Genomic DNA, 42,377 nt, shown 5'->3' on the forward strand with positions numbered 1-42,377 from the left:
GCAGCGATTTTATATTTAAACCACTAATTACTGAAAGCCCCCATTATTCTGTAATTTGCAACGCATGGGTGTTTTGAAATACATCAAGGGAATATCAATACTTATTTTCGTTCTGTTAATGTGTTTGGAAATCCAGGCACAAGATCGCAAATCTGCTCAGTTTTTCAAACCCGACACCACGCTGAATAAAATGAAAGTGGGGGTAGTAACAGGTTCCATTTTAACAATTTATGGTGGTGCTTTAATTGGTTTGAACCAATATTGGTACAAGGATATTCCGCGCTCGCGATTTCATTTTCACAACGATGGTCGCGATTGGATGCAGATTGACAAAGCCGGCCACATTTACAGTGCATATTTTCAAAGCCGCTGGGCTGTGGGCATGTATCGCTGGACGGGCATGGAAGATAAAAAGGCAATCTGGGTGGGAGGAATGACCGGTACTTTTTTGCAATCTTCCATAGAAATTCTGGATGCCTTTTCAGCAGACTGGGGCTTTTCGGCCTGGGACTTTGGTGCCAATGTATTGGGCTCGGCCATTGTGATTTCGCAGGAATTGGCCTGGAAAGAGCAGCGTATCAGCCTTAAAATTTCTACTATCCCTCAGAAATATCCCGAAGGTGAATTGAAGAATCGCGCCAGTGATCTTTACGGCACATCTTTACCGGAGCTGTTTTTAAAAGATTACAATGCCGTTACAACCTGGGCATCGGTAAATATTGCTTCATTCATCAAGCGCGATACCCGTTTTCCCGATTGGATTAATATAGCAGTGGGATATGGCGCGCGAAATATGTATGGCGGCAGTGAAAATATATGGTGTACAGAGGAAGGTACTAAAGCCGGTGATTGCCCTCCGGGCATGATCGTTGACCGCACAGATGTGCAGCGCAACCGGCAATTCTATATTTCACCGGATATTGATTTCACCCGGATTCCGGTTCGCAGAAAGGGCTTTAAAATATTGCTAAATATGCTGAATATGGTTAAAGTACCCTTTCCTTCATTGGAGATCAATACACAGGGAAAAGTGCGGGTGCAGCCTTATTGATTTGTTGGATACATTCAGAAATTATAGTTTTTTCAATATCAGCCTTGTAGGTATAGGCCAATAATAGCAGCCATTTGAGCAATCCAAAAGCCGACCATCCATTTGATAAGGTCAACTTTGTCGTCTTTTGTTAAAAAAGATGTCTTTCTTTTCATTGATTTTTTCCTTGGCTTTTTGATCAAAATATTCAATCACAAGAGAAGCTTCTTCATTACCAAGCTTTGTTTTTAATATTTCGTAAACTTTTAATTCTAATCCACTCATAATAGATATAGTTTGATGAAATTGCCCCAGGGTGCATGAAAAATTAATGTTAATTAAATTAATAACAAGATCAGGTTAACTAAGTTAACGAAATTATTTCTTTATCGTTTGAATTTATTTAATCTAGGTAAGAAAATCTATCCTGCTATCTTCAAAAATCACATAGCATAATAAGAAGCATCCTTGCTAGGCAATTCACTTTTCTCCATCAAAAATTCATCAACAGCTCTTGCGGCTTCCCTGCCTTCACTCATCGCCCAAACTACAAGCGATTGACCTCTGCGCATGTCTCCGGCAGCAAAGACTTTGTCAATATTGGTCTGATAGTTTTTATCGGCAACATTGCCCCTGTCTGTTAATTCTACGCCAAGTTGATTCAGTAGTCCTTCGTGCTGAGGATGTAAATATCCGATTGCAAGTAATGCCAACTGACAAGGAATGATTCTTTCACTGCCTTCAATTTCTTCAAAACCATTGTTTTTCCATTCCAAATCGACAACTTTTACACCTTTAAGTTTCCCCTGTTTATCACCAATAAATTCCTTGGTTAACAAAGACCAGGCTCTTTCACAGCCTTCTGCATGCGAACTTGTTACCTGAAAAACATGGGCATATTCCGGCCACGGATTGTCTTCACTTCTTTTAAGCGGGGGCTTATTTAATAGTTCTATTTGGAATATGCTGTTGGCGCCCTGACGATTTGAAGTCCCAATACAATCAGAACCAGTATCACCACCACCAATTACAATTACATCTTTGCCTTTTGCAGTAATTTCCGGTAAATTATTTTCGCTATCCCCTGCTACTATTTTATTCTGCCGGGTTAGAAAATCCATAGCAAAATGAATACCCTCAAAACTGCGACCGGGGATTTTAAGGTCACGTGGGATGGTTGAGCCAATGGAAAGTATAACTGCATCGTATTGATCAAGTAACTCGTTGCCTTCTATATCTTCACCAATATTTGTATTTGGATGCATTACAACACCTTCCTGTTCCATTAAACTGATGCGTCTTTCAACGACCCATTTTTCCAGCTTAAAGTCAGGGATCCCGTAACGTAAAAGTCCGCCCATTCTGTCGGCTCTTTCATATAAGTGCACTGTATGTCCGGCTTTATTGAGCTGATCAGCTGCGGCAAGACCTGCAGGGCCAGAACCTACAACAGCTACAGTTTTATCACTGCGTTTTTTAGGTGGTCGTGGTTTAACCCAGCTATTTTTAAAAGCCATTTCTATAATGCTTTTTTCTATCATCTCTATGGTAATGGCCGGCTTATTGATAGCAAGTACACAGGCAGACTCACAGGGAGCAGGGCATATCCTTCCGGTAAACTCCGGGAAATTATTTGTTGTGTCAAGAATGTCGTAAGCCTTTTTCCATTCTTTGCGGTAAACAGCATCATTGAATTCGGGTATATTATTGCCCAAGGGGCAGCCCATATGGCAGAAAGGCACACCACAATCCATGCAGCGAGAGGCTTGCTCTTCTGTGAATTCGGCAGTATGTGCTTTATATACTTCTTTAAAATCTTTTATTCTTTCTTTCGGATTGCGCTTTTCAGGCAATTTACGTCCTACTTCCAGAAAACCTGTTGCTTTTCCCATATTATCCTATTTTTCTAATGACTGCAGATTCTGTATTTCTTTCTTCCAAAATAGCTTTGTAAGCTGCAGGTATCACTTTTACAAATTGATTGAGGTAGTCTTTCCAGTAAATCAATATTTGCTGTGCAATTGTACTACCGGTACGCTCGTAATGTTCTTTAATTAAGCTGTTCAGAACTCTTTTGTCTTTGGCATCCATATTGTCAAAAATTAAATCGGGGTTGCCACTTTTAGTTTCCAATTGCTTTTTATTGTCCAAAACAAAAGCCGTTCCTCCACTCATGCCCGCTCCAAAATTTCTACCGACTTCACCCAATATAACCACAGCTCCTCCTGTCATGTATTCACAGCCATGATCGCCTACGCCCTCAACAACAGCTTGAACTCCTGAATTTCTGACAGCAAATCTTTCGCCTGCCTGGCCACGAACGAATAATTTTCCTGAAGTGGCTCCATACAGGGCGACATTACCAATGATAATTTGTTCTTCGGGAACAAATGGTGCTTGTTTATTAGGATAGGCTACCAATGTAGCTCCGGATAATCCCTTCCCAAAATAGTCATTTCCTTCGCCTTCTAACTCCAGCAATAAGCCTTTAGCAGCAAAAGCACCAAAGCTCTGTCCGGCTGAACCTTTAAAAGAATAATGCAATACTTCTGCTTTAATTCCTTCAGAACCGTATTTTTTAGAAATTTCATTGGAAAGCAATGTGCCAACAGCACGGTCTGTATTGAGAATGGGCAGTTCTAAATGCACTGTTTTTTGGGATTTGAAATAGTCCATTGCAGCATCCAACATTTTCCAGTCGATTACTTCACTAATAAGATGTGCCTGTTCTTCGGTTTTAAAGCTGGTGATTCCCTTTGGAATTGACACTTGTTTTAAAACAGGGCTTAAATCCAGTTTCTTCAATTTCCAGTGCTCCACATCTTTTCTTACCTGTAGCAAGTCGGATCGGCCTACCAATTCATTTACGGTTTTGATGCCCAAACCGGCCATAATCTCTCTGAGGTCTTCTGCCAGAAAGCGGAAGAAATTGACAACATGATCGGGGTCTCCGGTGAATAATTCACGGAGTTCGTCTTTTTGGGTAGCAACGCCTACAGGGCAAGTGTTGAGATGACATTTACGCATCATAATACAGCCCATTACAACAAGAGCTGCTGAGGAAATTCCCCATTCTTCAGCGCCCAGCATTGTAGCTATGGCAATATCTCTTCCTGTACGCAATTGTCCGTCAGTTTGCAGAGTGACTCTGTTGCGCAATTTATTGGTGATGAGTGTTTGGTGGGCTTCGGCCAGTCCCAGTTCCCAGGGTAAACCTGCATGTTGAATAGAACTGAGCGGTGAAGCTCCTGTTCCTCCATCATGACCGGAGATCAATATTACATCAGCTTTGGCTTTTACTACTCCGGCAGCTATAGTGCCCACTCCAGCTTCTGAAACCAGTTTCACATTGATTCTTGCAGCACGGTTGCTATTTTTCAGGTCAAAAATCAATTGCGCCAAATCCTCTATGGAGTATATATCATGGTGTGGTGGAGGCGAAATTAAATCCACACCTGGAGTAGAGTGTCTTACTCTGCCTATCCAATCGTTGACTTTATGGCCGGGCAACTGACCACCTTCTCCGGGTTTGGCTCCCTGGGCCATTTTAATTTGCAGCTCATTTGCATTTGCAAGGTAATTGCTGGTTACACCAAATCGCCCTGAGGCAACTTGCTTGATGGCCGATCTTTCCCAGTCTCCATTTTCCTTGCGTTTGAATCGGATTTCATCTTCGCCACCTTCACCACTGTTGCTTTTTCCGCCAATTCTGTTCATGGCAATGGCCAGGGTGGAATGCGCTTCATGAGAAATTGAACCAAAAGACATGGCACCTGTGGCAAAGCGCTTGAAAATTTCCTCAGCCGGTTCCACTTCATTTATAGGAATGGATTTTTTACTCTTTTTAATTTCCAGTAAGCCTCTTAGTGTAAGTGTATCCTTACTTTGATCGTTGATGCTTTCAGCATATTTACGATAAAGCTCATTTTTATTTGTTTTACAAGCTTGTTGAAGATGAAATACAGTATCGGGGTTGAACAGATGTTTTTCCCCTTGTCTTTTCCACTGATAAATTCCCCCAACCGGCAGTATTTCTGTTAGGTTTTGTTCAGGGTAGGCTACTTTGTAGCGCAGCAATTGCTCTTTAGCCAAATCATCAAAATCCAAGCCTTCAATACGGCTTACAGTTCCAGTAAAACTGTAATCAATCATCTTTTTGCTCAATCCTATGGCTTCAAATATTTGGGCACCCATATAAGATTGGAGTGTTGAAATACCCATTTTGGACATAATCTTAAAAAGCCCCTTATTTAAGGCTGAGCGGTATTTTTGTAGATAAGTTTCAATTTCGGTTTGGCCAGCATTTTTTTTGAGCAATATTTCTGTAATACTGTTATCTGCTAAATAGGGATATACGGCAGATGCCCCATACCCAATTAGAGTAGCAAAATGATGGGTTTCCCATGCATCACCAGCTTCAACAATGAGGGCGGCTTTTCCGCGCAATTTTCTGTTTAAGAGATGGTGGTGCACAGTTGAAAGCGCCAACAAAGAAGGGATGGGCATGCGTTTATCATCCTTTAGCTTATTGCTGATTATTAAGATGTTAGTGCCTTTTTCAATTGCTTTCTCAGCTCTGACACAGAGTTGGTGAAGCGCTTGTTTGAGTTCTCCTTTTTGATAGGGCAGATTATAAGCTGCTTTAATAGTTGCCGTTCTGAAAAATTTGTGATCAATTTCTTTTATTACCCTGAATTCTGTTTTGCTTAAAATAGGCTGATCAATATGTATTTGCCGGCAATGTGAAGGTTTTTCATGCAAAAAGTTGCGCAATTGCCCCAGTCGCATATACAGCGACATTACCAGTCTTTCCCGAATTGGGTCAATGGGTGGATTGCTGACCTGTGCAAAAAGCTGTTTGAAATAATGGGAAATGTGTCGGCTTTGTTTAGAAAGCGCAGCAAGCGGTATATCACTGCCCATAGAACCAATAGGCTCTTTTCCGAATTGCATCATGGGTTCTACGATCACACGTAAATCTTCAGAAGTCATCCCCTGTATGATTTGCTCCCTGCGTAATTTTTTAGAATCTGGTTTTTGGATTTCCAGACTGACATTTTTTTGAACCAGGTCTTCCATTCTTAGCAGGCCATTGTCAAGCCATTCCTGATAGGGCTGCTGTGCACAAATTTCCTTCTTTAATTCCTCATCGCTTATAATTCTTCCTTGTTCAATGTCAGCAACGAACATTTTGCCCGGCTGTACGCGCCCTTTTTTTACTATCTTTTTTTCATCTAAAATAAGTGCTCCTGCCTCAGAGGACATCACAAGATAATCATCATCGGTGAGTGCGTAGCGCGAAGGGCGCAACCCGTTTCTATCCAAAGTAGCGCCTACAATACGCCCATCTGTAAAGCAAATAGAAGCAGGGCCATCCCAGGGTTCCATAAATGAAGCATGGTATTCGTAAAAGGCGCGTTTGAGCGGATCCATATCTTTATCTTCTTGCCAGGCTTCAGGAATCAGCATCATCATAGCATGTGGCAATGAACGGCCTCCAAACAGAAGCATCTCAATAATACTGTCCAAATTAGAAGAGTCTGACCTGTTGTGATTGCAAATAGGAAGCATCATTTCAAATTCTTCATTTGTAAACAGTGCCGAGTTCATCAACACTTCTTTGGCACGCATCCAGTTTACATTTCCTTTAATTGTATTGATTTCTCCATTATGGGCAATAAAATCAAATGGCTGAGCCAGTTTCCATTTCGGAAAAGTATTGGTGGAAAAGCGCGAATGAATTAATGCAATAGCAGATTTTAAATGTGCATCTTCCAGATCGGGGTAGTAGGTGCGCAGTTGCCTGGTGGTTAGTTGCCCTTTATATACAATGGTTTTATATGACATCGAAGACAAATAAAAATCATCTTCAGTATCGGGGATGCGCTCTCTTATTATATTGGTAGTAAATTTCCTTAAAACAAATACTCTTCTTTCTAAAACACCGGGTGCATAAAGATTGAATTTTAGGCGAACAAATAATTGCTCGATTACAGGTGCTGAATCTAATGCCATTTGACCGATTCCTTCTGAATTGACAGGTACTTTTCTGTAGCCCAGCAATTCAAGCCCGGATTTTTCAATGGCTTCATTTAATATTTTTCGGCAATTCTCCCTGCGTTTTTTATCCTTTGGAAAGAATATCATTCCTACAGCATATCCTCCGAATTGGGGTAGTTTGAATCCGAGGTTTTTACACTGTATTACAAAAAACTCATGGGGAATCTGAATCAGAATTCCCGCGCCATCACCGGTATTGATATCGTATCCGGTACCGCCTCTGTGCTCCATATTTTCGAGCATAGTCAGGGCATCATTCACGGTTTTGTGTGTTTTGTATCCTTTTAGGTTGGCTATAAATCCAATTCCACAATTGTCGTGTTCCATTTCAGGGACGTAAAGTCCTTGCTGCGATGCGTTTTTCTGCATAGTATTCTATAATTCTATTAAGTGATAGGGAGAATTGCAAAGATAATAAAAAAAAAGGGCTGGAAATTCAAAGCCTTTTTCAATCAGGTTTTTAGTTTGCTTAAGCGATTAAGAATCGGGTTGATAATGAAATTTGAACAAACACAGAGTAATGTGGTACTTTGCAATTCAAACCATTAACCAATTAGGTGCAAAAACAATTCACACTAATAGCCAAAACAATGGCAGGGCTGGAAAATATTCTGGCAGAAGAGCTCAGGGCTATAGGGGCGGAAAACATTGAAATTCTAAGTCGTGCAGTCAAGTTTCAGGGCGATAAGGTTTTGTTGTATTTGAGTAATCTCAAATGCGCTACTGCACTTAGGGTTTTACTTCCTGTTTTGGAATTCCCCATCAATTCGCAGGATGATTTTTATAATTTTTTACTGCGTCAGGATTGGCAGCAATGGCTGGATGTAGATGATACTTTTGCCATAGACAGTGCTGTGAAATCCCGGCATTTTCCACATTCGCATTTTCCTGCGCTAAGGATGAAAGATGCCATTGCGGATCATTTCATGAATAAATTTGCCAAGCGCCCAAGTGTAGATTTAGAAAAACCCAATTTGCGTTTTAACCTTTTTATTTCGGGCGATAAGGTAAGTGTGAGTTTGGATAGTTCGGGTTATTCATTGCACAAGCGGGGTTTTCGTTTGCAGAAGAGCCGGGCACCTATTAATGAAGTACTGGCAGCGGGGATTCTTAGAATTGCAGGATGGGACGGTAGTGTGCCTTTGCTTGATCCGATGTGTGGTACGGCTACTTTTTTACAGGAAGCTGCATTACTCTACACAGGAATGCCTCCGGGCTGGAAAAAAACTTATTTCGGCTTTTTCTCCTGGAAAGATTTTGATGAAAAATTATGGGAAAACGTAAGGAAAATTGCTGCTGAAAACATGCGTCCACTGCCTGATAATTTGCTCTATGGTACCGATGCCGACAAAGAACAGATTGAGATAGCCGCTGAGAATATAAAAGCCATGGGATTTGAAAAGCAAATCCAATTGAAGCAAATTAGTTTTGCAGATGTAAAAAAACCTACTGAGCAAGGCGTGATAATTATGAATCCACCATACGGAGAGCGCCTTAGACCCAAAGCTATATTGGATATGTACAAAGAAATGGGCGATAAGCTCAAACAGGATTTTGGCAATTGGGAAGCGTGGATACTCAGTTCTAATATTGAGGCATTGAAAAATATTGGTTTGAAAACCGACAAGCGTGTTCCGCTATACAATGGCCCTTTGCTCTGTAGCTTGCGCAAATACAACCTTTACAAGGGTAGTAAAAGGGTGAAATGATTTTTATGGATATTTGGCAAATGAATCCTTAATTGTGAATTCATCTTCCCGCAAAATACCCCTACCTTTGCAGGCTTATGATCAGTATTAGTAACATATCTGTCTCCTTTAGCGGTATTGACCTGTTTAAGCAACTTTCATTTGTGGTAAACCCACGAGATAGAATTGGCCTAATCGGCAAAAATGGAGTGGGAAAATCTACATTGCTTAAAATCATTGCCGGCACTCAAGCTGCCGACAGTGGCAGTGTGGATGTTCCTGAATCAAATTCAATAGGATATTTGCCTCAGGAGCTGAAAATGACTTCCACTAAAAGCATTTTAGAAGAAACAAAGACCGCTTTTCAGGATGTGCTGGATATGGAGGCTGAAATTGCCAAGATTACAAGTGCCATAGAGGAACGCACCGATTATGAATCGGATGAATATGGCGATCTAATCAACCGCCTTTCAGAATTACACCACCAACTGGAACTTAAGGGCGGTTCTAAAATGGACAGTGAAATTGAGAAAATATTAAAAGGCCTGGGTTTTAAAGAGTCGGAATTTTTAAAACCAATACAGGAGTTTAGCGGTGGCTGGCAAATGCGAGTAGAACTGGCGAAATTGCTTTTAAGAACTCCTGATCTGTTGCTGCTGGATGAGCCCACCAACCATTTGGATATTGAATCTATTTTATGGTTGGAGGAGTTTTTTATCAATTATCAGGGCGCCATTATTATGGTTTCGCACGACAGGATGTTTCTCGATAATGTTACAAACAGAACAATAGAACTGGTTTTTGGAAGTATGTACGATTTTAAAGTGCCCTATTCCAAATACATGGAATTGCGCGAGGAACGCTACGAACAGCAAATAGCCACTTATCGCAATCAGCAAAAATACATTGAACAGCAGCAAAAATTCATAGACCGTTTCCGGGCACAGGCTACCAAAGCCAAGCAAGTACAATCCAAAGTAAAGCTTTTGGAAAAAATGGATCAGGTGAATATTGATGAACTCGATGAGCAGCAAATAGATTTCCGTTTTCCACCGGCTCCCCGTTCTGGTGATATCAGTCTGGAAGTGAAAAAGCTGGTAAAAAGCTATGGCGAAAAAAAGGTTTTCAGCGATGCAAACTTCATATTAGAGCGTGGCGATAAAGTAGCTTTTGTAGGTAAAAACGGTATGGGCAAATCCACTATGGTTCGGCTTATCAATCAACTGGAAAAGCCTGATAGCGGAAGCATAAAAATCGGACACAATATCAAGATTGGCTATTACGCACAAGTTCAGGAAAATGTGCTGAATGAAGAAAAATCCGTATTGGCCACAATTGAGGATGAAGCTACCGGAGATTGGTCAAATATTTCGCGAATTCGTGCACTGCTCGGTGCATTTCTATTTGATGAAAATGATGTAGAGAAAAAGGTGAAAGTCTTGAGTGGGGGTGAAAAATCCCGATTGGCACTCGCGCGTTTGCTGCTCACACCTGTTAATATGCTTATTCTGGATGAGCCGACCAATCACCTGGATATTTCTGCCAAGGACATGCTCAAACAAGCCGTTAATAAATTTGAAGGCACCTTGATTGTCGTTTCCCACGATAGGGATTTTTTAGATGGCCTGACAGATAAAACCTATGAATTTGTTGATGGCAGAGTAAAGGAGCATCTTGGCCCGGTTCAGGATTTCTTGAATGCACATCAGGCGGAACATTTTCGCGCATTTGAACAAACTGACAATAAAAAGGCAGCAGGTCATAAACCCAATGCCAATAAAAATCCAAAAGCAAACAATAACAGAAAAGAAATAGAAAGAACTATTAAGCAAATCAGCCATAAAGTTGAAAAGACTGAACTCAAGATAGAGAGTCAAGAATCCGAACTTAAAGTACTTGAGAAAAAAATGGCAGATCCTGAAGTTTATTCAGATGTAGCACGGTTAGAAGAGCTAAATACTGAATATCAGAAGAAAAAGAGCAGTTTGGAAGCATTGATGCAGGAATGGGAATCTCTGCAAAAACAACAAGAAAAAGCCGAAGCGGAAATGCAGTAATCATCCAATTCAGATTTTTAGTTTGATTTAATGCTTATAAAGCTGTAGTTTTCAGCACCTTTTGTAATTAATTTTTTTAATTAAATTAGGAATTTAGAAAAAAAAGCAGCAACTTAACGTTCGGTTTTTTGAATAATCAAAAAATTTAGCTGCTTAACAAGAGCACTCAAAAACTGTTTATGATGCAATTTATACTCCAAAAATTGGCTGAGAAAGTGCCATATCTACTCGGGTCGGTAATTGTACTCTGTTGCTTTAGCTTAGCAGTATGGATATTTATTTACTTCCTGAGATTTGATGTGAGTTTACAAGCCTTAATCCGTTAAATCCGATATTTTACATTATTGCCCTTTGCAACATTATTTTGGTTTGCCCGTATGTTTTAACACTAATTAAACTTTAGCAAACCAAACCTAACAAACATGCTTATTCAATTTATTACACACGAAAAGAAACTGCGTTTTTTGATTGTTATTCTATTTTTAATCCTAATGCTTCAGCTACAGCTTTTTTTCATTTAGTGTAGCACCTACACATACCGCTGATCTACACTGAATTTTTCGGGATGTTTTGGTGGGATATCCTTATAAAACCTGGCAATCTTACGCATGTCAGCTTCCATATCATCAGATGGGTAAACCATTTGGTCAATTCCGCCTTCGCATTTGCCATAATCCAGATAACCTAAACCAATAGGTACTCCTGCAATTTTAGCCACATGATAAAACCCGCTTTTCCATTCGGTGCGAAGTGATCGGGTACCTTCGGGAGTTACAACAGTGATCAGTCTTTCTTTTCCCTCAAAAAGTTCTGCCATAGCTTCCGTAGTGCTGATGCGCTCATCTCCCGGTTTTTTGGGGCTCCGGTCTATCCATATTGCACCAAAGCTTTCGAGGATTTGTTTTGATGGAAATTTGGCCAGTTCTTTTTTTACGGTAAAGCGAAATTTAATGCCCAAAATATGAAAGGCTGCAGCCATATAGACAAAATCCCAATTGCTGGTGTGTGGTGCCGCAATCATTACACATTTGTGTACACCATCGGGCAAATTTTTATTTACAGTCCACCCGTGTTTCCAGAAGAAGAAGCGAAAGATGTAGGTAAATATTGTCAGCAGCATATCAGGATTTTTTGCGCTTGCGTTGGTTTTCGTCCAGAATGATTTTGCGCAAACGTATGGATTTTGGTGTCAATTCAACGTATTCATCAGCTTGAATATACTCCAAAGATTCTTCTAATGAAAATCGAATGGGCGGTGCAAGCTTGGCTTTGTCATCAGAACCAGAGGCACGCACATTGCTCAGTTTTTTGGCTTTGGTCACATTCACTACCAGGTCGTCAGCTCTGCTGTGTTCTCCAACTACCTGGCCGGCATATATTTCTTCCTGTGGGCCGATAAAAAACGAACCGCGGTCTTGTAATTTATCCATTCCATAAGCAATAGAGGTGCCTGTTTCCATTGCAATAAGTGAGCCTTTGGTTCTTCCTTCAATCGGCCCTTTGTAGGGCTGAAATTCTTTAAAACGATGCGACATAATGGCCTCACCGGCAGTGGCGGTTAAAAGTCTATTTCTCAATCCAATAATTCCGCGCGATGGAATTTCAAACTCTAAAATAGTGCGGTCACCTTTTGGCACCATACTCAGCATTTCGCCTTTTCTTTTGGTTACCAGCTCAATGGCTTTTCCCGATATTTCATCCGGTATATCTATTGTTAATTCTTCTACAGGCTCGCATTTTACACCATCAATTTCTTTTACGATAACCTGTGGTTGTCCTACTTGTAATTCATAGCCTTCTCTGCGCATGGTCTCAATCAATATTGACAAATGCAGGACTCCTCTTCCATAAACGGTAAATGAATCAGCAGAATCAGTTTCTTCTACCTGTAGTGCTAAATTTCTTTCGAGCTCTTTGTCCAGGCGCTCTTTGATATGGCGGGAAGTTACATATTTGCCTTCCTTGCCAAAAAATGGTGAATCATTGATGGTGAAAACCATACTCATTGTAGGCTCATCTATTGAAATACTTGGCAGTGCTTCAGGTTCTTCAAAATCTGCAATTGTATCGCCAATTTCAAATTGATCAATTCCTGTAATGGCACAGATATCACCGGGATGTACTTCAGAAACTTTAGCTTTTCCGAGGCCTTCAAAAATAAATAGTTCTTTGATCCTGACTTTTTGGATAGTTCCGTCTCTTTTAATCAAAGAAACAGGCATATTGTCTTTTAAAATTCCTCGTGTCAATCGGCCTACTGCAATTCGACCGGTATATGCTGAAAAATCCAGAGAGGTGATTTGAATTTGCAGATTTCCTTCTTTTACTTTTGGCGCTGGAATTTGCTCTACTATTACATCCATCAGATAATGAATGTTTTCTTCAGGTTTTTGCCAATCAGATGACATCCAACCATTTTTGGCTGAGCCGTAAACCACTTCAAAGTTTAGCTGATCTTCACTGGCACCGAGGGTGTACATCAGGTCGAATACCAATTCGTAAACATCTTCAGGTTTGCAGTTTTCTTTATCTACTTTATTGATAACTACAACCGGTTTTAAGCCCAGTTGAATGGCCTTGCTCAATACAAAACGCGTTTGAGGCATAGGTCCTTCAAAAGCATCAACAAGCAACACTACACCATCGGCCATATTGAGTACTCTTTCAACCTCTCCGCCAAAATCTGCGTGACCCGGGGTGTCGATAATATTTATTTTGTGATCTTTGTATGTAATTGAGACATTTTTGGATAAAATGGTAATGCCGCGTTCTTTTTCCAAATCATTGTTATCCATGATCAATTCACCCGGATTTTCATGCGTTTGGAATTGAGCTGTTTGGATAAGCATTTTGTCCACAAGCGTTGTTTTGCCGTGATCAACGTGTGCAATAATTGCGATGTTTCTAATGGAAGTCATGTATAAATTTAATTTGAGGCTGCAAAGGTACTTCTTATTTATGTGAATAGAATTAAAAATTGCATTTTGCAAAGCAAAATTTCATAGCAATGGGGTTGTCAACTACTGAAAGAGCAAAAATCAAGGCCGAAATTGAGCGCCTGATCAAAACCTGTGAAGCTGATATTGTTGATTTAAAAGAACAGTGTAAGCCAATTGCTCCTGAAAATTCAATTGGCCGGGTCAGCAGAATGGAGGCCATTAATAGCAAGAGTGTGGCCGAAGCTGCATTGCGCAGGACACAAAACAAACTGAACACGTTAAAAGTTGCTGTAGAAAAAATAAAAGACCCCAATTTTGGAACATGCAAGCGATGTGGGGAAACCATTCAGGCAGGAAGGCTCATGCTTATGCCGGATAGTCCTTATTGTATTAAGTGTGCTTGAAAGGGGTTGTAGAAAGGTTAGAGATAAGAAATTAGAAGGATGTACTTCACCAATTTCCCGCTTTTTACCCTTGTGCCTTGTATTGCCTGTCCATAAATTTATTGCTTTTACAATGATATGAGATTATATTTTGCGGCCTGTAATATTTTATATCTAAAAGCATATAATTCAACTGAAATTAAGAAAATTATATTCAATTGCATATAATTTACTAACTTAGATCATTATTATATCTAAAAGCATATAATGGAGCAGTTAGCATCATTTGTAAAAGCACGTAGGAAAGAAGTCAATTTAACCCAAGAAGAATTTGCAGAAAGAGCTGGAGTGGCACTTACAGTACTTAGAAAGATAGAACAGGGAAAAACGAATCTAAACATGGACAAGGTAAACCTGATACTACGTATGTTCGGACACGAATTGGCTCCTGTTAAAAGTAAAGAGCTTAAACAATGAGACAGGGCAAAGTATTTTACAAAAATTATCTGGCAGGAATCATCACTGAAACCAACGGAGGAGAGTATATATTTCAATACGATGATCAGTATGTGAAAAAACATCCAAAAGAATTCATCACTTTCACCATGCCAGTTACAAATGAAGCGTATCACGACAAAAGACTTTTTCCATTTTTCGAGGGCTTGATACCTGAAGGCTGGCTGCTCGATATTGCTTCAGAAAACTGGAAAATTAATAAAAACGACCGTATGGGTTTGCTGTTGGCCTGTTGCCAAAATTGTATTGGAGCAGTTAGTGTTGAACCAATAATTCAAGCAGATGAAGCATAAGTGTTTATACTGTTATAGACAAATTGAATCAGGTCAAGACTTTCATGAAAAGTGTGCCCAAGCGTTTTTTGGTGATTCAAAAGCCCCTTCTATTGAATATTCACTGGATGAAATGGATGAGCTGGCGAAGCGTGTAGTTGAGCGCAGTATTGCTGTTCCAGGTGTTCAGCCTAAATTATCTATGTCATTAGTAAGAAAAACCAAAGAAAGTGAAGATACACGATTAACTGTAATTGGTGCATTGGGAGGTCAATATATTTTCAAACCACCATCTGCTCATTTTCCCGAAATGCCACAGAACGAACACCTAACAATGTGCATAGCAAAAGACTTTGGTATTAGGACCGTTCCATCATCATTGATTCGCTTGGCCTCAGGGGAACTTTCTTATATCACCAAAAGAGTTGATAGAACCCCATCGAATGAGAAAATACACATGATCGACATGTTTCAAATCACCGAAGCATTTGATAAGTACAAGAGTTCTTTGGAAAAAATCGGAAAAGCACTCGATTCTCATTCCGACAATACTTTATTGGATAAGGTATTTTATTTTGAGCTTGTACTTTTCTGTTTTCTTACAGGAAATAATGATATGCATTTAAAAAACTTCTCGATGATAGAAAGTCCTTCTGGTTGGGTGCTCGCTCCTGCATATGATTTGCTGAATGTAGCAATTATAATACCTGATGACAAAGAGGAACTTGCATTGACATTGGCAGGAAAGAAACGAAAATTGAAGCGAGCGCACTTTGAAGAACTTGGAAATAATTTAGGTCTTACTCAAAAGCAAACACAAGCAACATTCAAAAGAATGATTAAGAGCAAAGCAAAAGCATTTAGTTGGATTAATCGATCATTTTTATCCAGTGAAATGCAAACTGCCTATAAAGAAGTGCTTGAATCAAGATATAAGCAATTGGATTTAAAATAATTTAGCTTTAAAGACATTGGGACATCACGACCATTCAGGCAAAAACCGGATTGAACCCTTGAATTTGAGAGAAGATTCCACCCCTCTGGTGTGTATTTGCAGCCCAGCTCCACCGCCTGCCCGACTGTGAATGAAATTCATTTCGGGCAGGCGGGACAAGCGGGCATTCGGACGGTCGTGCCTGGACAGTTTTCATAAGGAATGATAAATACATCATAACAAAAAAAACACAATATCACTATGTTTAGTCGGTATAGTTTAATCTTCACATTTACTTTAAAATGCTTAACAATACTTAACTTGAAGCCCTCATATGAATTGATAAATTTGCCATTGCTTTATTATTGTGCAAATATGAAACATGTAAAATATGGAAGAACAACAAAATGCCACGGTTGATATTCAGGCTTTAAATGAAAAAATAGAAAAGGAGAGTGCTTTTATAGAATTGATCCGAACAGAAGTAGGTAAGACTATTATTGGTCAGAAATATATGCTCGATCGTTTGTTGCTTGCACTTTTGGCAAAAGGGCACATTCTGCTTGAAGGTGTTCCGGGACTTGCAAAAACGCTGGCCATTAAATCTCTCGCGGCAGCTATTGACGGTAAATTCAGTCGTGTGCAGTTCACCCCCGATCTGCTTCCTGCCGATTTAGTCGGCACAATGATTTACAACCCCAAGAAAAATGAGTTCTCTGTAAAAAAAGGGCCTGTATTCGGTAATTTTATATTGGCAGATGAAATCAACCGTGCACCGGCAAAAGTGCAAAGTGCCTTGCTTGAGGCTATGGCAGAAAGGCAAATTACCATAGGCGAAGAAACTTTCCCACTGGAAGAGCCTTTCCTGGTGCTGGCTACCCAAAACCCCATTGAGCAAGAAGGAACTTACCCACTGCCCGAAGCTCAGGTTGACCGTTTTATGCTCAAAGTGGTGATCACCTACCCTGAAAAGGAAGAAGAGCGCCTGATTATTCGCAGTAATGTTAATTTGATAGCTCAAGAAATAAACAAAGTTGCCAGTATTGAGCAAATACTAAAAGCAAGGCAAGTGGTGCGCGAAGTATATATGGACGAAAAAATTGAGCAGTACATTCTCGATATCGTCTTTGCTTCAAGAAATCCCGAAAAATATGGCCTTGAAAAACTAAAACCACTGATTGCTTTTGGTGGATCGCCACGTGCAAGTATCAACCTGGCATTGGCAGCAAAAGGCTATGCATTTATCAAAAGAAGAGGCTATGTAATACCTGAAGATGTGCGTGCCATTTGTAAAGATGTAATGCGCCACAGAATTGGACTTACATATGAAGCAGAAGCTGAAAATGTAAGCAGTGAAGACATTATCAATGAAATATTGAACAGCGTAGAAGTACCATAAATTAGGGAAAGTAGAGCATGGATACACAGGAGCTGATCAAAAAAGTCAGGCGGATTGAGATTAAAACCAAGGGGCTCTCCAATCACATTTTCTCAGGAGAGTACCACACTGCGTTTAAGGGCAGGGGTATGTCTTTTAGCGAAGTGCGCGCCTATCAGTATGGCGATGATGTGAGAAGCATAGACTGGAATGTGACAGCAAGACTTGACGAGCCGCATGTCAAGGTTTTTGAAGAAGAAAGGGAGCTCACCATGATGCTGATGGTGGACATCAGTCGATCAGCATTTTTTGGAAGTACCGAAGCTTTTAAAAATCAAATTATTACCGAAGTATCTGCTGTACTCTCTTTTTCTGCTGTGCAGAACAATGATAAAGTGGGCATTATTTTTTTTAGCGACAAGGTTGAAAAATTCATTCCGCCCAAAAAAGGAAAGTCACATATTCTCAGAATAATTCGCGAATTGATAGAAACCAAACCTGAAAGCAAAGGCACTAATATTTCCGAAGCACTTCAGTTTTTTAACAATATTCAAAAAAAGCGCAGCATTGTATTTCTATTGTCAGATTTTTTCGACAAAGATTTTCAGGATCCACTAAAACTCGTTAAGAAAAAACACGATTTAGTAGCCATGCAAATTTACGATCCAATGGAAGAGCAGCTTCCGAATATTGGCCTGGTCAATGCTTATGATGCAGAAACAGGCCAATACAAATGGCTGGATACTTCCAGTAAAAAGGTGAGAGCACAGCACAGGCAGTGGTTTGAAGAAAAAAGAGCACACACCAAAGCAGTGATGATGCGTGCAGGTGTTGATTTTATTTCCCTGCGCAGCGATGAATCCTATGTGAATGCATTGTTGAAATTTTTTAAGAAAAGAATTTAAGTGAAAGACTTATTCAGATACAATATATTATGGGCATGCGGATTGCTACTTTTCATTGGTGGAATGCTTTCACCTTTAGAAGCTATGGCTCAATTGCGTTTGAAAGCAGAGCTTGAGCGCGATTCAATTCTTATAGGTGAGCAGATTCGTTTAAAATACACCGCACTTAGAAGTGATAAAGAGGAAATAGAATGGCCGGCTTTTGTAAAGAAAATCAAAACAGCTGATGGCAGTGAAATAGAGATTATTGACCAAAGCGAACTTAAAATAATCAATGAAGATGGCGGTCAGGTTCGCGAAGAGCAGGAGTTTATAATTACTGCATTTGATTCCGGCTATTATGTGATTCCACCCGCAGTATTTTCCTGGAAAAAAGAAACCGACACAAGTTGGAGAAAAGAAGACAGTGAAGCCTTGCTATTAAGTGTTTATACTGTGGATACAGATGCTGAAAGCGGGCCAAAGGCATTGAAAGACCCTTTGGATATGCCCTTCAAAATTGCTGAAATAAAATATCAACTGATGATTGCTGCATTGGTACTTTTGCTTTTAATAGCGGCATACATCTGGTGGAAAAAACGACCTAAAAAAGAACCCGTAGTACCTGAGCCTGAACCCGAACCGGAAATTCCACCCTACCAGAAAGCCATGCAAAGAATGAAATTGCTGGAAGAAAAGAAATTGTGGCAATCGGGCGAGATCAAGGCCTTTTACTCTGAGCTTTCAGAAATATTAAGAGGCTACATGGAGGAACGCTATGATTTCCCTGCACTTGAAAGTACTACTGATGAAATAACCGAACGACTTTACCGCAAAGACATTGATCGCCAACTTAAGATCAGCGTGAAAGAATTTCTTGTACTTTCTGACTTGGTAAAATTTGCTAAATCAATGCCACAGGAGGATGAACACCGTCAGAGTTTTAAAGTGGTGCTGGAATTTTTAAGATCAACCAAACCCCAAGAGAAGGAGGATAACAATGCTTAGTTGGTGGAACAATGTCAGCTTTGCCAATCCAGAAGCTTTTTGGCTTTTGCTTATTCCTCTTTTTATTTTGCTCAGATGGGGATTTGGGCATCGCAATCAGTTTGCGCGAATGCGTTTTTCCACTTTGGAAAGCAGCGAAAGAATGCCTTTTAATTTTAAGGGATTTGCCCGTACCTGGCTCTTTGTATTGCGTGTATTGGCCTTATGTCTGCTGATTACAGCAATGGCACGACCACAGTCCACTATGAAAGAAGAAAACATCAGCACAGAAGGGATAGATATTGTCATTTCCATTGATGTTTCCGGCTCTATGCTTGCGCGTGACTTTAAGCCCGACCGGCTTGAGGCCTGCAAGGAAGTAGCTGCTGATTTTGTGGATGCCCGCGAAAATGACCGCATGGGACTGGTGGTTTTTGCCGGAGAAAGCTTTACCCAAACACCTATTACTACAGATCATAAAGTGCTGAAAACACAATTGGCAGCACTAAAAGATGGTATGATAGAGGATGGCACCGCTATTGGTATGGGTTTGGCTACTGCTGTCAATCGACTGAAAGACAGTGAGGCTGAAAGTAAGGTGATTATACTTTTGACAGATGGCGTGAATAATGCGGGATCAATTGATCCGGTAACAGCGGCTGATATTGCTAAAAAATATGGTTGTAGAGTTTATACCATTGGAGTGGGCTCACAGGGTGAAGCCCCTTTTCCATTCTCATTTGGAGGTAGAACAGTGTACAGAAATGTAGAAGTGGAAATTGATGAGGAATTGCTGAAAGAGATTGCAAAGAAAACGGGCGGAAATTATTACCGCGCAGTGGACAGAGAGAGTTTGCAAAATATTTATAAAGAAATTGACAAACTGGAAAAAACTAAAATTGAAGTAGCTACCCTGCAACGCGTTTCAGAGGAATTTTACCCTCTGCTTTTCATTGCAGGATTGTTGCTGTTTTTTGAATTGTTTTTGCGTTACTTAATCTTAAGAAGTATTCCCTGATGTTGAAATTGGCACATCCAGAATATTTGTATGCGTATCTGATATTGATACCACTGCTGTTCCTTTTCATATTGTATATGATCTGGAGAAAGAGGGCATTGAAAAATTTTAGTGCTTTCCAGGCAGCGGAACAATTGATGCCCGAAAAATCAAAATTCAGGCATTATTTTAAATTTATTTTGCTTGTACTTGCTTTCAGTAGTTTAATTCTGGCCTGGGCCAATCCGCAAATTGGCACCAAACAGGAAAAAGTAAAACGCAAAGGTGTAGATGTAATAATCGCTTTGGATGTATCTAAAAGTATGCTGGCAGAAGATATTAAGCCCAGCCGAATTGAACAGGCCAAACAGTTTGTTTCCCGCCTGATCGATGAGCTTAAAATGGATCGCATCGGGCTCATCATATTTGCCGGAAATGCTTATTTGCAAATGCCCATCACAACTGATCATGCTGCTGCAAAATTGTTTTTGAAATCTATCAATACAAATCTGGTGCCTACCCAGGGAACAGCAATAGGTGATGCCATCCGCCTGGGCATAGAATCATTTGAAGGTGATGAGAAAAAATTTAAAAGTATTGTAATCATCTCCGATGGCGAAAACCACGAAGGGGAAGCTATAGAAGCTACAGAAGAAGCATCAGAGCAGGGTATTATTATTCACACAGTTGGAGTGGGTTCTCAAAAAGGAGCTCCCATTCCAGTATATCGCAACAATGTCCAAACTGATTACTTGCGCGACAAGTCCGGTAATATTGTGCTAAGTAAACTGGATGAAAACATGCTGCGGCAAATAGCTGTTAAAGGCGATGGTGAATACCTGAACCTGAAAAGTGGTAGCGAAACACTCAATGCATTGACAAGTGCTATTGCAGCTATGGAAAAAAGGGAATTTGAAGAAAATGTATTTACTGATTATGAAGATCAGTTTCAGTATTTTTTGGCCTTTGCCCTCTTTTTATTGATAGTAGAGATATTGATTGCTGAGCGCAAAAGTAAATGGAGCAGAAAATTGAATTTATTCAAGGAAGAAGCACAATGAAACAAATAATTTTCATATCCTTATTGTCGCTATTGAGTTTGACCTTGCTCGCTCAATCTGAACGCAAACATGTGCGCCAGGGGAATGAGCTTTACTTTGATGGCAAAACGGACAAAGCAATAGAAGCTTATGAAAAAGCTTTGCAGGAAGCCCCGGAAAGTCCCGAGGCACATTTCAATATGGGCAATGCCTATTTGAAGCAAAAAGATTACGAGTCGGCATCAGCTTCTTATCAAACGGCTTTGGGATTGCTGGAAGGAGAGGGGCAAAAGGCAGCGGCTTTGCACAACCTGGGAAATACTTACCTGGAAAACCAAAAGCCAAAAGAAGCCAAAGAGGCTTATCAACAGGCTTTGCGATTGAATCCTCAAGATGAGGATACGCGTTATAATTTGGCCTTGGCCAATAAAATGCTGCAAAAGCAGGAAAAGGAACAAGAGCAGGAAAATAAGGACGAGCAGGATCAAGAAGAAGGAGAAGACAAACAAGAGCAAGATCAGGAACAACAGGATAAAGGAGAAGACCAGGAAGAGGAAAAGAAAGATGGAGAGGAAAAGGAAAGCGATCAGCAGAATAAGGAAGAGCAGGAAGATGAGTCTAAAGACGGTGAGGGAAAAGAATCGGAAGATCAGGAAGCTTCAGATCAGGAAAAAGAAGCACAGCAAATGCAGGAGGGACAGATTTCTAAAGAAGAAGCTGAGCGAATACTGGAAGCACTGAAAAATGAGGAACAAAAATTGCAGGAACAATTGATGATCAGAAAAGAAACAGGCCAACGCAAAAACCTGGATAAAGACTGGTAAATGAAACGAACATGAAGAGATCAATATGCTTACATATTCTATTCTTATTATGCAGCAGTGGGCTGCTTGCACAGTCTTTTACGGCCAGTGTTAATAAGAATAATATCGCAGTAGGCGATGTTTTTCAAGTGAGTTTCACTGTAGAAGATGGAAATATGTCAGGTTTTCAACCACCCGATTTCAGTAATTTTAATTTGAGGGGCGGCCCCAATCAATCTACCAATATGCAGTTGATCAATGGGCAAATGAGCCGTTCGGTTTCTTACTCCTATTATTTGCAGGCGACCAAAGAAGGCACCTTTACAATTGGTCCGGCTACTGCCAATATTTCAGGAAAAAAGATGGAAAGCAATTCCCTTTCTGTTACTGTAGGAAAATCTGCAGGAGGCAATCAGGGTGGGCAAAAACAGGCTCAGGAAAAAAGCATTCAGCAACAAATCAGCGAAAATGTATTTCTGCGGGTAATTGTAAGTGATAATGATGTTTATCAGGGCGAACAAATTACCGTGGCCTATAAATTATATGCCAGCACCAATATCAATATCCACAATACCTCAATTAAACAACTGCCCAGCAATAATGGATTTTGGGCGCAGGAAATTGCTTTACCCGATAACAATTCTTTCGAGCGAGAAGTCTATCAGGGTGTGCAGTACAATTCTGTCACAGTAAAAAAATACGCCCTTTTTCCGCAGCGTACAGGAGACCTGGAAATAGACCCTATGGAAATGGAAACCCATGTGCGCGTGAGGACACAGTCTCAGAGAAGAGGTTTTTTTGATGATTTTTTCGGTTCTTATAAAGATATCCCCTATGAATTTCAAAGCTCAAAAATTAAAATCAATGTAAAACCATTGCCAAAGGGTAAACCTTCGAGCTTTTCAGGTCTTTCAGGCACCTTTAATATGGATGTTTCACTGGACAAAACAGAGACAGAAACCGATGATCCCATTACTATGAAGATAAAGATCAGCGGCAAGGGTAACCTGAGAATGCTGGATGCTCCCAAGCCGCAATTGCCCCGAGATTTTGAAGTCTTTGATCCAAAAACCAAAGAGCAGATTTCTACTTCGTCCAATATTATCAGCGGATACAAGCAATACGATTACCTGCTGATACCAAGACGCCCCGGTACTTTTAAAATTCCTCCGATGCGCTTTTCCTATTTCGATACAAAAAAGGAAGACTATGTTGAGCTCAGTTCCAAAGAATACGAAGTAACTGTAAGTGGAGAAGCAAGTGCATTTACAGGAGGCAATGTTGCCAATGTAAGCAAAGAGGAAGTGGAATTGTTGGGACAGGACATTCGCTATATCAAATCCAATACTGATTTGCAGGAAAAAGGAGCATTTTATATAACATCGATTCCCTTTGGTGTTTTATTTGCTGCCCCATTTTTACTTTTTGTTGTTTTGCTGCGCATTAAAAAGCGGGAAGATGAACTGGCTGGAAATATAGGCTTGCTCAAACGCAAAAGAGCAGGAAAGGAAGCTGCTAAAAGATTGTCAAAAGCCAAAAAGCTACTGAATGAAAGTGGTGCAGAGCGCGATTTCTATAAAGCTGTTTCCGAATCGCTTTGGGGCTATTTGAGCGACAGGCTCAATATTCCTGCTGCTGAATTATCGAGAGAAAAAGCAGAGCCAAAACTCGAGCAAAACGGGGTGGCTGACGCAGATAGAAAAGAAATCTTCGAGGTGCTTGACAAATGTGAAATGGCGCTGTTTGCCCCCACATCTGCCGGAGATAAAGAGGCCGTTTACACCAGGGCGGCCAATATTATTGAGAAAATTGGAAATGTGCTGAAAACATGAAACAAACATGACAAAAAAGCTGATAATCTATTTATTGTTTTTAACGCTGCCCATCTTGCTTTTTGCGCAGGATAGTCCTGAGGTACTTTTTGAGCAAGGCAATAAAGCCTATGCCGATAAGGATTATGAAACAGCGGCAGAAAAATACGAGGAGGTTTTAGATAAAGGCTTTCAGTCGCCCGAATTGTATTTTAACCTGGGCAATGCCTATTATCAGCTCAATAAAACAGGCCCGACTATCTTGAATTACGAAAAAGCATTGAAGCGCGCTCCTGATGATGAAGACATCCGCTTTAATCTAAAACTGGCAAATCTCAGAGTGGCTGACAGGGCTACCGAAGCAACTGATTTGTTTTTCTTTTCAGGTTTTAAAAACATGTTGGTCAACTATGCTTCTGATCGCTGGGCGAAGCTCTCTTTGATATTTTTATGGCTGTCATTTATTCTTTTTGCTGCATTTCTTTGGTTGAAAAAAGCTGCACTTAAAAGGCTGTTTTTCTTCTCCGGTATTTTCAGCTTGTTGCTCACCATACTCTTTTTGGTTTTCAGCCTGCAACAGCTCAATTATGAAAAAAGTAAAAAATCAGCCATTGTAATGGTGACCAATACTTATGTAAAAAGCAGCCCGGATCCCGAAAGCACCGATTTGTTTATTTTGCGCGAGGGCGTAAAAGTAAAAGTGCTGGATAATATAGATGCCTGGGTTAAAGTGCGCTTTTCTGAAGAAAAAGTCGGCTGGATAGAAAAGGAAAAATTGGGATTTATTTAGGAATCTGGCGAGCGTGAATTTACAGGTCGAGCATGAAAGCTGACCAGACCGGACTTGATATCGGCCTCCCCGAGGATATTGGAGACATGGTTTTGGCTGATGCCGGTCTGTTTTGCTATTTCTTTCTGGTTATACCTGTTTTTTCCATTGTCCGTTTAACATTTCCACAATAAAAAAACCTGCCTTGATTCTATCAAGACAGGTTTTTTGCGGGTTAAGTTTACTCGATAATCGAGATTTAAACCTGCCCGACTAAGCAGGCGGGTGCTCCGAGGCTTGCCCGCCTGCTTTTATTCGGGCAGGCCTCGGAATCAAAAGTATTTTTTCCAAATAAATGCCTCGTGGGCTTGCCCCGAGGTTGTTTACTGCTGAGCAATCAATTTGCCCGATTTTATAAGTTGATTGTTTCCGGTCAATTCGTAAAAATATACGCCAGAAGGTAGATTACCTGTAGCAATCGTGGTTGAAGTGGATGTGATATTTTCATACAGCACTTCTTTGCCCAAAACATTGAATATGCGCAGCTCAACTTTTTGGATTTGATCGATATTATTGATGCTAATTGTTGTTGCATGTGCAAATGGATTGGGATAAATGTGAACGCTTATATTTGCAATGGTTTTCTGAATGGAAGTAGTATTGGTATCGATAGGGCCGCCCACTATGGTTTCGCAATCGACACTAATATCAGCGGCAGCATCAATGGCCGTAGTTGACAAAGCACCAACAGCAGTGAGTGCGCGACCGTTAATCTCTACACCGGAGAACAAACTGATGGCGCCCTGTGAAACAATAGTGCCGTTAAAAACTGAGTTTTCACTTATATCCACTGCGCCATTTACCAACCAATAGACATTTTTTGCCTGTGTGCCATTTCTGAGTACAACATTTGAAAAAGTACTTGTACTAAGTGCGCCATAAATTTTTATGACAAATACCGCATTGGCATTTCCCTGTGCATTGAGGAAAAGGGTGTCTTGAAATGATGTTGCTCCATTTAGGATATAAGTATGTGGGGTCAATACCAGATTTCTACCGAATTGGGCAGGATAGAGTAATTCAATATCATGCGACAGTCCGTTCAGGTAATTGTAAACCAGCAATAAATCCGCAGCAGCATCTGCCGTAGAACCATCAGGAATGGGATGGATGTTTCCGCTTACCAGTAATGAATCGAAGCCTGTTGTTAAGCCAACATTTGCGCCCACATCACCGTTGACATTGCTAATTCCCGTATTTTCAACGGGGCCGTCAGAAGAAAATATTCCGTAGCAGGCAACTTCGCCCATTGTAGGCGCATCGGGACCTGTAAGTACAGGGCTTCCGCAGCCAATTGGTGTATATGCAAGAATGCCATCTACTGTAATGGCTCCTGAAGTACTCAGCGCTCTTCCTTCCAGAACATCTCCGGTATTCATGTTGATTCCTGCATTGTTTGCAATAACAGTACCTTTCATGGCAGTACCTGAGGCCATCTCTACAAGACCTTCTACTTTCCAGAATACATTACATGCCTGTGCTCCGTTGATCAATCTAATACTTGAATTGGCATTGGTAGAAAGAGATCCGTTGATTTTAAAAATAAAGACTGCATTAGTATTGTTTTGTGCATCTAATGTCAGTTGCATATTAAGTGTTGATGCAGCAGAAATGGCATAAACACCAGGAGTCAAAGTTTGACCGCCCCCAAGTGCTGGAGCTAAAGAGGAATCCACCACTGCTACGTTGAGCTGATTATAAGCAATCAGTAAATCTGCTGCTGCCTGGGCACTTGTAGCATCGCCATCGTGCATCCCACCGTTGACGTTTCCAAATCCAGTACTGGAACCGTTGTTGGTTCCTACTTTTCCGGTTAACTGGGAAATACCTGAATTGCTTACTGCGCCATCAGTGGAAAACAGGACAAAATCACCTGCAACTCCCAAGTCAGGAGCTTGTCCAAAAGCAAGAAGCGGTAATAAAAAGAGAAGCAATACTGTTAAGGTCTTCTGTAAAATATTTTTCATGTTTATAAGATTTATTGCGTGAATTATTTTTCACTCAGCCAAGATACTTGACATTTGGTAGGGAAGTGTTACACAATTATGGACAATAGTTACATCATTCACACTTAATTATGGGGCAATTCTTTTTGGTAGTGATTTTGGATGATCTTTTCAGGTTTTCTTCGAACAATATGCTCGACTGAATATTCATGCATTCAGTTTATCAAACAATTAAAAATGCAAGTAACTCTTTGATACGATTATCAATTCCGGAAACTGTGTCAATATTAGCCCGTAGAGGTATTTATTTCAATCCTTTTTGTAGATTAGTAAATCCTTAAGATTCTAAACCTGAGCTCGGAAATTATTTATTGCTCAGAATGCCAGAAAATAGTGAGATTCGACTGGAAATATTGATGGAATAGCGGGCTATTTTGAGATATTTCCAGGAAGAAGATTGCTGTTTTCTGGCATTTGAAATCCATAAAACGCAATTTGCTGCGTTGCATTTGCTCGGTTTATCCCGATAGACCTTCTCAAATGCGCCTTGCCTATTACGTTTTAGTGAATTTCTGAGCTCTTAAATAATTATCGAACTCAGGTTATTAATTAAGAATAGGTATGGCGCAAAGTGTAAAGCGTAAATCAGTTACAGCTGCTCAGCAACTCAAGCTTTTTATGGACAATTCCGAAGAAGCTTGCCTTTTGATTGATAAGGATTTGAAAATCATCGCATCAAGTAAGCTTTTCAATAAACTTTACAAGCAATATTTCAATATGAAAGTTGAAGCGGGCACTTCAATATTAAATTATGCACTGCCCGAGCGGAAACCTATTGTTACAAAGATTTATGAAAAGGTATTTGCCGGAAAAACACAGGAAGTAAAAATTGAAATTCCGGTTTCTGAAAGTGAAAAGGTTGTTTTTCTGAATAAATACAAACCCATTTCAAATGGCAATGGAAAGATTGACTGTGCATTTGTAAGCTGTAAAGACATCAGTGCTGAGCAAAAAAGCCGCTATTTGCTCAAAATGAGTGAAAAACGCTATAGATCATTGGTTGAAAACAGTACCGATGGTATAGCCATACTTAACACAGAAAGCAGGGTCACCTATATTTCACCCGCAGTAAAAAAAATATTGGGTTATTCCCCTGAAGAAGTAATATATGAAGAACTCTTCCCTGTGTTGTATCATGAAGACGTTTCCATAAAAGACAATGTCTTGAAAACAGTGCTTGAAAAACCGGGAGTGCCTGTTTCAGCTCCCCTCGTGCGGATATACCATAAAAACGGTGAGTTGCGCTGGCTCGGCTCCACTATGACCAATATGCTCGAAAATGATGCTGTTCAGGGTATTGTGGTGAATTTTAGAGATCAGACCAATGAATTTTTAACTGAGCAGGAACATCAGCTTGTTTCCAAAATCATTAAAGCACTGCAAGATCCCTCAGATTTTGAATCAGCACTGCACAAAGTATTGCAGTTGATGGCTGAAAACATGGGTTTTTCAATGGCCGAAGCCTGGTTTGTCGCAAAAGACAAGAGCAAACTTTATTTGCAATCATTTTGGAACAAGAAAAAACAAAGCCCGGTACTAGGAGACAATATTAAGTTTAGTTTCAAAAAGGGAGAGGGGTTGCCAGGTGTGTGCTGGTCAAAAAAAGAACTGGAGCTTTGGGACAATATAGATCAACACCCCAAATTTATTAGAAAAAATGAAGCGGATGAGGCGGGCTTAAAGCAGGGGTTGGCTTTGCCAATTATACAGGATAATGAGGTAATTGCGGTTTTTACTTTTTTTACAGACAGGGAACAAGTTCAACTGGGAAGCACTGCCGCACTTAAAAGAATAGCACGGCAAATAGCTGTTGATGTTGAGCTCAAAAGAAGCCTTGACGAACTGAATGATTTATTTAAATATTCTCCAGGGCTTATTTGTGTGGCGGGCACAGATAATTATTTCAAAAAAGTAAATCCGGCCTTTAGCAAATTGCTGAGATATACGGAAGATGAATTGCTGTCTAAACCTTTTTATGATTTCCTGCATCCGGAAGACAGGGCAATAAGTATTGAAACGCTCAAAGGCAATACAAAAGGACTACGCACAGTAAATTTTGAAAACCGCTACCTGACTAAAGACGGGGAAGTTAAATGGATAGCCTGGTATTCCTCTGATTTTGTGGACAAAGAGGGCAATATATATGGGTTTGGAATGGATGTGACCGAGGCCAAAACCGCAAGCCTTGAATTGCTGAGATATAAGAATATTATTGAACATTCTCAAAGCGGCATAGGAATTTTAACTATTGACGATGAGCAATTGTACATGAATCCGCTATTTGAAAAAATGCTGGGATATTCAGCAAGTGAAATCCAGAATTTGGGAGGTCCCTTTCAATTGTATGTAGATCAAAGCCAGGCAGATGAAGTGGTACAAACGCTTATGTCAGGAAATTTTTGGAATGGAGACATTCAACTTAAAAACAAAAAGGGAGAAATATTAGACCTACACATGCTTGGTGGAGGTATTGAAAATGATAAGGGTGAACTCATTGCCATTTATGGCATTCATACTGATATTAGCGATCGACTCCAGTATGAACGAGAACTTGAAAATTACAATAAAAATATAAGTAATATACTCAACAGTATAAGCGATGGCTTCTTTTCGCTTGGCGAAAACTGGAAAGTGAACTATTGGAATAAGGAAGCTGAAAATTTGCTTGGTGTATCCGAAGAAGAAATAATGGGAAAAGTAATTTGGGACTACTTTCCCGAGGCCACCAAACTAAAATTTTACACTGAGTATGAAAAGGCACTTAAAGAAAAAAAACCTGCATTGTTTCAGGAGTATTTTCCGCCATTAAAAGCCTGGTTTGAAGTCAATGTTTATCCGGCAGAGGAAGGGATATCTGTCTTTTTCAGAAACGTTACAGAGCAGAAAAGCCAGGAAAAACTCAATTTGCTCGAAAAGCAAGTGCTGGAACTGAATACCCACAAGAAGTTGAAACTGGAAGAAATAATTGAATGCCTGCTAAATGGCATACGCGAAATTTTTCCAGATATGCTCTGCTCTGTTTTAAGAGTCATTGACGGAAAGCTCTACAACTGGTCTTCTCCTCAGCTTCCCAAAGATTATGTAGAGGCAATAAATGGAGTGCCTATTGCTGATGGTGTTGGGTCTTGCGGAACAGCTGCATTTTTAAAAGAAAAAGTAATTGTCAGTGATATTTCTTCAGACCCGCTGTGGGAAGATTTTAAAGAAGTGGCAGCTCAACACAATCTTGCTGCCTGCTGGTCTTATCCTATTCTCGATAAAGCACAAAATATTCTGGGAACCTTTGGTATATACTACAATACTAAAAGAGCACCAATCCGCCTTGAAGAAGATAGTATAGACCGTATCCGTACTATTCTAACAAATATTATAGAGCACAAATGGGCAGAAGAAGCCATTCTAATAAGCAATGAACGCTACGATATAGTGTCCAAGGCAACCAATGATGCAATCTGGGACTGGGATATCAAAAATGATCGATTGTATTTTAATGATGGCTACGAAAAATTGTTTGGATACGCTTTAAATAATTCGATTCCTATTCAACATTGGATTGATCATCTGCATCCTGATGAAGCCAAACAAACATTGAATTACTTTCAAAGTATAGTGAATTCTTCAGGGCAAAACCACTGGGATGCAGAATATCGCTATCTGAAATCAGATGGGGAATATGCATATGTATATGACAGGGGTATAATGATCAGGAATGAAGAGGGAATAGCTGTTCGTATGATTGGTGCCATGCAGGATATCAGCAAGCGAAAGCAGGATGAGCAAAATTTGTTGTACAAAAGCAAATTATTGGAAGTCACCTCGGAAGTAAGCAATGCCCTCATCCGCGAAGAAGATTGGATGATAGCTCTGGACAAGAGTTTTAATATAATCGGCCAAACCGTGAAAGTTGACAGGGTTTATTTTTTTGAAAATTCAATAGATAAAAAAACGGGAAAAGCGTGCACCAGTCAAAGAATAGAATGGACTGACAACTCTACAATTTCACAGATCAATAATTCCGAACTGCAAAACCTTCCTTTTGAAGATGTAATTCACTTTATAGAACCATTGAAAAACGGGAATGCTTTTGAGGCTATAGTAGAACAGATGCCTGAGGGAGGAGCAAAGGAAATTCTCAGGTCTCAGGATATTAAATCCATTTTGGTTCTGCCACTTTTTATAAAAGATCATTTCTATGGATTTATTGGTTTTGACGATTGCCACAAAGGGCGCAGCTGGACAGATGATGAAAGAGCTTTTTTAAAAACACTGAATTCTAATGTAACCACATTTATTGAGCGAAAGAAAAGCAAAGAAATGCTTCGGAAGCTGAATAAAAAATTAAAATTACGCGCAAAAGAGCTGGCAGAATCCAATGCCGAACTGGAACAATTTGCCTACATCGCTTCGCATGATTTGCAGGAGCCACTTAGAATGGTGCGCAGCTTTTTGAACCAAATTGAGAAAAAATACAAAGATAAATTAGACCAAAGAGGCGAAAAATACATTGAGCTTGCAGTAGATGGCGCAGTGAGAATGCGACAAATCATCCTGGATTTTCTGGAATATTCACGTGCCGGGAAAAAAGATTTTGAAAGGGAAAAAGTAGATATGAATAGCCTGATGAAAGAGGTCGTACAGCTCCATCAGCTTATAATTACTGAAAAACAAGCCCGGGTTGAATGGGGCGAAATGCCTGAAATATTCGCAGCTAAAACTGCAATACAACAAGTAATAAGCAATCTTGTGGGCAATGCATTAAAATACAGCAGTGATGATGAAAAACCCATTATAAAAGTCACTGCATGTGAAAGAGCCAAAGAATGGGAATTTGCAGTAGCAGACAATGGAATTGGGATAGAGCCGCAATTTGCAAACAAAATTTTTGTTTTATTTCAAAGATTACACGATCGGAATGATTATGATGGCACAGGTATAGGGTTGGCCATTTGTAAAAAAATCATAGAAAGCCACAATGGAAAAATATGGTTTGAATCCGAGCCGGGAAAGGGCAGTGTTTTCTATTTTACCATCGCAAAATAAGTGAGATTTTTTTATTCCCCCACCCTGTTAATAGCCAACCAGTAATATCCTATTTCTGCTATTACATTCATAAACTGTGGCAGATCCAGTGGTTTTGTAACATAGCTGTTCACACCCAGATTGTAGCTTTTTATAATGTCTGCTTGCAAATCCGAACTTGTCATTATTACAATGGGAATGTGTTCAGTAAGCGGATCGGATTTTAAGTACTCCACCAATTCATGCCCATCAACTTTTGGCATATTCAAATCGAGGAAAATAACTTTTGGCCTGTAAATGCGCTCGCTTTTTTTCATTTCCTCAAAAAAATCAATGGCTTCCTCTCCATCTCTAAGGCGCTGAAGCTTATTGTCCAGCTTGTTTGTTTTTAGAGCCCTAATAGCAATTTGTGCATCATAGTCATTGTCTTCCACAATCAAGATTTCCACAGTCTCAGATGTCATTTTATTGTAATTTAGGTAGTTTAAGGTGTATGCTCGTTCCTTTGCCAATTTTGCTATCTGCCCAAACCTTTCCATTGTGGCGCTGAACAATTCGTTCTACTATTGCCAGACCCAAGCCATTGCCCTCAAATTCTTTTTGATGGTGCAGGCGCTTAAAGAGGCCGAAAATCCTGTCTTTGTATTTAGGGTCAAAACCTACCCCATTATCTTTTACGGTGATAATACAGTGAGATTTACTTTCATCGGAAAACATCACCCTTACTTTAGGTTTGTCTTTTTTAGAAGAATATTTAATTGCATTAGACAATAAATTATCAAAAATCTGTTGCATTAAAATCTCATCTCCCATGATCTTTGGCAATGTTCCCATTTCAAATTCAGGCTTGCTGTCATTGAGCTCAAGTTGCCGTTGCCACACTTTTTTTACGAGCCTGTTCAAATCCAGTTTTTGACTGATCAATTCCGAGCTGCCTACTCTTGTTATTTTCAGAATATCATTGATCAATTCATCCATTCGCTGTGCATTGTCTCTTATCATATGCATCAGCTCAGTCATGTCTTTATTAAAGTTTTCAGGGTATTCTTTCAGTAAAATCTGCATAAAACCCTTGATTGCACGCAGTGGGGATTTTAAATCGTGCGATATGGAATAAGCAAAAGCTTTGAGTTCTTCATTGTGGGCATTCAGCTCTTTTTCTTTTTCTTCAAGGGATTTATTTTTTTCTTCCAAAGCTTTTTGAAATTCTATTTCCCTGGTTACATCTACAGTTATACTTAACCCGTAGAGTACTTCACCAAGAAAATTGCGAACAGGACTGAAATAAATTTTATGATAAACACCATCATTCGACATCAGGTGTTCAAATTCTTCACCTGCCAGTACGCGATCGTATTTATCGCTAAGTTTTTCACTGAGATAATCGGGAAATGCTTCGAAAAGAGTTTTTCCCAGCATTTTTTCAGGTTGGTATTTGCTATTTTCAAAAGCTTTGCCTCCCAAAATCAGGTAACGCTTTTCGCGATCAAACAGGGCGATGGTGCCATTCGGGAAATTTCTAACCAATGCATTGTATTTGATGTCGTTGGTGATGAGCTTATCGATAAATTCCTGCTCCTGCCCCAGATTTTTTATAATACCCAATACAAATGATTCTCCATTTTCCCCATTTTCTATTCGCGAGAGATTAAGTGCAATAAAAATTTCTTTGGAATGCGCATTTACTATTTTTCTGCGCAGCTCAAGGGTTTTGTCCCCGTTTTTTAGCAGAATTTCTAATTTGCTTTTTTCAATATCAGTCAGGCTATCATTCAGAAGAATAGTGGAGGACTGTCCATTGAGTTCTTCAGCACTACTATAGCTCAATTGATTGGCAAAGGCAGGATTTGCTTTGACGATATACTTCATGTGTTGATCGAAAAGGAGCATCCCTATGGGGTTGTTGTCAAAGATTGCAGTATAGGGAAGTAATTCGGTCATTATATATACATTTCATTTTGAACTATCCTAAATTAAGATAATTTCAGGATTAAAAAAATTTTTGTTAAACCCTGACAATAAAAAAATCACCATTTTAGTTTTCTCTTTTTATGATAAATTATTATCGAACTCAGGTTAAAAGGTAATCCACAATTTTAAGTGCACTTCTTCTCATTGCGCCCTGCAATATTTGATTAATTTTAGCAAAAATTACTGAAGTATGTTGAAAATAGGAGTATTGGGAGCCGGGCATTTGGGTAAAATACATATTCGCCTCTTAAAAGAAATCGAAGCTTTTGAACTGATCGGCTTTCACGATCAGGATGCTGCAACAGCAGCAAAAGTGAGTAGTGATTTTGATATTCCTCACTATGAAAATATTGAACAACTGATAAATGATTGTGACGCAATAGATGTTGTTACACCCACTATTTCTCATTTTGAATGTGCTGAAATGGCCATTAAAAAGAGCAAGCATGTTTTTATTGAAAAACCTCTTGCCGATACATTGGAGCATGCCAAACAATTGGTAGATCTTGCCAAAGAAGCCAATATAATAGCACAGGTGGGCCATGTAGAAAGATTTAACCCGGCTTTTATGGCCATTAGTGATGAATTGATAGACCCCATGTTTATTGAGGCACATCGCCTCGCTTCATTCAATCCCAGAGGCACAGATGTTTCTGTAGTACTGGATTTGATGATTCACGATATTGATATTATACTGAGTGTAGTTAAATCCAATGTGAAACGCATAAGCGCAAGTGGTATTCCTGTTATCAGCAATAAACCCGATATTTGCAATGCGAGGATTGAGTTTGACAATGCCTGTGTAGCGAATATAACTGCAAGTCGCATTTCTATGAAGCAAATGCGAAAAATCAGAATGTTTCAGAAAGATACTTATCTGAGTGTGGACCTGTTGGAGAAAAAAACGGAGATTTTCAGGCTGAATAAAAAAGCAGATGAAAGCAATCCTATGTCTTTTGAAATAGAAACAGGGGTGGAGGGAGAGAAAAAATTTGTGAGTTATAAATTGCCTGAAATTAAAGAGAGCAATGCCATAAAAACGGAGCTGGAATGTTTTGCCCGCTCGATATTAGGTGAAATAGAAACTCCTGTAAGTTTGCTTGAAGGCTATAATGCTTTGAAAGTGGCTTATCAGATTTTAGAGAAAATTGAAAAAAACAGACTCGCCTGAATAATTTTTTCGGAATTTAAGCATTAAATAGATTGGTGTTCAGAATTTTCATTGTTGTTTTAATGGCTTTATCCTTACATTCTTGTGGTTTGAAAGACGAGGAAATACCCGGCTATATTCATGTTAGTGATTATCAGTTGGATGTCCGGGGCTTTGAAGGAAGCAATTCCAGCAAAGTAAATGCAATATGGGTGCTGCAAAATAATTTAGAACAGGGGGTGTATGAACTGCCGGCTACTTTTCCAGTTTTGCCATCAAATGGTACTAATCTTAAAATCCTTGCAGGAATTACTGTCAATGGTATTTCTACAACACATATTGATTACCCCTTTTATACTTTTCATGAATACGATCATGCACTGGAAGCGGGGAAAACCGACACATTGGTGCCTCAGTGGGACTATGCAGATTTCAGCAGTTTTGTCTTTATTGAAGATTTTGAAAGTGGCAATGGCTTTTTGAATATCAATAGAGTTGATAACCCTTCACAGGTTTTTGAAGGAGATGTTTCAGGAAAGATGCAGCGAGATACGGTTTTTTCTTCACAGTATTTTCAGGCTGCTACTGTAGAACATTATTTCATTCCCCGGTCGGCTCCTTTTGTATACCTGGAAATGGATTATAAAAACAATGTGAGTTTTGGAGTAGGTTTGGAAGCACGTCAAATTAATAATCCTCAAACCATTACATTTATAAAATTGAATGTAAATCCACAAGAAGAGTGGAACAAAATATACATCAATCTCTTTCCCGATATTCAAACACTTGATGCTGATGAATACCGTATTATATTCAGAGTTCAGAACAGGGATATCTCAGATGAAGAGGTAAAAATATTTTTTGATAATATTAAGCTGATATACGCCAGAGACATTTGATCAATGCATTGGAATAAAAAAGCAGCCATTTTATTTTATTTTCTGTCCGATTTTCTGGCAGCTTCCTTGGCCTGGGCACTATTGTACTGCTACAGAAAAATCTATGTTCAGGGATTTTCTCCAGAAACACAGCTTGAATTAATTTTTGACCAGCGTTTTTACCTGGGGATTGCCTTTATGCCTGTGTTTTGGATATTGCTTTATTTCGTAACAGGCACCTACACAGATATCTACAGAAAATCAAGGCTCGGTGAATTGTACAAAACATTCCTGGCAGCGCTCTTCGGCTCCATTATCATCTTCTTCACACTTATTTTGAACGATGATGTTTCCAATGATTTTTTTAATTATTACCGCACCTTAGGAGTTCTGTTTTTCCTGCATTTTGGTTTTACCCTTACTGGCAGAATGTTAATTCTGGATAATGCCAAGCGCAAGATTAACAAAGGGAAGGTGGGTTACAATACCCTGATTATTGGCAGCAATGAAAAAGCCACAGCACTCTACAAAGACATTTCTGAAAATCGCAAGCGACTGGGTTATCGTTTTATCGGCTTTATTGATCTGAACGGCAATGGAAAAAACGGGCTGTCATCGTATCTTCCCAAACTTGGAACGCTTGATAATATTGAGCAAATAATTCAGGAGCATGAAATCGAAGAGGTGATCATAGCTATTGAAACTTCGGAGCACCACCAGATCAATGCCATTCTCAACAACCTGGCCAGCAGCAATGTAGTGATCAAGATCATTCCTGGCATGTACGATATTCTCTCCGGATCGGTAAAAATGGGCAATGTTGTTGGTGCTGTCCTTGTAGAAATCTATCCCGACCTGATGCCCATGTGGGAGAAAATCGTAAAGCGCATACTCGATATTGTTTTTTCTACTATTGCGCTAATTCTGCTTTCTCCCTGGATGCTTTATATTGCGCTTCGCGTAAAATGGTCTTCTCCCGGCCCTGTATTTTATAAACAGGAACGCATTGGCTTGAAAGGTAAAGCATTTAATATGATCAAATTTCGATCTATGCATCCGGATGCCGAAAAAGATGGCCCTGCGCTTTCTTCAGACAATGATCCGCGTATTACCAATTGGGGGCGGGTTATGCGCAAATGGAGATTGGATGAATTGCCGCAGTTTTGGAATGTTTTGATTGGCGATATGTCGCTTGTAGGGCCACGTCCCGAGCGCAGGTTTTTTATAGATCAATTGATAAAAGAAGCTCCGGCTTATAAGCATTTGCAAAAAGTAAAACCGGGAATCACTTCCTGGGGAATGGTTCAGTTTGGATATGCTGAAAACATCGGTGAGATGGTTGAGCGTATGAAATACGATCTGCTCTACATTGAAAATATGTCCCTGGCTATTGATTTCAAAATAATGATCTACACCGTATTGATCATTTTCCAGGGGAAGGGAAAGTGATTAAAGAATCTCAATCCTGTTCCTGTGCTGCTCAATCTTTTCTTCTTTTTCCAGTTTTTTGAGCAGGCGGGAGATTACCACGCGCGAAGTATTCAATTCATTGGCAATTTGCTGGTGGGTTTTGTGGATTTCAAATGAACCGGTGGTTTGCTTTTTGTCCAGAAGGTAATTGTAAAGTCTTTGATCCAGGTTCATGAAAACCACGCTGTCAATGGTGTGCAACATTTCGTCAAAGCGCTCCTGATAGGAGTGGAAAACAAATTGCCTGAAAGAACGGTATTTGGTAATCCAGGAATCGAGATTGGCGATAGGAATCATCCACAATTCTGAATCTTCTTCGGCTATTACATGAAAGGCACTTTTGCGCCCTTCGATGCAACAAGTAATGGACATAGCACAAGTTTCACCACCTTCCAGATAATAGAGAAAAACCTCATTCCCATTTTCATCATGGCGCATTACCCTTAAAACGCCACTTAATACAATGGGCATTTCTGAAGAATCCTGATTGGGAAGGATAACAACATCTCCGGCTTTACTTTTCTTCAAACGTCCACTTCTGATTATTTCAGATTTAAGTGAATCTTCAAAAATAGTTCTCTCTAAAAAAGCTTCAATTTTGCTTGTGCTATTTGCTGTTTCCATTAGGCTTGAATATTTATTCAACATTTGTATTTACTCCCGCTAGCTTTCTGCTTTTCTCTAAAAAGTCAAGCGCTTCTATTTGTGTGATTCTTTTATTGCCAAAGAAAGGAACAATAAAAGCATCGGCAATTCCTTTTTCAACCATCTCTTCTTTTTCCAGTTCAGCACTTTCTATATCTCCGTAATTATATGTGGTAACATAACGGATAATGCCATCATCCAGTTTATAAGGCAATATGCCTTTTATGCCAAAAAATTCATCGGGATCATCAAAAAGCTGATAATAAGCTCCAACTTGCACTCGAAAAGCAAGACCGGAATAATTCAGGCGTTTAAAAACCACATCTTTAGAAGTCAGCAGGGCATCGTTTTGGGCAAAATTTTCCTGGACACTAATAAAGAAAAAAGCAAAAAATAGGATTAAGCGGATTTTCATTCATATAGGTTTTTCACTCTAAAAGTATCATAATTTGAGCAATCTTTATCAATTGCCTTTGATTTTTTGTGGGTCGCCACTTACTCATACATTAGCTTTTGGGGGCTTTAGTATTAGCCATCATTCTACCACTACTTTTTTCACCACACTTTTTTTGCCATCTCTAACTTGGAGGTAGTAAAGGCCTGTGGACAAATCATTCAAGTTGAGGGACAAGCGGCCATTTACAGGATTTACATGTTCTTCTTCGATGATAAGGGCTCCGTTGTTGTCATAAAGCTTTAGGTTCAGATCATTATTGAAAGAACCGCTTAGATGGATATTGATTTGATCACTTACAGGGTTAGGATACACAAGGATACTTTGCTCCAAGTTTTGCTCTATTCCTGTACCACTTTCTATTGATGTTGTTTTTTCAGAACTCTGCTGGATTCCGCCCTCCATACAAACAGCAGCAATAGTTGCTTTTACAACATTGGCCATGAACGTATAGTTGAGAGAACCAATGGTATCATTAGCCGTGTGGTAATTAGGATTTCTGAAATTACTGCCGTCTGTAAGCATAAGGGCCTGATAGCCTGCATCCCAGAAACTGGCATGATCGCTACGCCTCAAGTCAGGAGCAACATGACCAGTGCCCGAAACTGCTAGTGAGATCACTCTAAGATCGGGAACGTAATTTGCTGCTGCTGCATCAAAAGCTTCCTTCAACGGTTCAGAAGCAGTATTGGCTACATTGGTAATAAAATTGCCACGTGAGTTTTCGGCTTGAACCTGACTATGTGCATCGGGAAACAAAATGTCGAAACCCGGAGGGAAATTTTGGCTGTTATTTTGTTCTGAATAATAACCGATCATCTCAAAATTGAATACGCCAGCGATATGTTCATTGCCTGAAATTCCCTGTTGTACATAAGCTTGGCTGCCAATCAGTCCGGCTTCTTCCTGATCAAAACCAATAAAGCGAATAGAGCGAGCAAACTGGTAATCCGACAGGATACGGGCTGCTTCAAGCATCCCAACTACTGCTGAGGCATTGTCATCTGCGCCCGGGCTGCCCTGGACTCCATCAAAATGGGCATCTATAATGTAGGTGGTGTCCTGCGCAACTTGTCCCTCAAGAAAACCAAAGATATTGTGTGCCTGATAACTCGAATAGGTAAATGCCTGGCGGCTGGTGTCAAGGCCATAATCGAAGAACAGTCTTTCAATGGTGTCTTTCACTGCATTCAAGTGCGCCAATCCATCATTTGGGTGACGGACTTGAGCAATAAACTGAATTGTGCTTTTCAAGCGCTGACTATCCACTCGATCGACTATTTGTTGGATGGCATCAGCAACTATTTTCACTTCATAGGTTTCAATTTCTGAAGCGAGTGAATCTGGATAGTCCCAGGTAATCTGCTTGCTACTGCCGGGAGAAATAGGATAGCCCACATCACCGGATAATGTAGCACTGGAAACTTGATAAATGTTTCCGCTTCCGGTCAACACATTGAAGATGATTTCTGCTTGTTCTCCTTCTGCATCTGAAAGATCATAGGAAACGACAACAGTCCCCTGGCTTTCTGAGTGCACTGCTGTTAGATTATCGATTTGCGGTGCTTGATTTTGTGCAAAAACTAAAACTGGTAGGATTAGAAGAAAACCAGCTATGCAGTATTTCAGAATATGGTTGGGATTCATAAGTGTGATTATAATTTTTATTTGGTGTACATTAATGATAATGAGGGTCTAAATATAAAGAAAATATTGGTAGTATTGGAGCAAAAAATAAGGCAATCTGCTGGGGATTGGGATGTTTTAGACCACAAAGTAATTTTAAACACCAAGCCTCCAAGGGCACAAATTAATCGTTCAAAGGAAAATAGCCATAATACTCCCGTCTAGAAAATTTTCCCAAGAAAATTTATCAGCCTACCTCTACATAGTCATTTCGGCAAAGGTAGGCAATCAATAAAGACACAAGCAGGCTGCACTCATTGGCCAGACCTCATGCTTGCGACAGCATTGGGGAACAATTGCGCCAGCGGGTGGAATATTAATTAATTTTCCTTTTTATCATTTTTTGCAAAAATATATTATTTGGCATTAACACCTCTTCACCTTGTTTTGTTTTTAACTTAACAAAGAACAGGCCGATATCACTTATTCTGCCTTCTACTTCATAGTCCTTATCAATGATGGAAACAGTATCATCTAATTTGAGTGGATGATTAAAAAAGATTATTACGCCTGATGTAATATTTGATAAATGAGACCATTGCGCAAATAATGCTATCCCTATAATTGTTAGAACGGAAGCCATGAAAAGAAATAATTCAGATTGATCCACGCCCCAAACCGTCAATATAAATAGCAAAGTGATTGATGTTATTATTATTTGAATAACTTTTTTTATGATTTTACCACGCGTCTTTTGTAGCAAGTTCTTGATTACAGTTCTATCAATTATTTTCACGACTACTATTCTAATTATAATAAATAGAATAATAGCAATTGCAGTTTGAAGTAGTTTGGTTTCTGTTAAAGTCATGTAAGTATTTGTGTATTGCGTATCGTTTTATGCACTGTTTTGCAGGATAAAGATAATTCAATGCTTCAATATTTTATATTGTTTGGGTCACGCATTAGCTATGTACTTTGCCTTCCTACAAATGCGCGCAAGTGGGAGAAGGTACTTGATTGTTCATTGAATGACTGCTTGATACTTCTTGTAATGGGAAAGCATTGACCCGTAACCTTAGATATGTGTTCCCTAAAGAATCATTTCTTCAACTGTTTTTGTAAAGTTTTTCCTTTTTCCGTTAGGCGGTATTTTTGATGAATACTTTTGGGTTTATCTGGAATGGTCATTTCTATCCATTCTTGTTTTAGGGCAGGATTTAGATAAGTTTCCCGAAAACTATTTCTGTGTTTTAAATTCAATTTTTCCATTATCTCCAATCTTGAATTTTCCCCTTTTATAACCTTCACTAGTTTTATAACATGGTCGGTAACATGGTCGGTAACATGGTCGGTAACATGGTCGGAATGTTCTTCTCCCTCACTCAAATTCCAGGCATTGGGGAATGTCATACGGGTAAAATTTTGGGTAAAGCGAAAACAGTCTTTTCCGTAAGACTCCAGTATTCGTGGTATGCCGGAGCCCAATTGTTCTACAAATTCCAAATCTTTGAAAATCCGCATCATCTCCTGATTGCGGGGTATGGAAAAACCTTCAAAAAACTCTTCTTCGGTGAGCAATTCGGGTAGGCTTCCTACTGAAGTAATTTCAATGCGATCGTCAAATATCTCGAATTTTGGAGGAACTTCATACGCATAATCGTTGTGCACTATAGCATTGATAATAGCCTCACGTATCGCAATGGCATTCCACAGTCGCTTATCAATGCGTTCTTTTGAGGTAATTCGACTACGGGTTTTGTTTTCCAGTTCAATTTTATCCAATACCTGCTTGGTCGCTTTGATGATAGAACAATAGCCGTACTCATTGTTTTCCTCAAGATTTGTTCGGGTCTTACCTTTGTATTTTGCCACTTTAATTGACAAGGCATTCACATCCGACATCAAATAGGCAACATAATTGTAGGATCCATCCTCACAAAGCAATTGCAGATTATCGGCAAATTTGTTGTTTAGTCGTTTGCCGGATGCTTCATAATAAATCTTTAGTTGCTCAAATTTTAGTTTTTGTTGGTTGGATTTTATTTTTCCTATGGAATTGCGGGTACGTTTGGTAAATAGGTTTTCTATCATCCGTGTATGCATAGGCTCCGTAGCCGTTCCTACACGAATAAAACAGCCCTTTTCAGACATGCCATATTTCTTCAAGTAATAGGGTTTTTCCGGTCCGCTCGCTATAATCATTTTGATGATTGGCTTGCCCTCCCTTTCTTCTTCAATAATATCAAATAAGCCAAGACAAACCGGCATAATATTGGTTTTGAGCCTATCCTTGATCTGCAGTTGCAGCTTGTCCAAATCTTGCAAACCAATCACGCTTCCATCATCATCTACACCTAAATAGATCAAGCCACCCTCACGGCTATTTAAAAAGCCGACTACCTCTTTTTCCAAAGCATCTGTCAAGGTACGTTTCAGTTCTATGCGGTTGGTTTCTTTCACGCAAATAAATCTTTCAAATTATTTCCTATGTCTTAATGCGAATCAAGGGTTAAAAAATGAGAGAAACAAAAGCTGCTGCTAATTTTC

33 protein-coding genes are annotated in these 42,377 nt (G+C 39.6%); 20 read left to right on the plus strand and 13 right to left on the minus strand.

From position 1 onward, the window contains the following. Window positions 1–64: 64 nt before the first annotated feature. The gene (locus WD048_10170) at window positions 65–1,051 is read left to right on the plus strand and encodes a DUF2279 domain-containing protein (GenBank protein MEX0812569.1); all 987 of its coding nucleotides are present in this window, start codon (window positions 65–67) and stop codon (window positions 1,049–1,051) included. 111 nt (window positions 1,052–1,162) lie between these two features. Here the strand turns inward: WD048_10170 and WD048_10175 are convergent, their stop codons facing one another. The 3 genes from WD048_10175 to gltB form a co-directional block, all read right to left on the minus strand. Further along, the gene (locus WD048_10175) at window positions 1,163–1,315 is read right to left on the minus strand and encodes a hypothetical protein (GenBank protein ID MEX0812570.1); all 153 of its coding nucleotides are present in this window, start codon (window positions 1,313–1,315) and stop codon (window positions 1,163–1,165) included. A 158-nt stretch (window positions 1,316–1,473) separates the two neighbouring features. Beyond that, window positions 1,474–2,922 carry a glutamate synthase subunit beta gene (locus WD048_10180; GenBank protein MEX0812571.1) on the minus strand — a complete coding sequence of 483 codons (1,449 nt, stop codon included), beginning with the start codon at window positions 2,920–2,922 and terminating at the stop codon, window positions 1,474–1,476. Between the two features lies 1 nt (window position 2,923). Beyond that, the gene (gene gltB, locus WD048_10185) at window positions 2,924–7,459 is read right to left on the minus strand and encodes a glutamate synthase large subunit (GenBank protein ID MEX0812572.1); all 4,536 of its coding nucleotides are present in this window, start codon (window positions 7,457–7,459) and stop codon (window positions 2,924–2,926) included. A 188-nt stretch (window positions 7,460–7,647) separates the two neighbouring features. Between gltB and WD048_10190 the strand changes: the two genes are divergently transcribed. Further along, window positions 7,648–8,799, plus strand: a complete 1,152-nt coding sequence (locus WD048_10190; protein ID MEX0812573.1) for a THUMP domain-containing protein — start codon at window positions 7,648–7,650, stop codon at window positions 8,797–8,799. A 77-nt stretch (window positions 8,800–8,876) separates the two neighbouring features. Beyond that, complete coding sequence (locus tag WD048_10195) at window positions 8,877–10,835, plus strand: ABC-F family ATP-binding cassette domain-containing protein (GenBank protein MEX0812574.1); 1,959 nt, start codon at window positions 8,877–8,879, stop codon at window positions 10,833–10,835. Between the two features lie 529 nt (window positions 10,836–11,364). Here the strand turns inward: WD048_10195 and WD048_10200 are convergent. Next, on the minus strand, window positions 11,365–11,955 hold the full coding sequence (locus WD048_10200; GenBank protein MEX0812575.1) for a 1-acyl-sn-glycerol-3-phosphate acyltransferase: 591 nt from the start codon (window positions 11,953–11,955) through the stop codon (window positions 11,365–11,367). Between the two features lies 1 nt (window position 11,956). Beyond that, window positions 11,957–13,753 carry a translational GTPase TypA gene (gene typA, locus WD048_10205; GenBank protein MEX0812576.1) on the minus strand — a complete coding sequence of 599 codons (1,797 nt, stop codon included), beginning with the start codon at window positions 13,751–13,753 and terminating at the stop codon, window positions 11,957–11,959. Between the two features lie 89 nt (window positions 13,754–13,842). On the opposite strand from typA, the gene WD048_10210 reads away from it, so the two are divergent. From WD048_10210 to WD048_10270, 13 genes are all read left to right on the plus strand, one after another. Then, entirely contained in the window at window positions 13,843–14,178 is a 336-nt protein-coding gene (locus WD048_10210) for a TraR/DksA C4-type zinc finger protein (GenBank protein MEX0812577.1), read from the plus strand. Between the two features lie 246 nt (window positions 14,179–14,424). After that, window positions 14,425–14,634: a helix-turn-helix domain-containing protein gene (locus tag WD048_10215; GenBank protein MEX0812578.1), complete on the plus strand. Its 210-nt coding sequence runs from the start codon at window positions 14,425–14,427 to the stop codon at window positions 14,632–14,634. Then, window positions 14,631–14,966 carry a HipA N-terminal domain-containing protein gene (locus WD048_10220; protein ID MEX0812579.1) on the plus strand — a complete coding sequence of 112 codons (336 nt, stop codon included), beginning with the start codon at window positions 14,631–14,633 and terminating at the stop codon, window positions 14,964–14,966. The genes WD048_10215 and WD048_10220 overlap by 4 nt, the downstream gene beginning before the upstream one ends. Further along, the gene (locus WD048_10225) at window positions 14,956–15,900 is read left to right on the plus strand and encodes a HipA domain-containing protein (protein ID MEX0812580.1); all 945 of its coding nucleotides are present in this window, start codon (window positions 14,956–14,958) and stop codon (window positions 15,898–15,900) included. The genes WD048_10220 and WD048_10225 overlap by 11 nt, the downstream gene beginning before the upstream one ends. A 370-nt stretch (window positions 15,901–16,270) precedes the next feature. Next, window positions 16,271–17,278, plus strand: coding sequence for an AAA family ATPase (locus WD048_10230; protein ID MEX0812581.1), 1,008 nt, complete (start codon window positions 16,271–16,273; stop codon window positions 17,276–17,278). Between the two features lie 17 nt (window positions 17,279–17,295). Beyond that, entirely contained in the window at window positions 17,296–18,162 is an 867-nt protein-coding gene (locus WD048_10235; protein MEX0812582.1) for a DUF58 domain-containing protein, read from the plus strand. After that, window positions 18,163–19,149: a BatD family protein gene (locus WD048_10240; protein ID MEX0812583.1), complete on the plus strand. Its 987-nt coding sequence runs from the start codon at window positions 18,163–18,165 to the stop codon at window positions 19,147–19,149. Further along, complete coding sequence (locus tag WD048_10245; GenBank protein MEX0812584.1) at window positions 19,142–20,146, plus strand: VWA domain-containing protein; 1,005 nt, start codon at window positions 19,142–19,144, stop codon at window positions 20,144–20,146. The genes WD048_10240 and WD048_10245 overlap by 8 nt, the downstream gene beginning before the upstream one ends. A 77-nt stretch (window positions 20,147–20,223) precedes the next feature. Next, window positions 20,224–21,186, plus strand: a complete 963-nt coding sequence (locus WD048_10250; protein ID MEX0812585.1) for a VWA domain-containing protein — start codon at window positions 20,224–20,226, stop codon at window positions 21,184–21,186. Then, window positions 21,183–21,989: a tetratricopeptide repeat protein gene (locus WD048_10255; GenBank protein MEX0812586.1), complete on the plus strand. Its 807-nt coding sequence runs from the start codon at window positions 21,183–21,185 to the stop codon at window positions 21,987–21,989. Before WD048_10250 ends, WD048_10255 begins: the two co-directional genes overlap by 4 nt. An 11-nt stretch (window positions 21,990–22,000) precedes the next feature. Continuing rightward, complete coding sequence (locus WD048_10260; GenBank protein MEX0812587.1) at window positions 22,001–23,800, plus strand: BatD family protein; 1,800 nt, start codon at window positions 22,001–22,003, stop codon at window positions 23,798–23,800. Window positions 23,801–23,807: 7 nt separating this feature from the next. After that, window positions 23,808–24,569 carry an SH3 domain-containing protein gene (locus WD048_10265; protein MEX0812588.1) on the plus strand — a complete coding sequence of 254 codons (762 nt, stop codon included), beginning with the start codon at window positions 23,808–23,810 and terminating at the stop codon, window positions 24,567–24,569. Between the two features lie 32 nt (window positions 24,570–24,601). Beyond that, the gene (locus WD048_10270) at window positions 24,602–24,742 is read left to right on the plus strand and encodes a hypothetical protein (GenBank protein ID MEX0812589.1); all 141 of its coding nucleotides are present in this window, start codon (window positions 24,602–24,604) and stop codon (window positions 24,740–24,742) included. Between the two features lie 189 nt (window positions 24,743–24,931). Here the strand turns inward: WD048_10270 and WD048_10275 are convergent, their stop codons facing one another. Continuing rightward, window positions 24,932–26,575 (minus strand): ice-binding family protein, encoded by a 1,644-nt coding sequence (locus WD048_10275; GenBank protein MEX0812590.1) that lies wholly within the window; start codon window positions 26,573–26,575, stop codon window positions 24,932–24,934. A gap of 600 nt (window positions 26,576–27,175) precedes the next feature. Between WD048_10275 and WD048_10280 the strand changes: the two genes are divergently transcribed. After that, window positions 27,176–31,654: a PAS domain S-box protein gene (locus tag WD048_10280; GenBank protein MEX0812591.1), complete on the plus strand. Its 4,479-nt coding sequence runs from the start codon at window positions 27,176–27,178 to the stop codon at window positions 31,652–31,654. Between the two features lie 11 nt (window positions 31,655–31,665). Here the strand turns inward: WD048_10280 and WD048_10285 are convergent, their stop codons facing one another. Beyond that, window positions 31,666–32,097: a response regulator gene (locus WD048_10285; GenBank protein MEX0812592.1), complete on the minus strand. Its 432-nt coding sequence runs from the start codon at window positions 32,095–32,097 to the stop codon at window positions 31,666–31,668. A 1-nt stretch (window position 32,098) separates the two neighbouring features. Further along, complete coding sequence (locus tag WD048_10290) at window positions 32,099–33,574, minus strand: ATP-binding protein (protein ID MEX0812593.1); 1,476 nt, start codon at window positions 33,572–33,574, stop codon at window positions 32,099–32,101. Between the two features lie 220 nt (window positions 33,575–33,794). Here WD048_10290 and WD048_10295 point away from each other — a divergent pair, with 220 nt between their 5' ends. The 3 genes from WD048_10295 to WD048_10305 all read left to right on the plus strand — a co-directional run bounded on the left by WD048_10295 (window position 33,795) and on the right by WD048_10305 (window position 37,081). Further along, a complete protein-coding gene (locus tag WD048_10295; protein MEX0812594.1) occupies window positions 33,795–34,775 on the plus strand; it encodes a Gfo/Idh/MocA family oxidoreductase in 981 nt (326 codons plus the stop codon). 62 nt (window positions 34,776–34,837) lie between these two features. After that, window positions 34,838–35,653, plus strand: a complete 816-nt coding sequence (locus WD048_10300) for a hypothetical protein (GenBank protein ID MEX0812595.1) — start codon at window positions 34,838–34,840, stop codon at window positions 35,651–35,653. A gap of 3 nt (window positions 35,654–35,656) precedes the next feature. Then, complete coding sequence (locus tag WD048_10305) at window positions 35,657–37,081, plus strand: sugar transferase (GenBank protein ID MEX0812596.1); 1,425 nt, start codon at window positions 35,657–35,659, stop codon at window positions 37,079–37,081. On the opposite strand, the gene WD048_10310 is transcribed toward WD048_10305, so the two are convergent. From WD048_10310 to WD048_10330, 5 genes are all read right to left on the minus strand, one after another. Next, entirely contained in the window at window positions 37,082–37,726 is a 645-nt protein-coding gene (locus tag WD048_10310; GenBank protein ID MEX0812597.1) for a Crp/Fnr family transcriptional regulator, read from the minus strand. It abuts the gene before it with no gap. Window positions 37,727–37,739: 13 nt separating this feature from the next. Next, a complete protein-coding gene (locus WD048_10315) occupies window positions 37,740–38,162 on the minus strand; it encodes a hypothetical protein (GenBank protein ID MEX0812598.1) in 423 nt (140 codons plus the stop codon). 120 nt (window positions 38,163–38,282) lie between these two features. After that, the gene (locus WD048_10320) at window positions 38,283–39,848 is read right to left on the minus strand and encodes a M20/M25/M40 family metallo-hydrolase (GenBank protein MEX0812599.1); all 1,566 of its coding nucleotides are present in this window, start codon (window positions 39,846–39,848) and stop codon (window positions 38,283–38,285) included. Window positions 39,849–40,203: 355 nt separating this feature from the next. After that, window positions 40,204–40,698, minus strand: coding sequence for a mechanosensitive ion channel domain-containing protein (locus tag WD048_10325; protein MEX0812600.1), 495 nt, complete (start codon window positions 40,696–40,698; stop codon window positions 40,204–40,206). A gap of 230 nt (window positions 40,699–40,928) precedes the next feature. After that, window positions 40,929–42,290, minus strand: coding sequence for an RNA-binding domain-containing protein (locus WD048_10330; protein MEX0812601.1), 1,362 nt, complete (start codon window positions 42,288–42,290; stop codon window positions 40,929–40,931). Window positions 42,291–42,377 lie beyond the last annotated feature (87 nt).

This window comes from Chitinophagales bacterium, from assembly GCA_040877935.1.
Lineage (GTDB): Bacteria > Bacteroidota > Bacteroidia > Chitinophagales > CAIOSU01 > JBBDNB01.

Excerpts from the sequence above, each read along its gene's own strand:
- WD048_10170 (MEX0812569.1), top strand. The coding sequence starts at position 65 with ATGGGTGTTTTGAAATACATCAAGGGAATATCAATACTTATTTTCGTT.
- WD048_10175 (MEX0812570.1), bottom strand. The coding sequence starts at position 1,315 with ATGAGTGGATTAGAATTAAAAGTTTACGAAATATTAAAAACAAAGCTT.
- WD048_10180 (MEX0812571.1), bottom strand. The coding sequence starts at position 2,922 with ATGGGAAAAGCAACAGGTTTTCTGGAAGTAGGACGTAAATTGCCTGAA.
- gltB (MEX0812572.1), bottom strand. The coding sequence starts at position 7,459 with ATGCAGAAAAACGCATCGCAGCAAGGACTTTACGTCCCTGAAATGGAA.
- WD048_10195 (MEX0812574.1), top strand. The coding sequence starts at position 8,877 with ATGATCAGTATTAGTAACATATCTGTCTCCTTTAGCGGTATTGACCTG.
- WD048_10200 (MEX0812575.1), bottom strand. The coding sequence starts at position 11,955 with ATGCTGCTGACAATATTTACCTACATCTTTCGCTTCTTCTTCTGGAAA.
- typA (MEX0812576.1), bottom strand. The coding sequence starts at position 13,753 with ATGACTTCCATTAGAAACATCGCAATTATTGCACACGTTGATCACGGC.
- WD048_10210 (MEX0812577.1), top strand. The coding sequence starts at position 13,843 with ATGGGGTTGTCAACTACTGAAAGAGCAAAAATCAAGGCCGAAATTGAG.
- WD048_10215 (MEX0812578.1), top strand. The coding sequence starts at position 14,425 with ATGGAGCAGTTAGCATCATTTGTAAAAGCACGTAGGAAAGAAGTCAAT.
- WD048_10220 (MEX0812579.1), top strand. The coding sequence starts at position 14,631 with ATGAGACAGGGCAAAGTATTTTACAAAAATTATCTGGCAGGAATCATC.
- WD048_10225 (MEX0812580.1), top strand. The coding sequence starts at position 14,956 with ATGAAGCATAAGTGTTTATACTGTTATAGACAAATTGAATCAGGTCAA.
- WD048_10230 (MEX0812581.1), top strand. The coding sequence starts at position 16,271 with ATGGAAGAACAACAAAATGCCACGGTTGATATTCAGGCTTTAAATGAA.
- WD048_10235 (MEX0812582.1), top strand. The coding sequence starts at position 17,296 with ATGGATACACAGGAGCTGATCAAAAAAGTCAGGCGGATTGAGATTAAA.
- WD048_10245 (MEX0812584.1), top strand. The coding sequence starts at position 19,142 with ATGCTTAGTTGGTGGAACAATGTCAGCTTTGCCAATCCAGAAGCTTTT.
- WD048_10250 (MEX0812585.1), top strand. The coding sequence starts at position 20,224 with ATGATCTGGAGAAAGAGGGCATTGAAAAATTTTAGTGCTTTCCAGGCA.
- WD048_10255 (MEX0812586.1), top strand. The coding sequence starts at position 21,183 with ATGAAACAAATAATTTTCATATCCTTATTGTCGCTATTGAGTTTGACC.
- WD048_10260 (MEX0812587.1), top strand. The coding sequence starts at position 22,001 with ATGAAGAGATCAATATGCTTACATATTCTATTCTTATTATGCAGCAGT.
- WD048_10265 (MEX0812588.1), top strand. The coding sequence starts at position 23,808 with ATGACAAAAAAGCTGATAATCTATTTATTGTTTTTAACGCTGCCCATC.
- WD048_10270 (MEX0812589.1), top strand. The coding sequence starts at position 24,602 with ATGAAAGCTGACCAGACCGGACTTGATATCGGCCTCCCCGAGGATATT.
- WD048_10275 (MEX0812590.1), bottom strand. The coding sequence starts at position 26,575 with ATGAAAAATATTTTACAGAAGACCTTAACAGTATTGCTTCTCTTTTTA.
- WD048_10280 (MEX0812591.1), top strand. The coding sequence starts at position 27,176 with ATGGCGCAAAGTGTAAAGCGTAAATCAGTTACAGCTGCTCAGCAACTC.
- WD048_10285 (MEX0812592.1), bottom strand. The coding sequence starts at position 32,097 with ATGACATCTGAGACTGTGGAAATCTTGATTGTGGAAGACAATGACTAT.
- WD048_10290 (MEX0812593.1), bottom strand. The coding sequence starts at position 33,574 with ATGACCGAATTACTTCCCTATACTGCAATCTTTGACAACAACCCCATA.
- WD048_10295 (MEX0812594.1), top strand. The coding sequence starts at position 33,795 with ATGTTGAAAATAGGAGTATTGGGAGCCGGGCATTTGGGTAAAATACAT.
- WD048_10300 (MEX0812595.1), top strand. The coding sequence starts at position 34,838 with ATGGCTTTATCCTTACATTCTTGTGGTTTGAAAGACGAGGAAATACCC.
- WD048_10305 (MEX0812596.1), top strand. The coding sequence starts at position 35,657 with ATGCATTGGAATAAAAAAGCAGCCATTTTATTTTATTTTCTGTCCGAT.
- WD048_10310 (MEX0812597.1), bottom strand. The coding sequence starts at position 37,726 with ATGGAAACAGCAAATAGCACAAGCAAAATTGAAGCTTTTTTAGAGAGA.
- WD048_10315 (MEX0812598.1), bottom strand. The coding sequence starts at position 38,162 with ATGAAAATCCGCTTAATCCTATTTTTTGCTTTTTTCTTTATTAGTGTC.
- WD048_10320 (MEX0812599.1), bottom strand. The coding sequence starts at position 39,848 with ATGAATCCCAACCATATTCTGAAATACTGCATAGCTGGTTTTCTTCTA.
- WD048_10325 (MEX0812600.1), bottom strand. The coding sequence starts at position 40,698 with ATGACTTTAACAGAAACCAAACTACTTCAAACTGCAATTGCTATTATT.